We start from the raw sequence: 57671 nt of genomic DNA, 5'->3' as shown, positions 1-57671 counted from the left end.
AGTGAACCCGGCCGCGCACGCGACGATCGCCGCCCGGCTCGCGGCGCTGCGCGAGAAGAACACGATCCGCGTGCACGAGATCGAGACCGAGCTGCGCGAGCGGCTGGCGAAGCACGGCATCGCCGCCAAGGTGTATGGTCGCGAGAAGCGGCCCTATTCGATCTTCCACAAGATGGAGCGGAAGGCGATCAGCTTCGAGCAGCTCTCCGACATCTTCGGCTTCCGCGTAATCGTCGAGACGACCGCCGAGTGCTACGCCGCGCTCGGTGCGATCCACACCGCCTGGGCCACCGTGCCGGGCCGCTTCAAGGATTATGTCTCGACGCCGAAGCAGAACGCCTACCGCTCGCTGCACACCACCATCGTCGGCCCGGGCCGCCAGCGCGTCGAGCTGCAGATCCGCACCCGCGAGATGCACGAGGTGGCGGAATACGGCATCGCGGCGCACGCGCTCTACAAGGACGGCCGGGGGGGCGCGGCCGCGAACGGCCGCAACGGCGCCGGCGGCCACGGCTTCTCCGACGAGAGCCAGGCCTATACGTGGCTGCGGCGGACGGTCGAAATGCTCGCGCAGGGCGATTCGCCCGAGGAGTTCCTCGAGAACACCAAGCTCGAGCTCTTCCACGATCAGGTGTTCTGCTTCACGCCGAAGGGCCGGCTGATCGCCCTGCCGCGCGGCGCGACGCCCCTCGACTTCGCCTATGCCGTTCATACCGATGTCGGCGACACCTGTGTCGGCGTGAAGATCAACGGCAGGATGATGCCGCTCACCTCGGAGCTTCGGAACGGCGACGAGGTCGAGATCATCACATCTAAGGCGCAGACGCCGCCGGCCGCCTGGGAGGCGATGGCGATCACCGGCAAGGCCCGCGCCGCGATCCGCCGGGCGACGCGCCTCGCGGTGCGCAAGCAATATGCCGACCTCGGCCGGGGCATCGTCGACCGCGCCTTTGAGCGCGCCGGCCGCGAACTGACCGACGCGAAGCTGAAGGCGGCGCTGCCCCGGCTCGCGCAGACCCATGTCGACGACATGCTGGCGGCGGTCGGCCGCGGCGAGATCCCCTCGGCGAATGTGCTGAAGGCGGTCTATCCCGACCACAAGGAGGAGCGCGTCGTCCCGCCGAAGAGCGGCGGGGGAGGCGGCGGCGAACCCGGCTGGTTCGGCCTGAAGCAGGGCTCGGGCATGGTGTTCCGGGTGCCCGGCGAGGCGAAGGACCAGGCGCGGCCGATCCCGATCCGCGGCCTGCAGGGCAATGTGACGGTGCGATTCGATCCGGATGCCGGCGCCGTGCCGGGCGACCGCATCGTCGGCATCCTCACGCCGGGGGAGGGGATCACGATCTATCCGATCCAGTCTCCGGCGCTGCAGATGTTCGACGAGCAGCCGGAGCGCTGGCTCGACGTGCGCTGGGACATCGATCCGGAGAATCCGGAGCGCTTTCCGGCGCGGCTGGCGGTGACCGCGCTCAACGAGCCCGGCACGCTCGCGGATATCGCGCGGGTGATCGCCGACCATGACGGCAACATCTCGAACCTGCGCATCGTCCGCAGCGCGCCGGACTTCTCCGAGATGATCGTCGATGTCGAGGTCTGGGACCTGAAGCACCTCAACGCCATTCTCGGCGAACTCCGCTCGCTGCGCGCCGTCAGCGCCGCCGGCCGGGTGAACGCCTGACCGCCGGCGTCGGCCGGCGGCCCACCCGTGCCGGAGCGCGTCCTGGCGGAGGCCGTTCCGCGCACATCGCCGCACACGGCCCTGCGGACTGGTTCCGCAATGTGCGCAGGCCTACTTAGCGGTGTCGGAGTTGCGCCGGCCGCGAACGACGCCTATTGACCGGCGGTCCCGCGAAACCACCGAAGCCGGCGATGACAAAAGACGAAGTGCTCGAGATCTTCCGCGCGTCAGGCGCCCTGATGGAAGGCCATTTCATCCTTTCCTCGGGCCTGCGCAGCCCGGTCTTCATCCAGAAGGCGCGGGTGTTCATGCATCCGGAGCGCACCGAGCGGCTCTGCCGCGCCCTCGCCGACAAGATCCGCGCCGCCGGCCTCGGCCCGATCGATTGCGTCGTCTCACCCGCGCTCGGCGGCATCGTGCCCGGCTATGAAACGGCCCGGCAGCTCGGCGTGCCCGCGATGTGGGTCGAGCGGGAGGCCGGCACGCTGCGGCTTCGGCGCTTCGAACTCGCGCCCGGCACGCGCGTCATCGTCGTCGAGGACATCATCTCGACCGGTCTGTCGAGCCGGGAGACGATCGAGGCGCTGAAGGCGCACGGCGCCGAAGTGGTCGCCGTCGCCTGCCTGATCGACCGCTCGGCCGGCGAGGCCGATGCCGGCGCGCCGGTGATCGCGCTCGCCGATTACAAGGTTCCGGCCTATCCGGCCGACGCCCTGCCGCCCGAACTCGCCGCGCTGCCCGCCGTCAAACCCGGCAGCCGCGGGATCGCCTGACGCGATGCTGTTCGCCCGCCGCCACAAGCCGTCGCTCGCCGAGCGCATCCAACGCACCATCCTGCCGCAGGGCGGCTGGCCGCGGACGCTGCGCTATTTCGGCAAGCGGGTGATGCGGATCTCCGCCTCGCCGCACGCCGTCGGCGCGGGCTTCGCGGCCGGGGCGGCGGCCTCGATGACGCCGTTCATCGGCTTCCATTTCCTGCTCAGCTTCCTGTTCGCCTTCCTGGTGCGCGGCAACATGCTCGCCGCGGCGCTCGGCACGGCGATCGGCAATCCGATCACCTTTCCGCTGATCTGGTTCTCGACCTTCGAGGTCGGCAACTGGACGCTCGCCCTGTTCGGCCGGGAGGTGCGCGACCGGAACGCGGAGGAATTGACCCACGGCCTGCTGCACCGCTCCTTTTCCGACATCTGGCCGATGCTGAAGCCGATGATCGTCGGCTCCGTGCCGCTCGGGATCATCGCGTTCGTGATCGGCTATGTCGTCGTGTCGACCGCCACGCGGGGGTTCCAGAGAGCGCGCCGGGAGCGTATGACGGTGCGGCGGCGCGCCTTGCACGACAACCGCGACGGTTCCTAGGAGACCGCTCATGACGATCGACCGGACCCTGCGCCTCGGCGTCAACATCGATCATGTCGCGACCATCCGGAACGCCCGCGGCGGCGACCACCCGGACACGCTGCGCGCGGCCGAGATCGCGGCCGCCGCGGGCGCCGACGGCATCACAGCGCACCTGCGCGAGGACCGTCGCCATATCGGCGACCGCGACATCGAGCGGCTGCGTCAGACGATCCGCCTGCCGCTCAACCTCGAAATGGCGGCGACCGGCGAAATGACCGCGATCGCCCTGCGGCACCGGCCGCACGCCGCCTGCATCGTGCCCGAGAGCCGGGAGGAGCGCACCACGGAAGGTGGCCTCGATGCGGCGCGCCAGCGGGCGCAGCTCGCGCCGATCGTCGCCGAGCTCTCGGCCGCCGGCATCCGCGTCTCGCTCTTCATCGAGGCCGACCGCCGGCAGATCGATGCGGCGGTGGCGCTCGGCGCGCCGGTCGTCGAACTGCACACCGGCACCTATTGCGAGGCCTTCCATTCCGGCCCCGACGCCTTCGAGCGCGAGCGGGCGAGGATCGCCGATGCGGCGCATTACGGCGCCGGGCTGGGGCTCGAGATCCATGCCGGCCACGGCCTCACCTACGACACGGTGAAGCCGATCGCCGCCCTCGCGCCGATCCGCGAGCTGAACATCGGCCATTTCCTGATCGGCGAGGCGATCTTCGTCGGCCTCGATGCGTCCATCCGCGGCATGCGGCAGCGGATGGACGAGGCCCGCGCCGCGCTCGCCGCCGACGCATGATCCTCGGCATCGGCAACGACCTCACCGATATCAGGCGGATCGAGAAGACGCTCGCCCGGCACGGCGACCGCTTCGTCGAGCGGATCTTCACGCCCGTCGAGCGCGCGAAGTCGGACCGGCGGGCGCAGCGCGCCGCCTCCTACGCGAAGCGCTTCGCCGCCAAGGAGGCCTGCGCCAAGGCGCTCGGCACGGGGATGAGCGCCGGCGTGTTCTGGCGCGACATGGGCGTCGTCAACCTGCCGTCCGGCAAGCCGACCATGCGGCTGACCGGCGGCGCGGCGGCGCGGCTGGCGACACTGGTGCCCGCGGGGCACCGCGCCGAGATCCATCTCAGCATTACCGACGAGTTTCCGCTCGCCCAGGCCTTCGTGATCATCGAGGCGGTGCCCGAGACGCCGCAGGGCGCCTCTTGAGCGGCGGATCGGCAAGCCGCAAATCGGCCGCGTTTGGCGGCCAGTTGCGTTGCGCGGCCGGGCTCGAGCCTGTATCTGTGCGCCGCGGCAGGCATCGCACTGTGAGAGATCGGAAGGGCCGATGAGCGTGGCTGGCGACAAATACAAGACCGACAAGGGCGGTCTCGGCGAGACGGTGAAAATCGTCGTTCAGGCCCTCGTCCTGGCGCTCGTCGTGCGCACCTTCCTGTTCCAGCCTTTCAGCATCCCCTCCGGCTCGATGAAGGATACGCTGCTCGTCGGCGACTATCTCTTCGTGTCGAAATTCGCCTATGGCTACAGCCGCTATTCCTTCCCGTTCGGCATCGACCTCTTCGAGGGCCGCGTCTGGTCGGCCGAGCCGAAGCGCGGCGACGTCGTCGTCTTCAAGCTGCCGACCGACAATTCGACCGATTACATCAAGCGCGTGATCGGCCTGCCGGGCGACAAGATCCAGATGATCAACGGCGTCGTGAACATCAACGGCAAGCCGGTGCAGCGCGACCGCGTCGACGACGCCGTGACGCGCGACCAGTTCGGCGGCGAAGTCCACATCGCCCAGTACCGCGAGACACTCGACAACGGCACCAGCTATCTGACCCTCGATCTCGACCCCGACAGCGTGCTCGACAACACGCCGGTCTACGAGGTGCCGCCCGGCCATTACTTCATGATGGGCGACAATCGCGACAATTCGCAGGACAGCCGCGTGCTCAACGCGGTCGGCTATGTGCCGTTCGAAAACATCGTCGGCCGCGCCGAGATCATCTTCTTCTCGGTCGAGGAGGGGAATGCCGCCTGGGAATTCTGGAAGTGGCCCTGGACGGTGCGCGCCAGCCGCATCTTCACGCTCCTGTGAACGCCCGGGCGGACACGCTTTCCGGCCTCGAGGCCAAGCTCGGCCATCGCTTCCGCGACCGCGCGCTGCTTGAGCGCGCGCTCACCCATCCGAGCGCGGTGGCGGAGAATCAGCTCGCGCCCGATGCGTCCTATCAGCGGCTCGAATTTCTCGGCGACCGGGTTCTGGCGCTCGTCATCGCCGACATGCTGATCGCCGCCTTTCCGGACGCTGAGGAGGGCGAGCTCGCCCGCCGGCTGACCGGGCTGGTGCGCAACGAGAGCTGTGCCGAAGTGGCGCTCGAGATCGGCCTGCCGGCCTGGATCCGGCTCGGCGACGGCGAGGCGCAGTCGGGCGGACGCCGCAAGGCGGCGATCCTCGGCGATGTCTGCGAGGCGGTGATCGGGGCGCTGTTTCTCGACGGCGGGCTCGAGGTCGCGCGCGGCTTCGTCGAGGCGAACTGGCGCGCCCGGATGACGAACTGGACGGGTCCGTTGCGCGACGCCAAGACGACGCTGCAGGAATGGGCGCAGGGCAGGGGCCTCGCGACCCCGCGTTATGCGATCGTCGGCCGCTCCGGCCCCGATCACGCGCCGCATTTCCTCGTCGAGGTTGGCGTCGAGGGGCTCGCGCCGCTCACCGGCGAGGGCCGTTCGCGGCGCGAGGCGGAACAGAGGGCGGCGACCGCGGTGCTGGTGCGCGAAGGTGTTTGGCGGAGTGAAACCCATGCCGTCTGAGAGCGATCGTCCGGTGGACGGAGCGGGGGCGCCGGCTGCGCCGACCCGCTGCGGCTATGTCGCGCTGATCGGCGCGCCGAACGCGGGCAAGTCCACCCTCCTCAACCAGCTCGTCGGCACCAAGGTGTCGATCGTCACGCATAAGGTGCAGACGACGCGCTCGATCGTGCGCGGCATAGCGCTCGCCGGTTCCGCGCAGATCGTCTTCGTCGACACGCCCGGCATCTTCGCGCCGAAGCGGCGGCTCGACCGGGCGATGGTCGACACCGCCTGGGGCGGCGCCAAGGATGCCGATCTCGTCGCCGTCCTCGTGGATGCGCAGAAGGGCCTCGCCGGCGAGGCGGGCGACATCCTCGACCGCCTGTCGCGCGTGCGGCAGCCGAAGCTCCTGATCCTCAACAAGATCGATACCGTGCCGCGCGACCAGCTGCTCGGTCTTGCCGCTGCGGCCAACGCCCGCGCCGCGTTCGAGCGGACCTTCATGATCTCGGCACGCACCGGCGACGGCTGCGCCGACCTTCTCGCCGACCTCGCGGCGCGCGTCCCGCTTGGCCCATGGCTCTTCCCCGAGGATCAGGTGTCGGACCTGCCGATGCGCGCGCTCGCCGCCGAGATCACGCGCGAAAAGCTGTTCCTGCGCCTGCACGAGGAACTGCCCTACGCCTCGACGGTGGAAACGGAGCTCTGGCAGGACCAGCCGGATGGCTCGGCCCGCATCGAGCAGACGATCTATGTCGAGCGCGAGGGCCAGAAGAAGATCGTGATCGGCACAAAGGGCGAGACGATCAAGGCGATCTCGATGGCGGCACGCAAGGAGATCGCCGAGATCGCCGAACGCCCGGTGCACCTCTTCCTGTTCGTCAAGGTGCGGGAGAACTGGAGCGACGATCCCGAGCGCTATCGCGCGATGGGGATCGACTTTCCCCGCTGAGTTGGATCGGGTCCGGCGAACGCAGATCGAGCGGCTGCGGCTGCTCGGAGGGCGGGTCGACGTGCGGCGGGCCTTCCTCGTCGGGGTCGGTGTCCGGCAGCGGCGTGGGATCGAGCGGGTCGCCGGGCAGGCCGTCGTCCAATGGCGGGCGGTCGATCTCGATCGGGTCGTTCGGGTCGCGGTCACGCCGGGTCGGCGGATCGGGACGCGGTGGCACGAGAGGCTCGTGGCCCGGGATCGGCGCGTCGCCGGGAATGCCCGGCGCGCTCGCAAAAAGCGGCGTCACGGGCTCGCCGCCTTGCTGCCGGTCTCGTCCGTGCCGGGCGCCGCGCGCGCCTCGTCCGGTTCGATCAGCAGGCCGCGCCCCGCCGCCCATTGGCGGAAGGCGACGCCCGCTTTCTCTGCGGCATCGGGCCGCGACGCACCGCGCAGCTGCGCGAGCACGAAGGCGGTGTCCGCGTCGTTCGTCTCGGCGAGATGATCGTCGAGATAGCGTTCGAGAAAGGTCGCGGCGGCTTCGACGGTGCGCAGCGGCTCGTCGCGATGGACGACGAGATGAACCGGGGGATGGATTGCGTAGGAGGCCATGACGGGAGAACCGTCGGGCGGGTGCGCGGTTCCGTCCGGCTGATCAATTGCGCAGCACGACGCAGGCGCCGCCGGCTCTTTGCAGGTCGGTGCAGAGCCGCCGTGCCGCCGCGAGCGTCGCGGCCGGGATGCGCACGCGATAGAACGGCCGCCGGCCCCGGCCGGGCGCCCGCGTGCCGATGACCACCGGCGCGCGGCCGGCGACGATTCGTTCGAAGCGTGCCGCGACATCGCGATAGCCTGCTACGGCGCGTGCCTTCGAGAAGCTGCCCGCGACCTGCACGCCGAAGGGCGCATAAGGTCCTTCGATCGGGCTCGGCCGCTCGCGCCGGATCGCGGCGACGGCCGTGTGGCAATCTCCGGGCGGGGCCGGCCGTTCCGCCTTCGGCCCGCGCTCGGGACGGGGATCGCGCGGTGCGGTCCGGAAGGCGGGCGGAGCGGGGCGGTCCGGCCGCCAGTCCTCCGCCGCCGACCCGGTGACGAAGGCGACGTAATCCTCGGTCTCCGCGGGCAGCGCGCCGCCTGCGGCGAGCCAGCGCGCCAGCCGCGCCGAACCCCCGTTATAGGCCGCCGCGGCGAGACCGAGATTGCCGAACCGGTCCCGCAGATCCGCGAGATAATGCGCCGAAGCGGGTATCGCGGCCTCGGGATCGTAGGGATCGTCGAGACCCCGTTCGGCCGCAGTGCCGGGCATGAACTGGGCGATGCCTTGTGCGCCCTTGCCACTCGTGGCGCCGGGCCGGAAGCTGCTCTCGCGCCAGATCAGCCGGGTGAGAAAAACCGGCGGCAGGCGCTGCTCGGCCGCCGCCGCCTCGATCATCCGGCAGATTGCCTGTTCGACGGTCTCCTCGGCGGCGATCGCCGGCGAGGCGGCAAGGAGAGTGAGGCCCGCGAGAATCGACCGGACCGCCGGGAGCCGGGATGCCGCCATGGCGCGGCCGACCGGGCGTTCAGTGCCGCGGGCCGTCGCCGCGGGCCAGCCGGGCGCGCCCGCCCTCCTCGGCGGCCGGGCGAGGCTGCACGTGATAGGTGACCTGTGGGTAGGGCATGGTGATTCCGCTCGCGTCGAAGCTCTCCTTGATCTTCTTCACGATGTCGCGGGTCGTCCACCACCAGACGTCGGCCGGCGCCCAGTACCACGCCCGCAGCAGCACCGCGCTCTCGGCGAGCTCGGCGACGAAGACGTCGGGCGGTGCATCCTTCTCGACGCGCGGATCGGCGAGGATGACGCTCCTCATGAGGGCGAGCGCCTTGTCGACATCGTCCTCGTAAGCGATCCGGATGGTGAGTTCCTCGCGCCGGCGGGTGGCTCGACTGAAGTTCGTGACCTGCGCCGGCCAGAGCAGAGAGTTCGGGGCGAGCCTGTAGAGGCCGTCCGGCGTGCGCAGTTCGGTGGCGAAGAGGCCGATCTCGGCGACCGTGCCGGAGACCGTTCCGGTGTCGATGTACTCGCCGACGCGGAACGGCCGGAGCACGAGGAGCATGATGCCGGCGGCGATGTTCTGCAGCGTGCCCTGCAGCGCGAGGCCGATCGCGAGGCCGGCGGCGCCGAGCGCGGCGACGATCGAGGCGGTCTGCACGCCGAACTGGCCGAGCACCATCACCATGAAGAGGATGATCACGCCGTAGCGCACCGCGCCGCTGACGAAGCGGGCGATCGTCTCGTCGATGCCGTGGACCCGGCTCAGCCCGCCATAGGCCCAGCGCTGCAGGATCCGCGCGGCGATCCAGCCGATCGCGATCAGCACGACGGCGCCGACCACGGCGAAGGCATACTGGACGGCGAGCGCGCCCAGCCCGGCGAAGACCGTGCGCGTCGCCAGGACGAGATCGGCAGCCTGCTGTTCCATCGTCTCTCCCCTGATGGTTCAGCCGATGAACGCAGCGGGGCCGATTATGATCCCCGATAGACGGGCAGGGGCTCTGCTCGGATCGCGCGTGGAACGCGGCAAGGCTCGTCCCGGCTTGGGACGAGATGACACGGCAAGGTGACGACGGGGTTATTGCGAGGCGGCCTCGGCTCTGCGATAACCGGGGCTTGACGAGGGGCACGACCTTTGGAGACGCGTTGAGATGGGTTCTTTCAGCATCTGGCACTGGCTCATCGTGCTGGTCATCGTCCTGCTCCTCTTCGGCAAGGGCAAGATTTCCGACGTCATGGGCGACATCGCCAAGGGCGTGAAGAGCTTCAAGAAGGGCATGTCGGAAGACGACGACGCCGAGAAGCCGTCGATCGACCACAAGCCTTCCGAGCCGGTGCGCACGACCGAAGAGAAGACCCGCACGACCTGACGGGCGCGCTCGTTTCCCTGCATCGTCCCGCCCGCGTCGCCGCGGGCGCGTCCGACCGTTCTCGAGTGTCAGGCGGGCTGAATGCTGTTCGACATCGGCTGGAGCGAAATGCTGGTGATCGCGGTCGTCGCGATCGTCGTGGTGGGTCCGAAGGATCTGCCGCGCATGCTGCGTGCCTTCGGCAATTCCGTCGGCAAGATGCGGCGCATGGCCGGCGAGTTCCAGAAACAGTTCAATGAGGCGCTCCGCGAGGCCGAGCTCGAGGACGTCAAGAAGTCGATCGACGAGGTACGCGGCCTCAACCCGATGCAGGGCATCCGCAACAGCATCCTGTCGGTCGAAGACGCGGTGAAGGCTCCGCCGGTCGCGAAACCCGCGCCCGAGCCGGTGCCGCCGCCCGCGACGACGGCGGCGCAACCTGATCCCGACGCTCCTCCGGCCGTTGCGGCGCCGGCAAAGCCGATCGCCCTCGTGAACGAGCCGCCCAAGGCCGTGGAACCGGTCGAGCGGACGGGCACGTGAGCGGACCGGCCGAGCGAGAGAAAGCCTGAACCATGGCGACGGAACGGGACGAGGACGAGATCGAGGCGAGCCGCGCGCCGCTCATCACGCATCTGATCGAGCTGCGCTCCCGGCTGATCCGGGCGCTGCTCGCCGTGCTCGCCGCCTTCCTCGTCTGCTTCTATTTCGCGAGCACGATCTACAACATCCTGGTGATGCCCTATGAGTGGGCGTCCGGACCGACCGCCGACATCCGGATGATCTACACCGCGCCGCAGGAGTTCTTCCTGACGCAGATGAAGCTCGCCCTGTTCGGCGCCGTTTTCATCGCCTTCCCTGTGATCGCCGTTCAGATCTACAAGTTCGCTGCGCCCGGCCTCTACCGGAACGAGCGGCGGGCCTTCGTCCCCTTTCTGATCGCGACGCCGGTGCTCTTCCTGATGGGCGCGGCGCTCGTCTATTTCATGGTGATGCCGCTCGCGATGCGGTTCTTCCTCTCCTTCCAGCAGGAGGGCGGCCCCGGCCACGCGGCGATCGAGATGCTCCCGAAGGTCAACGAGTATCTCAGCCTCATCATGACGCTGATCCTCGCCTTCGGCTTCGTGTTCCAGCTTCCGGTGATCCTCACCCTGCTCGGCCGGGCCGGAATCATCGACAGCAAATGGCTGCGCGACAAGCGACGCTATGCGATCGTCCTCTCCTTCATCATCGCCGCCGTGCTCACCCCGCCGGACATCATCAGCCAGATCGGCCTTGCCGTGCCGGCGCTGCTCCTCTACGAAGCCTCGATCATTTCCGTGCGGTTCACGGAGCGGAAGCGCGCCCGGACCGAGGCCTCGGAAGAGGCCGAGAACCCGGCCTGAGGCGGGCATCCGCGTCGCCGCCGCGGGAAGTGACGACGGTCCTCGCGGTGCCCGCCGGGCCGCCATGCCGACGGCTTCGCCGTCCGGGATGGCGAAGACGGGCGGGCGGGGCCGTGCGCCGCTCCAGCCTTCCCGAGACCCGACATGCTCGACATCAAGTGGATTCGCGATAACCCGGACGCCTTCGACCGGGCGCTCTCGTCGCGCGGCGTGGAGCCGAAGTCCGCCGCCGTGATCGCCCTCGACGAAGAGCGGCGCGCCCATATCGGCCGGGTTCAGGCCGCGCAGGAGCGCCGCAACGCCGCCTCGAAGGAGATCGGCAGGGCGATGGCCGCCAAGGACGCGGCGACCGCGGAGGCGCTGAAGAGCGAGGTGACCGCGCTGAAGGATTTTCTCGGCCATGCCGAGGAGGAGGAGCGGCGGCTCAACAAGGCCGTCGCCGACGCGCTCGCGGTGATCCCCAACGTGCCGCTCGACGACGTGCCGGTCGGCCGCGACGAGCACGACAATGTCGAGTATTTCGGCCGCAACGGTACGGCGGAAACCGCGTTCGCGCAGCGCCCGAAGAAGCGCGCCTATGGCTTTCCGCCGAAAGAGCATTTCGAGCTCGGCGAAGCGCTCGGCCAGATGGATTTCGAGGCGGCGGCGAAGATCTCCGGCGCCCGCTTCGTCGTGCTCAAGGCCGGCCTCGCCCGGATGGAGCGGGCGCTCGGCCAGTTCATGCTCGACCTGCATACGGAAGAGCACGGCTACACCGAGGTGCAACCGCCCTATCTCGTCAAGGATGACGCGCTGCACGGCACCGGCCAGTTGCCGAAATTCGCCGAGGATCTTTTCCGCACGACGCTCGATCACTGGCTGATCCCGACCGCCGAGGTGCCGCTCACCAATCTGGTGCGCGAATCGATCCTCGAGGAGAAGGACCTGCCGCTCCGCTTCACGGCGCTCACCCCCTGCTTCCGTTCCGAGGCCGGTTCCGCCGGCCGAGATACGCGCGGCATGCTTCGGCAGCACCAGTTCGACAAGGTCGAGCTCGTCTCGATCACCGCGCCCGAACGTTCGATCGAGGAGCACGAGCGGATGCTCGCCTGCGCCGAGGCGGTGTTGCAGCGGCTCGACCTGCATTACCGCGTCATGACGCTGTCGACCGGCGACATGGGCTTCGGCGCGCAGAAGACCTATGACATCGAGGTCTGGCTGCCGGGCCAGAACACCTATCGCGAGATCTCCTCGGTGTCGGTCTGCGGCGATTTCCAGGCCCGCCGGATGGACGCCCGCTATCGCCCGGCGGGCGAGAAGGGCACGCGTTTCGTCCACACCCTCAACGGTTCCGGCACGGCGGTCGGCCGCTGCCTCATCGCCGTCATGGAAACCTATCAGAACGAGGACGGCTCGATCACCGTGCCCGAGGCGCTGAAGCCCTATATGCGCGGTGTCGAACGGATCGGCTGAAGGTTTCGGCTTCGCCGGCCCACGGGCGGACCGGGGCGTTCGATCGGTCGCCGGGCCACGGACGGGCAGGCCCCCTCGCCGCAAGGGCGAAGGGGCGCAGGAAGGACAAGGAAGCGATGCGCATTCTGATCACCAATGACGACGGCATTCACGCGCCGGGCCTGCAGGTGCTGAAGCGGATCGCCGAATCGATCGCCGACGAGGTCTGGGTGGTGGCGCCCGAGACCGACCAGTCGGGTCTCGCGCATTCGTTGACCCTCAACGATCCGCTCCGCCTGCGCGCGGTGTCCGAGCGGGTCTATGCGCTGCGCGGCACGCCGACCGATTGCGTCATCATGGGGGTCCGTCACGTCCTGCCGGAGCCGCCGGACCTCGTGCTCTCCGGCGTCAATTCCGGCCAGAACACCGCCGACGACGTCTCCTATTCCGGCACGGTCGCCGGCGCGATCGAGGGCACGCTCCTCGGCATCCCGGCGATCGCCCTGTCGCAGGCCTATGATTTCGCCGATGGCCGCCGGATCATTCCCTGGGACACGGCGGAACGGCACGCGCCGGCGATCATCCGCAAGCTGCTCGACAAGCCGGCGCCGCGCGGCTGCTTCTACAACATCAACTTCCCGAATGTGGCGCCCGACGCCGTCACCGGCGTCGAAGTGACGTCGCAGGGCCAGTTCCCGCACCGGCTCTTCATCGACGAGCGGCGCGACGGGCGCGGCAATCCCTATTTCTGGGTGCATCACCGCCGCAGCGCCGACACGCCGCCCGAGGGCAGCGACGTCCACGCGATCGGCGCCGGCGCGATCTCGATCACCCCGCTCAGGATCGACCAGACCGCCTATGACCTCGTGCACGAGCTGACGCAGCTCTTCGACTGAGGCCCGGCCGACCGGGACGGGCCGGGCGGCACGCGGCCGCCTCGAAAGCCGCGCGAGAGGTCGTCAGGAGAGGTCGCCATGCAGTTCGGCATCTACACCTTCGTCGAGAACACGCCGGACCCGGCGACCGGCCGTCTGCAGGACCCCGCCGACCGGATCGCCGATCTGATGGAGGAGGTCGAGCTCGCCGAAGCGGTCGGGCTCGACGTCTTCGCGATCGGCGAGCATCATCGGCCGGACTATCTCGCCTCGGCGCCCGCGGTGCTGCTCGCGGCGGCTGCGGCGCGGACCCGTCGGATCCGCCTGTCGAGCGCCGTCACCGTGCTCTCGTCGGAGGATCCGGTGCGCGTCTTCCAGCAATTCGCGACGCTCGATCTCCTCTCGCGCGGCCGCGCCGAGATGATGGCCGGGCGCGGCTCGTTCATCGAATCCTTCCCGCTCTTCGGCTACGATCTCGAGGATTACGACGCGCTCTTCGCCGAGAAGCTCGACCTCCTGATGGCGCTCCGCGAGAACGAGCGCGTGACCTGGTCGGGCCATTTCCGGCCGGCGATCGACGATCTCGGCATCTATCCGCAGCCGGTCCAGAAGCCGCTGCCGCTCTGGATCGCGGTCGGGGGTACGCCGCAATCGGTCGCCCGCGCCGGCGTGCTCGGCCTGCCGCTCGCCGTCGCGATCATCGGCGGGGCGCCGGAGCAGTTCGCGCCGCTCATCGGTCTCTATCGCGATGCGGCGCGGCGGGCGGGGAACGATCCCGCCGGCCTGCCCGTCGGCATCAACGGGCACGGCTTCATCGCGGAGGATTCGCAGGCCGCGGCCGACATCGCCTTTCCGCCCTTCGCCGAGACGATGACGCGGATCGGCCGCGAGCGCGGCTGGCCGCCGCACACGCGCGGCCAGTTCGAGGCGTCGCGCCGGCTGCGGGGCGCGCTGTTCGTCGGCAGCCCGGCCGAGGTGACCGAGAAGATTCTCTTCCAGCACGAACTCTTCGGTCACGACCGCTTCATGATGCAGATGAGCGTCGGGACGCTGCCGCACCGGGCGCTGATGCGCTCGATCGAGCTGTTCGGCACCGAGGTGATGCCGGCGGTCCGCAAGGCGCTCGCCGGCAAGGCCGCGGGAACTACGCCGCCGGGCGGTCCGGCAGCCACTGCGTGACCTCGACGCCGGCGACGAGCCCGGCCGAGGCGCCGCGGAAGCGGGCGATCGCGGCGCCGTCATTGTGCGCCTGCCACAGATCGTAACTCGCCCATTCCTCGACCATCAGGAAGCGCGCCGGCTCGCCCTTGGCGACGTTGAGTTCGTAGCGCAGGCACCCCTCTTCGCGATTCGTCTCCTCGACGAGGATGCGCAATTCGGCGAGAAGCGCCGCCTCGCGGCCGGCCTCGGCGTTGATGTGGGCGATGATGGTGAGCGTGTCGTCGGCCATTGGCGATCCTCCCTGAAGGCGCCGGACTATGAACGGCCGCCTGCGGCTTGGGAAGCTGCGCGGCGACCTCGTCGATTGACTCCGGGGCGAAGCACCGCTTAACCACGGGCGCCGAACTCCGAGACGGACAGCACGCATGCTTGACAAGACCTATGAGGCGGCCGCCGTCGAGCCGCGGATCAGCGACCTTTGGGAGAAGGCCGGCGCCTTCAAGGCCGGCGCGGGCGCCGCGCCCGGGGCCGAGAGTTTCGCCATCGTGATCCCGCCGCCCAATGTCACCGGCTCGCTGCACATCGGGCACGCGCTCAACAACACGCTGCAGGATGTGCTCGCCCGCTTCGAGCGGATGCGCGGCAAGGACGTGCTCTGGCAGCCGGGGCTCGACCATGCCGGCATCGCCACCCAGATGGTCGTCGAGCGGCAGATGGCGGAGCGGCAGGAGCCGGACCGCCGGGCGATCGGCCGCGAGGCCTTCGTCGAGAAGGTCTGGGCCTGGAAGGCGGAATCGGGCGGTGCGATCGTCGGCCAGCTGAAGCGGCTCGGCGCCTCCTGCGACTGGAGCCGCGAGCGCTTCACCATGGACGAGGGCCTGTCGAAGGCGGTCCTCAAGGTGTTCGTCGAGCTCTACCGGGCGGGGCTCATCTACAAGGACAAGCGGCTCGTCAACTGGGACCCGAAGCTCAAGACGGCGATCTCCGACCTCGAGGTCGTTCCGGTCGAGACCAAGGGCAAGCTCTGGCATTTCCGCTATCCGATCGAGGGCAGGGCCTTCGACCCGCTCGATCCGGAGAGCTTCATCACGGTCGCGACGACGCGGCCCGAGACGATGCTCGGCGACACGGCGGTGGCGGTTCACCCCGAGGACGAGCGTTACAGGGCGCTGATCGGCAAGCACGTCCGCCTGCCGCTGGTCGGCCGGCGGATTCCGATCGTCGGCGACGACTATTCCGACCCCGAGAAGGGGTCGGGCGCGGTCAAGATCACGCCGGCGCACGATTTCAACGATTTCGAGGTCGGCCGCCGGCACAATCTTCGGCTGATCAGCGTGCTGGACCGCGAGGCGAATGTCGTGCTCGCCGGCAATGAGGACTTCCTCGCCGGCCTCGCCCATTCCGACGAACTCGCCGCGACGATCGACGCGCTCGACAGGCAGGACCGCTTCACGGCGCGCAAGGCCGTCGTCGCGATGATGGAGGAGGGCGGCTATCTCGAGAAGATCGAGGACCACGCCCATACCGTGCCGCACGGCGACCGCGGCGGCGTGCCGATCGAGCCGCTCCTGACCGACCAGTGGTATGTCGACGCGAAGACGCTCGCGAATCCGGCGATCGCGAGCGTGCGCGAGGGCCGCACCGTCTTCGTCCCGAAGAACTGGGAGAAGACCTATTTCGAATGGATGGAGAACATCCAGCCCTGGACGATCTCGCGCCAGCTCTGGTGGGGCCATCAGATCCCGGCCTGGTACGGCTGGGAGCGCGATACGGAGGGAAGAGTCTCTCTTGTGAAGACCACGATGTTCGTGGACTACGACGCCGATGGAGCCCGAGTTCAGGCTGAACAGTATTACGGAGGCGCCGAAGTCCGTATCGTGACGGATGGTGACGCGGCGCTAGCTCTTCTGGACGAGCCCTGGCAAAAGGGCGTTCCGCCGAGTGTCTTTGGTATTTGGCGCGACGAGGACGTGCTCGACACCTGGTTCTCCTCCGCGCTGTGGCCGTTCTCGACCCTCGGCTGGCCGGACGAGACGGCGGAGCTCGCCCGCTACTACCCGACCAATGTGCTCGTCACCGGCTTCGACATCATCTTCTTCTGGGTCGCCCGGATGATGATGATGGGCCTTCATTTCATGAAGGAGGAGCCGTTCTCGACCGTCTACATCCACGCCCTCGTCCGCGACGAGAAGGGGGCGAAGATGTCGAAGTCGAAGGGCAACGTCATCGATCCGCTCGAGCTGATCGACGAATACGGCGCCGATGCGCTGCGCTTCACGCTCGCCGCGATGGCGGCGCAGGGCCGCGACATCAAGCTGTCGGCGAACCGCGTCGAGGGCTATCGCAACTTCGCGACCAAGCTGTGGAACGCCGCCCGCTTCGCCGAGATGAACGGCGCGGTGCGCACCGAGGGATTCGATCCGGCGGGCCTCGGCGAGCGGCTCAACCGCTGGATCGCCACCGAGACGACGCGGGCCGCCCGCGCCGTGACCGAGGCGCTCGAGGCCTTCCGCTTCAACGATGCGGCCGGCGCGGCCTATCGCTTCGTCTGGAACACCTATTGCGACTGGTATCTCGAGCTCGTGAAGCCGGTGCTGATGGGCCCTGACGGGCCGGCGAAGGACGAGACGCGGGCGACGATCGCCTGGGTTCTCGACCGGATCGTCGCGCTCCTCCATCCCTTCATGCCCTTCATCACCGAAGAGCTCTGGCAGCGCACCGGCGAGGCCGGGCCGAAGCGCGAGCGGCCGCTCGTCACCTCGGCCTGGCCGGACCTCGCCTTCGAGGACGCCGCGGCGGCCGAGGAGATCAACTGGCTGGTCGAGCTGATCACGGCGATCCGCTCGGCCCGCACCGAGGTCAACGTGCCGGCGGGCGCACAGGTGCCGGTGGTGGTGCTCGGCGCGTCGGAGACGACGAAGGCGCGCTTCGCCGCGCACGATGCGCTGTTCCGCCGGCTGGCGCGGGTCAACGACGTCGCATTTGCCGACGCCGCGCCGAAGGGGGCGGTGCAGGTGGTGCATGGCGAGGCGACGGTGTGCCTGCCGCTCGCCGGCATCGTCGACATCGCCGCGGAGACGGCCCGGCTCGACAAGGAACGGGCGAAGGCGGCGCAGGAGATCGCCAAGATCGAGGCGAAGCTCGGCAACGAGAACTTCGTGTCTCGGGCGCCGGAAGAGGTCATCGAGGAGCAGCGCGAGCGCCTCGCCGAGGCGCGGGCCCTCGTTGCCCGCATCGCCGCCGCGCTCGACCGGCTGAAGGGGTAGGGCGCGGGGCGTATCGCCCGGGTCGAAGGCTCCTCGCCTTCGCGGGGGGCTCCGGCGCGTGTCTTCGCCCGGCGGCACGATCATGGACCCCGGCACGGAGGCCGGGGTAACGGGTGCTCGGGGGTGGGGGCAGCGCTCCGCGTCCTCGATCCGCCCGGCCGCTTTCAACCCGTCGTCTCGCGTCTCGGTCCTTCCCGTCCTGCCTGCGAACCGCCCCTCTCCGCCCGTCATGCCGGCCTCCGTGCCGGCATCCATAGTCGTGCGGGTCGGCATTCCGGGCGGACGCGCGCCATCAACCATGGCCGCCGCCCAAGCCAACCGCCTTTGCAGAACCCGACGCACATAACCGTTCGCGACCGCGCTAACACGGCGTTTACTCTCGCCCTGCCATGAGAGGGGGGAAGCGAGGGCGCGTTGCGTATGGCACTCGGCACGACGGGACTCGGCGCCAAGGCGCCGACGGCAAAGGCTCCGGCGGGCAAGTCTGCCGGGGCGAAGGCGCAGGGCAGCTGGGGCGCGCGGATCCGCGAGCGGATTCTGCACGGCCATGGCCATGGCTCGGTGGACATCACGCCGCCGCCGGTGGCGGAGATGCCGAGTCTCGATCACCCTGCGGCGGTCGCACCGCCCGAGGCCGCTTCGCCGGATCCTTTCCTGGAAATCGCCGCCTTCCTGCTCCGCCTGCGCCGGATGGGCGTCACCGACCGGCGCCTCTCGGCGGCGCTCGAGGCGGCGCCGCGGACCGTCTTCATCCCCGCGGACTATCCACCGTTCTCGGACCGCGGCCTGCCGATCGATTGCGGCCAGGTTTCGACGCCACCGATCGTCGTCGCCCGGATCCTCGCGGCGCTCGCGCCGCAGCCGACCGACCGCGTGCTCGAGATCGGCACCGGCACCGGCTACATGACCGCCGTGCTCGCCCGGCTCTGCCACCGGGTCTACACGGTCGATCGTTTCCGCACCCTCGTCCTCGCCGCCCAGTCGCGCCTCGCCGGGCTCGGCATCGAGAATGTCACAGCGGTGTTCGGGGACGGTTTCGGGGGCTGGCCGGACAAGGCACCCTTCGACCGGATCGTCTCCTCGGGCTCGGCGGAAGGGGTACCGGCGGTGCTCGCGGAACAGCTCCGCCCCGGCGGGGTCCTCGTCATGCCGGTCGGGCCGGCCGAGGGGCCGCAGATGTTGATGCGGGTCGAGCGGACCGCCGAGGGGAGCCTCGACGCGACGCCGATCGCGCCGGTTCGCGCCATTCCGCTGATCCCGGGCAAGGCCGCGCGGCTCTGAGCGGGGGCGGGCCGGCCGATGTTTTCCCGGCTTTTCGGGACGCGCTTAAACCTTTGTCAACGTTACCGGCGTTAACTCCCGGCCTGTCGATCGTGCTGGTGTGAGTTGAGCGATGCGTAGCGAAGTGACGATCTTCCGGGCGCAGACCCTGTCCCAGGTTGCGGCGGTCGCCCTCCTCGCCGGGCTTCTCGGCGCCTGCAGTGCCGATGGTTCGCGGTTCCGCGGTCCGGCCTTCACGGCCACGACCGACAACCAGCGGACGATCATCGGCGGGGCGGGCCAGCCGATGCCGCCGGTTCTCGCGTCGAACGACGACGATATCGCCGCGCCCTCGGCGCCGCCCGTGGTCGCCCGCGGCACGCTGCCGCCGCCCATGCTGCCGAGCGGCCGCTCCGTCGCGGCGCAGCCCGACCAGTCGCCTTACCGGCCGGCGCCGGTCGCCGTCGCCGAAGTGGCCCGGCCGGCCCCTCTTGCGCCTGCGCGGACGGAATCCGCCGGCACGACGGTCACCATCGGCTCGGGCGATACGCTCTCGGCCCTGTCGCGCCGCTACGGCGTCCCGGTCGCCGAGATCGTCCGTGCGAACGGCATTTCCGATCCCGGCTCGGTGCGCATCGGTCAGCGCCTCGTCATCCCGGGCGGCGGTTCCGATCGCGGCCCGGTCGTCGCTTCGGCCGAGCCCGCCGCCCTGCCGCCGCGCGGCGGCGAGCGAGGCGGCCGGCAGCCGGAAATGCGGCTCGCCTCCGGCCCGGTGCCGGCGGCGGAGCGGGATCGGCCGGCCCCTCTCGCCTCGGCGGATGCGCCGGCCGGCGTCCATACGGTGAGCGCCGGGCAGACGCTCGGAACGATCGCGCGCCTCTACAATGTTTCGGTCGCCGATCTCGTCAAGGCGAACGGCCTCTCTTCGCCGAACGGCCTTCGTTCCGGCCAGAAGCTGCGCATTCCCGGCCATGCCCCCGAGCCGTCTGCGGTCGCGCTGCGCGCCGAGCCGGCGCGCCGGGAGGATCGGCCGCGCGGCGAGGATCCGGAGGGCCGCGACCGGCTCGCGTCCGCCTCGCCGAGCGCCCGGGAACAGGCTCCGGCGCGCGTTGCCGCAGCCGTGCCTCCCGCGGAGCCGGAGATCGTGGCATCGGCGGAGGCCGGGCGTCCGGCGGTCCGCGTGGTCGGTCCGAAGACCGTCGAGCCGCCGCAGGGCGAGACCCCGAGCGCCTCGATCGCCCGCCCGGCGACGCCGGCCGGCGCTGAACAGACCGTCGCCTATGCCCCGGCGAAGCAGCCGGACGCGCCCGCCGCCACCGTCGACACGGCCGATCCCGGCTCGGCGAACGGCACCACCTTCCGCTGGCCGGTGCGCGGCCGGATCATCTCCGGCTTCGGCGGCTCGACGGGTGGCGAGCGCAATGACGGCATCAACCTCGCGGTGCCGGAAGGCACCTCGGTCAAGGCCGCCGAGGCCGGCACGGTGATCTATGCCGGGTCGGAGCTCGAGGGGTATGGCAAGCTGGTGCTGGTGCGGCACGCCGATGGCTGGGTCTCGGCCTATGCCCACAACAGCGACATCCTGGTGAAGCGCGGCGATACGGTGCGGCGCGGCCAGATCATCTCGCGGGCCGGCGCCACGGGCTCGGTGACCCAGCCGCAGCTCCATTTCGAGCTCCGGCGCGGTTCGCGGCCGGTCAACCCGCTCGACTATCTGTCGGGGGCGTGATCGATTTCCGGGCTGCGGGATGCGCACCCTCACCCCTCCCGGTCCAGGGTCGAGACTCGCTCGCAGCCAGAATGCGACGGCTGCGGCGAGGTGGACGGCTGAGAGGAAGTTCCGGGCGAGTTCGTCGTAGCGGGTTGCGACGCGTCGAAAGTCCTCGAGCCTGCAGAACATGGCCTCGATCCGCCAACGGTCCTTGTAACGTCGCTCGTCGTACCGGATCGGGCGCTCGCGGTTGCGGCGGCCGGGGATGACGGGGATCGCGCCCTGCGCCCGGATGCGGGCGCGGAGGCGGTTGGCGTCGTAGCCCTTGTCGGCGATCAGCCGCTTCATGCCCGCCGCCTCGTCGATCAGCACGTCGGCGGCGCGGGCGTCGCCTCGACGAGAGCCTGAAGGCCTTCGCCGAGCGTCTGCTCGCCGAGGGGCTTTCCCCGCCCGCGGGAAGCGGCCCGGCGAACAGCGCGAGGCCATGGAGCGCAGCTTCCGCCCGTCCGCGCTCACACGCGCGCCGGAGCTGGCTCTGTCCGGCGGACTCTGGCATCCTTTGCCAACCCTTGACCAGAGGCGTGGCCGATGCCCGACGAGATTCTCACCTTGCCGGAAGTGGCGGGCCTGCTGAAGGTGGCGGAAAAGACCGTCTACACGATGGCCCAACGCGCGGAGATCCCGGCATTCAAGGTGAGGGGGCAGTGGCGGTTCAAGCGGGTCGATCTCGACGGTTGGATAGAGGCGCAGAAGGCCCTCCAGAAGCCGTCGACGCCGAAGGATGACCCCAGGCCTTCAGACGAGGAGGCGACGGATCGGGGGAGGCCGGATGATCACTGACTTCCACGCCAAATACCTCGCTCACGCGCTGACGAAACGGTGTGCGCCCGACAGTTCGGAACGTCTGGCGGGTGCGGTGGCCGGCGCTCAGGTCGATCTGAACCCGCATCAGGTCGACGCTGCGCTGTTCGCCTTCGCGTCGCCTCTCTCGAAGGGAGCGCTGCTCGCCGACGAAGTCGGCCTCGGGAAGACCATTGAAGCCGGATTGGTCATCGCGCAGAGATGGGCCGAGCGAAAGCGGCGTATCCTCGTCATTGCGCCCTCGAACTTGCGCAAACAATGGCACCAGGAACTGAGCGAGAAATTCCTGCTTCCGGCTGTGATCCTCGAGTCGAAGTCTTACAACCAGTCCCTTCGAGATGGATCTCTTCAGCCATTCGAAGTCGAAAATGCCATTGTGATCTGTTCTTATCAGTTCGCGCGCACGAAGGTGTCGGATGTGCAGCGGGTGCCGTGGGATCTCGTCGTCATCGACGAGGCCCACCGGCTCAGGAACGTCTACAAACCCTCCAATGTCATTGCCAACACACTCAAGAACGCCCTTGCTCGGAAGAACAAGCTGCTGCTGACCGCGACGCCGCTGCAGAATTCGCTGCTCGAGCTGTACGGCCTCGTCAGTTTCATCGATGAGCACGCCTTCGGAGACGTCAAGAGCTTCCGCGAGCAGTTCGCGAATCCGGGCGACAAACGGAACTTCGAGGCGCTGAAGGAGCGCCTGAAGCCGATCTGCCACCGCACGCTGCGCCGCCAGGTGACGGCCTACATCCCCTATACGCGTCGCCTGCCTCTGATCGAGGAGTTCACACCCGCAGCCGGCGAGGACCGCCTCTATCAGCTCGTCTCCGACTATCTGCAGCGCGACGATCTGCAGGCGCTGCCCTCTGGCCAGCGGTCGCTGATGACGCTCGTCCTGCGCAAGCTGCTGGCTTCGTCGACATTCGCGATCGCGGGCGCGTTGAACTCGATCTCGCACAGGCTGAAGGCGAAGCTCGCTGCGCATCCGGTTGCGACGTCGCTGGAGGACGAGCTGTCCGAGGACTTCGAGGCTCTCGATGCGACCGCCGACGAGTGGCCCGCGGACGCGGACGAAGAGGCGCTCACCGGGGCCGACCGCGCGGCGATCGCGGCGGAGATCGCCGATCTCGAATCCTTCGCCAAACTGGCGACCTCGATCGAGCACAACGCCAAGGGCACGGCGCTGCTGAAAGTATTGCACCTGGCGTTCGCGAAGGCGCGCCAGCTCGGCGGTGCGGAGAAGGCGATCATCTTCACCGAGTCACGAAAAACGCAGGAATACCTTCAGAGAATCCTCTCCGAGAGCCCCTATGCGAAGGGCGTCGTTCTGTTCAATGGAACGAACACCGATCCGCCCTCGCGCGCGATCTACGCGCGCTGGATCGAGCGCCACGCCGGATCGGATCGCGTCACCGGATCGAGAACCGCCGACATGCGGTCCGCTCTGGTCGATTTTTTCCGCGACGAAGGCCAGATCATGATCGCGACGGAGGCCGGCGCCGAGGGCATCAACCTGCAATTCTGTTCGCTCGTCGTGAACTATGACCTGCCGTGGAACCCGCAGCGCGTCGAGCAGCGGATCGGCCGCTGCCACCGCTACGGCCAGAAGCACGACGTCGTCGTCGTCAACTTCATCAATCGCAAGAACGAGGCGGATCAGCGTGTCCACCGGCTTCTCTCCGAAAAGTTCCGGCTCTTCGAGGGCGTTTTCGGTGCCAGCGACGAGGTGCTCGGCGCGATCGAGTCCGGCGTCGATTTCGAGAAGAGGATCGCCGCCATCTATCAGGAATGCCGCCGGCCCGAACAGATCCGCGCCGCCTTCGATCGACTGCAGTCGGAGCTCAGCCTCGAGATCGACACGGCGATGAGCCGGACGCGCCAGAAGCTCCTCGAAGAGTTCGACGACGAGGTGCGGGAGAAGCTGCGCGTCCGCGACGAGGACGCGAAGGTCCATCTCGACCGCCACGAGCAGAGACTGATGCGCCTGACGCGGCACGAGCTCGACGGGCAGGCGACGTTCCACGACGGCTCGTCCTTCACCCTGCGGGCGCGGCCGCCATGGGCGAACGGCGCGGCGATCCCGTCCGGGCTCTACGAATTGCCGCGACGATCCGGCGAGGCGCACACCTATCGGCTCGGCCATCCGCTCGGCGAGGCGGTCGTCGCCCGCGCGAAGGCGCGCCCGCTCGCCCCCGCCGAGGTGCATTTCGATTACGCCGGCCATGCCGGCAGGATCAGCATTCTGGAGCCGTTCATCGGCAGGGCCGGCTGGCTGGCCGCCTCCCTGATGACGGTCGAAGCGCTCGACGAGGCGGAAGATCACATCCTCCTCGCCGGCATCGCGGATGACGGCGAGCCGCTCGGCGGGGAGGTCTGCGACCGCCTTCTGACGATCGAGGCGGCGCGCGGAGGGGACGTCGCGCCCGAAGCCGGTATCGTGATGCGCCTCGACCGGCTCCTGAGCGAGAGCGGGGCGCTGATCCGCGGCGGCGTGTCGAAACGGAACGCGCGCTTCTTCGAAGCGGAGGCCGACAAGCTCGACGGCTGGGCGGACGACCTGAAGGTCGGGCTCGAGCGCGAGATCAGGGAAATCGACCGGCTCGTCAAGGAGGCCCGGCGTGCCGCCGCGAGCGCCGTCGCGCTCGAAGACAAGCTCGCGGGCCAGAAGCGGATCAAGACGCTCGAAGCGACACGCAATCAGAAGCGCCGGTCCCTTTTCGACGCGCAGGACCGGATCGATGCGCAGCGGGCGGCGCTGATCGCGCAGATCGAGGCGCGGCTCGAACAGAAGGTCGCGGTCGCGCCGCTGTTCATCCTCCGCTGGCGACTGGCTTGACCGATGCCCGACGCCGCGCAGAAGATCGCTCGCATCGAAGCGGCGCTCCGGCGGCGCCGCACGATCGCGATCCCGCCACCTCGCGCAGGCCCGCCGAGGCGCCGCCATGCGCCGGGACGGGCCGGCTTCGCCCGGCTGCACCGCATGCCGCCGCCACACCACAGGTTCCTGCCGGCGCCGCGCCGGCCGGCACCGCAGCCGCCACGGACCCCGCATGACGAAGAAGCAGAAGCTCGAACTGACCTGGGTGGGCAAGGAGAACCGGCCGCGGCTGGAGCCGCGCATTCTGCTCGAAGACCCGGCGAAGTCCTATCACGCCAGGCATCGCGTGAGCGACGGCGACATTTTCGACAATCGGCTGATCTTCGGCGACAATCTGCTCGCGCTGAAGGCGCTGGAGCAGGAGTTCGCCGGCAAGGTGAAGTGCGTCTTCATCGACCCGCCTTACAACACCGGCAGCGCGTTTGAGCATTATGACGATGGCCTGGAGCACTCGATCTGGCTTGGCTTAATGCGGGACCGACTGGAGATAATTCGGAGACTATTGTCGGAGGATGGCTCTCTCTGGGTCACGCTAGATGATAATGAGGCACACTACTTTAAAGTGATGTGCGATGAGGTTTTCGGTCGTCAGAACTTCGTGGCCTCGGCAGTCTGGGAAAATTTCTACGGACGTAGCAATGCAGCAGCGATATCGCCAAGCCATAACTACGTCCTGATCTATTCGCCGCTTGGGCAGCAGTGGCGATTCAAGCGGAACCTGTTGCCCCGCGATGAAGCAACAGCGAGCAAGTACAAGAACCCCGATAATGATTCTAGGGGCCCATGGCGCCTAGGCCCCATTTTCGCTGCCGAAGAGCGTCATGAGGGCCTGATGTATGCAATCAGGACTCCATCTGGACGTGAAGTTCGTCCACCAAAAGGGAGCCACTGGCGGATGACAGAGCCAGATTTCTGGCGAATGGTTGATGAGGGCCGGATTGTCTTTGGCACAAAGGGAGACAACAATCCTGCAGTAAAACTGTACCTGAATGAAGTTCAGGCTGGGATGGTGCCACGAACCTGGTGGCCCCACACGGAAGTTGGGCATTCGCAAGAAGCCAAGCGCGAAATTCAATCTCTTTTCCCTGACACTCTGCCTTTCGATACTCCAAAGCCTGAGCGGCTTATTCATCGTATAGTTCAGATTGCCACCAACCCCGGCGACCTCGTCCTCGATTCCTTCGCCGGTTCCGGCACGACTGGCGCCGTCGCGCACAAGATGGGCCGCCGCTGGATCATGGTGGAACTGGGCGAGCACTGCCACACCCACATCATTCCGCGCCTGAAGAAGGTGATCGACGGTGCGGACCCCGGCGGCGTGACCGAGGCGACCGGCTGGCGGGGCGGCGGCGGTTTCCGCTATTTCAAGCTCGCCCCGTCGCTGCTCGAAAAGGACAAATGGGGCCGCGAGGTCATCGCGAAGGCCTACAATGCCGAGATGCTGGCCGAGGCCTTGTGCAAGATCGAGGGCTTCACCTATGCCCCGAGCGACAGCGTCTATTGGCAGCACGGCACCTCGACCGAGCGCGACTTCCTCTATGTGACGACGCAGACGCTCGGCCCCGAGCAGCTCGCCGCCCTGAGCGAGGAGGTCGGCGAGGGCCGAACGCTGCTCGTGCTCTGCGCCGCCTTCCGGGGCAATGCCTCCGCCTGGCCCAATCTGACGGTGAAGAAGATCCCCAATCACATTCGCGACCGCTGCGAATGGGGCCATGACGACTACAGCCTCAATGTCGAGAACCTGCCCAAGGCGCCGCCCGGCCGGGGCGCTTCGCCGCCCGCGGCGGAGGCCGCCGGCAGGCCGTCGCCCCGGTCCGCCGCCGCCCAGCCGGGCCTGTTCGATCGCGCGGGAGACGACGAGCCATGAACCGTCACGTCAACGCGATCGCCGGGCGCCTCAGCCTGCGCGCGCCGCAGCGCCAGTCGCTCGAAATTCTCGATCGCGTCACCGAACTGGTGCCGCCGCAGAAGGGCGTCGACCTCGAAGCGGCGCTCGCCGCGATCCGGACCGAATTTCCCGGCGTCACGGATTTCGAGCGCGACTTCCCGAGCCTGTGCTTCGCGCTCGCCACCGGCGTCGGCAAGACCCGGCTGATGGGTGCCTTCATCGCCTATCTCCATCTGGCGCACGGCCTCAACAATTTCTTCGTGCTCGCACCCAACCTGACGATCTACAACAAGCTGACCGCCGATTTCATGCCCAACACGCCGAAATACGTGCTGAAGGGCATTGCCGAGTTCGCGATCTCGCCCCCGGTCATCACGACGGGCGACAATTTCGAGCGCCGGATCGCCAGCGGCGGCAATCTGTTTCCCGTCACCGTCAACATCTTCAACATTTCGAAGATCAACTCCGAAGTGCGCGGCGGCCGCAGCCCGCGCATCCGCAGCTTCCGGGAGGAAATCGGCGAGAGCTATTTCGATTATCTCGCGGGGCTGAAGGACCTCGTCCTGATCATGGACGAGTCGCACCGCTACCGCGCGACGGCGGGCGTGCGCGCCATCAACGAGTTGCAGCCGGTGATGGGGCTCGAGCTGACCGCCACGCCGCTCGTCGAGACGGCCCGCGGCCCCGTCGCCTTCCAGAACGTGATCTTCGACTATCCGCTCGGCCGCGCCATGGCGGACGGCTTCGTGAAAGAGCCCGCCGTCGTCACGCGCGAGAACTTCGTCGCGGCGGGCAAATCGCCCGAGCAATTGCAGCAGATCAAGCTCGAAGACGGCGTGCGCCTGCACGAAAGCGTCAAGGTCGAACTGGAGACCTATGCGCGGCAGGCCGGCGAGCGGATCGTCAAGCCCTTCATGCTGGTGATCGCGCGCGACACCGCGCACGCCGCGGAGCTGATGAGCCTCATTCGGTCCGCCGCCTTCTTCGAAGGGCGCTATGCGGACAAGGTCATCCAGGTCGATTCGAGCGTGAAGGAGGAGGAGACGATCGGCCGGCTCCTGAAGGTCGAGAGCCCGGACGAGCCGACCGAGATCGTCATCCACGTCAACATGCTGAAGGAAGGCTGGGACGTCACCAATCTCTATACGATCGTGCCGCTGCGCGCCGCCAATGCCCGCACGCTGATCGAGCAATCGATCGGCCGCGGCCTGCGGCTTCCCTATGGCCGGCGGACGGGGGTGACCGCCGTCGACCGGCTGAACATCGTGGCGCACGACCGCTTCCAGGAGATCGTCGACGAGGCGCGCAGGCCGGATTCGGCCATCCGCCTGCAGCAGGTCGTGCTGACCGAGGCGCAGTTGCAGCAGAAGACGGTCACGGTCGAATCGCGGCCGCAGCTCGAGGCCAGGCTCGGCCTGCGCTCCGATGCGCCGGTGAACGGGACTGCGGGCTTCGGGGAAGCGCCGGCCGAGTTCACGCACGAGGCGCAGCAGGTCGCGCGGATCGCCTATGACGTGATCCGCAGGATGGAGACCGAGCCGTCGCGCCTGCCCGGCGTCGCCCATTTGCAGAAGCCCGAGGTCCGGGCGGCGGTTCTGCGCGAGGTCGAAAGCCGGTATCGGCCCGCCCAGCTCGAACTGGAGGGGATCGCCGAGCAGCCCGATCTCACGGCGATCGTCGCGAGGACGGTCGACCTCGTCGTCCAGCAGACGATCGACATTCCCCGCATTCTCGTCACGCCCAGGGGCGAGGTGAAGTCGGGCTTCCATCCCTTCACGCTCGACCTCTCCCGCATGCGCTACGAGGTGCCGAACGAAACGCTGTGGGCCGCTCATCTCAGAACGGGGCAGGTCGACCGGATCGGCCCCGGCGCCGGCATCATCGATGAGCAGCGGCTGGAGGATCATGTCGTCAGCGGCCTCGTCGACTTCGACGACATCGCCTATGACGAGCATGCCGACCTGCTGTACGACCTCGCGGCCCAGGTGACGAGCCATCTTCTGGCGACGCATCCGGAAGAGGGCGTCCGCAAGATTCTGCGGCTTCACAGGCAGGAGATCGCCCGCTTCGTGCACGCGCAGATGCAGGCGCACTTCTGGCAGGACGCGGGGGTGGAGTATGACGTCGTCGTCACGCGGGGCTTCACAGAGTTGCGCAAGAGCGCCTACACCGCGGCCGCGGGTGAGGCGCCGCTCGACTTCCGCCGATCTCCTGCAGACAAGGCCAATATGGCCCGATATCTCTTTGGCGGATTTCTGAGGTGCTTGTACCCGACGCAGAAATTCCAGTCGGACGCGGAGCGCAAGCTCGCCGTCATTCTCGATCGGGAAGCGCAGAAATGGTTCAAGCCGGCGCGCGGCCAGTTCCAGCTGTTCTATCGCAGCGGTTCGGACCCTCAGGAATACCAGCCCGACTTCGTCGCAGAGACGGATGAGAGCATCCTGATGCTCGAACCCAAGGCATCCAACCAGATGACCGATCCGGACGTGCTCGCGAAGCGCGACTCCGCGCTCGAATGGTGCCGGCACGCGAGCCATCATGCGGTGAGCCATGGCGGCAAGCCCTGGCGCTATGCGCTGATCCCGCATGACGCGATCGCGGAGAACATGACGCTCGCCGGTCTTCTGCAGCGATTCGGGGAGACGCGATGAGCATCCCGGATTACCAGTCGCTCATGCTCCCCGTTCTGCGCGTTGCGGCGAAGGGGGAGACCTCCGTGCCGCTCGCGGAAGGGCAGATCGCGGCGATGTTCGCGCTCCCGCAGGAGGCGCGCGACCAGATGCTCCCGAGCGGAAAACAGCGCGTCCTGCACAACCGCATCCATTGGGCGAAGTTCTACCTGACCAAGGCGGGATACCTGGAAACCCCCAGGCGTGGCCGGTTCGCCATCACGCCCGCGGGATCCGCGCTGCTGGCGAACCCGCCGGCAAAGCTCGATACGCAATACCTGCTGTCCGTGCCGGCGTTCCGGGAATTCTACCGGGCCGACCAAGCCCAGGAGACGATCGGCGCAACGCCGCAAGACGCCGCGCCCGCTGCGACACCCGAGGAAGTGATCGAGGCGGCGTTCAACGCCACGCAGGCCGCGCTCCGAACAGAGCTTCTGGAACGCACGCTCCAGAACGGACCGGGCTTCTTCGAGGGGCTGATCGTCGATCTTCTCGTTGCGATGGGCTATGGCGGTTCGCATCGGAATGCTGCGGCCCAGCTCGGCCGCACCGGTGACGGCGGTGTCGACGGCGTGATCAACGAGGATGTTCTCGGCCTCGACCGCGTTTATGTGCAGGCCAAACGCTACGCTCCGGGCACATCCGTTGGTCGTCCTGACGTCCAGGCCTTCACCGGCAGCCTCGTCGGGCTCGGCGCGACCAAGGGCGTGTTCGTCACCACCTCGACCTTCTCTCCGCAGGCCGTCGAATTCGCCGCACGCATCCCGCAACGCGTCATCCTGATCGACGGGAAGAGGCTCACCGAACTCATGATCGAGCACGGCGTCGGCGTCCGATCGAGCCGCGTGCTGGAATTCAAGCGGATCGACGAGGATTTCTTTGTCGAGGAATGACCGTCGCGGCGCCGCACGCTCCGCCAACTCCTTGACGTGCTTTCGGAGATGATCGTCGGGACCAGAAACGGAAACGCGCCCGGAGCAGGCTCCGAGCGCGTTCTCGAATTTGGCTCCCCGGGTTGGACTCGAACCAACGACCTAGCGATTAACAGTCGCGTGCTCTACCAGCTGAGCTACCGAGGAATGACGGCGACGCGTCGTGGGCGCCCCTATAACAAAGGCTTGGCGGCTCTGCCAAGGGGCAATCTTGGGGGGAGGGGACGTATTCCACCGTCGGCTCCGGCAGGGGCTGCGGTCGTCGGCCGAAACGGGCAGGGACCGGCGGCGTTGGTGGCATGCGATTTCCGCGCGCCGTGCGGTGGGCCATTGCTTGAACCATCGTCTCGGCGTGACGATGTGAGGCAGCGGCTGCGCCGGCGTTCCGGCGGGCTGCGGAAGGACAGGACCATGCCGACGATTCGATTCGGCCGACGCTCGATCAAGCTCCCTTCGAACCGTGCCGCGCGAATCGGCCTCGGCGGGGCCTTCGTTGCGGGCGGGCTCCTGAGCTTCCTGCCGGTGCTCGGTGTTTGGATGCTGCCGCTCGGCATGATCATCCTGTCGCACGATTTCGCCCGCGTCCGCCGCATGCGCCGCCGCTCCGAGGTCGGCATGATCCGCCGCTGGCGCGCCTGGCGGCGGAAACCGGTTCCCGGGGAATAGCGCCCGCCGATCGCGGCCGGTCTCCGCCGCAGAAGGCGGTCGCGCTCCTTCTGCGCCTCGGTTCGGAGCAGCTGCGGTATCGCCTTGCGTGGCGGGCCGCCGGGGTCTACCACTTCTCCTCGCGTCGGTTCCCCATCGGGCCCAAGGCCCGCGGGGATGAAATGGGAATTCGGTCGGGCAAGACCTCCTCGAGGGTGCCCAAGCCGAAGCTGCCCCCGCAACTGTGAGCGGCGAGCGCTGCCGAAGACAGGCCACTGGGAAACCGGGAAGGCGTCGGCGAGCGCGTTCGAGCCGCGAGCCAGGAGACCAGCCGGCGCACGCGATGAACCCGGCCGTCGGTGGGACGGCAAAGGAGCGACCATGACGATCTCGACCGAGGCCCGCGCTGCGGCCGGCCTCTCTGCCCGTATTGTTCCCGCGCTCGGCGCCGTTCTTCTCGGCCTCGCGCTCTTCCTCGGCACCGGCTTTGCCGCCCCGAGCGCCATCCACAACGCGACGCACGACACGCGCCATTCCTTCGGCCTGCCCTGTCACTGAGCGGCCGGAGAGTCCCATGTTCCGATCGATCGTTCTGAGCGCCTTCGGCGCCGGCCTCGTCGCATGCGTCGCCGTGACCGCGCTGCAGCGCGCCACCACCGAGCCGCTGATCCTCCACGCCGAAACCTTCGAGGGCGCCGCGGAGGCCGCGCCTGCCGCGGAGGCCGCGCCCGCGGCGTTCGCCACCGCTCCGGCCGGGGCGGCTGCGGGCGGCCACGACCACGGCGCGCACGACCACGCGGCGTCCGGCCATGTCCACGACGCGGATGCCTGGGAGCCGGCGGACGGCTTCGAGCGCACCGCCTATACCGCGCTCGCCAATCTGCTGATCGGGGTCGCGGTCTCGCTCGTCCTGCTCGGCCTGATGGTGCTGAAGGGCGGCCGGATCGATGCGCGCAGCGGACTCCTGTGGGGGGCGGCGGGCTTCGTCGCGGTCTCGCTCCTGCCGGCGCTCGGCCTGCCGCCGGAGCTTCCGGGCACCGCCGCGGCCGAGATCACGGCGCGCCAGGCCTGGTGGCTCGGCACGGCGGCGGCCTCCGCGGCCGGCCTCGCGGCGCTCGCCTTCGGCCGTTCCTGGCCCTGGCGGGTGGCGGGTCTCGTGCTCCTCGTCGCGCCGCACGCGATCGGCGCGCCGCAGCCGCCGACCCATGGCGTGCCCTATCCGGGTGCGCTCGCCGGCGAGTTCGTCATCGCCTCGATCGTCGTCAGCGCCGTCCTGTGGTCGCTGTCCGGCCTCGTCGCCGGCTGGTTGCATCGCCGCCTCGCTGCCTCGGCCTGAGCCGATGACCGGTCGCGAACAGGCGGCGCGGTCCGCGCCGCCGACGGCGCTCGTCTTCGGCGGCGCCCGCTCGGGCAAGAGCCGCTTCGCCGAGCGCCTCGCGGGGGAGGGCGGACGGCCCGTCACCTATGTCGCGACGGCGGAGGCGCGCGATGCCGAGATGGCGGCGCGCGTCGCCGCCCACCGCGCCCGCCGCGGCGCCGGCTGGCGGACGGTCGAGGAGCCCCTCGCGCTCGCCGAGGCGATCGGCCGCCATGCCGCGCCCGGCCGGGCCGTGCTCGTCGACTGTCTGACCCTCTGGCTCTCCAACCTCATCGAGCGCGGCCACGACGTCGCGCTCGAGACCGCCCGGCTCGAGGCGACGCTGCGCGATGCCGCCGGCCCGGTCGTGCTCGTCTCGAACGAGGTCGGCTCGGGCATCGTGCCGATCAACGCGCTCGCCCGCCGCTTCGCCGACGAGCAGGGCGTCCTCAACCAGCGGATCGCCGCCGCGGTCTCGACCGTCGTCCTCGTCGCCGCCGGCCTTCCGCTGCTCCTGAAACCCCGCTCCGGACCGGAGATTTCGCTGTGACCGCATCCCCCCGCATCCCGGCGACGATCGTCACCGGCTTTCTCGGCGCCGGGAAGACGACGCTGATCCGCAATCTGATCGAGAACAGCGGCGGCCGTCGCATCGCGCTGATCGTCAACGAGTTCGGCGAGACGGGCTTCGACGGCGGCCTGCTCGCCGAATGCGGCGACGACGCCTGCCGGCCCGATACCGTCGTCGAACTGACGAATGGCTGCATCTGCTGCACCGTCGCCGACGACTTCCTGCCGACCATGGAGATGCTGCTCGCCCGTGACCCGGCGCCCGAGCACATCGTCATCGAGACCTCGGGCCTTGCTCTGCCGCAGCCGCTGGTGCGCGCCTTCACCTGGCCGAGCGTCCGCCACCGCGTCACGGTCGATGGCGTCGTCACGGTGGTCGATGCGGCGGCGGTGGCGGAGGGGCGGATCGCGCCCGACGATGCCGCGCTCGCCGCGCAGCGGGCGGCCGATCCGTCGCTCGACCATGACGATCCGGTCGCGGAGCTCTTCGAGGACCAGCTCGCCTGCGCCGATCTCGTGGTGCTGTCGAAGACCGATCTCGTCGATGCCGCCGCTCTCGGCGGGGTCGAGGCCGTGGTGCGCGGCGAGATGCGCGCCGCGGCGAAGAGCGTGCGGGCGACCGGCGCGGGCCTGCCGCCCGCCATCCTGCTCGGGCTCGGCGCGGCGGCGGAGGACGACGCCTTCGCGCGGAAGAGCCATCACGATCTCGAGGGCGAGGCGCACGACCACGACGATTTCGACAGTTTCGTCACGACGGTTGCGCCGGCTGCCAGCGCCGACGATCTCGCCGGCCGCGTCCGTGCGGCGATGGCGGTCGAGGGCGTGCTGCGGATCAAGGGCCATGCGGCGGTCGCCGGCAAGGCTGCGGCGGTCGCCGTGCAGGCGGTCGGGCCGCGGGTCGAGACCTGGTTCGCGCCGGGCAAGCCGGCCTCGGGCCTCGTCGTGATCGGCCTGAAGGGCCTCGATCGCGCTGCGGTCGAGGCGGCGCTCGGCCTCTAGATGCATCTTCTCGTCGGCGACACGGAGCGGATCGAGGACGGCGCGGCGGCGGAGGATCTCGGCCAGTCGCCCGGCGATCTCGTCGTGCTCTCCGCCGCCGACACCGAACTCGCCGCCTTCGCCGCCGCCTGGCGCCTCTTCCTCGCGACACGCCCCCTTCTCCCTTCCCCCTCGTGGGGGAGGGCCGGGGAGGGGGGCGACCGGGAGCCGTCCTCCGAGGCGGGAGACGAAGCCGCACGGCCCTCGCCATCCGTCGTCCCCGCGAAGGCGGGGACCCATCGAACTGCGGACCGCTCTTCTGCCGGCCCCCCTCTCCCTCTCTCCCCCACGAGGGGGGAGAGAGGCTCTTCCCTTGACGGCGCCGCTCGGCCGGCGAGCGACAGCGAACCGGGGCGCGCACTTCTCCCTCCCCCCTTGTGGGGGAGGGCCGGGGAGGGGGGCGGCCGGGCGCCGTCCTCCGAGGCGCCGTCGCCCGGCGCCCCGCGGATGAAGCCTGCCACGGCGCCGGGGGCGACGGGGGCGCCGAATGAAGCGCAGCCCACCCTTCGCCTCGCCAATCTGATGCGGCTCGCGCATCCCTATTCCGTAGACCTCTATGTCGAGACGACGCTGCGCCGCGCGAAGATCGTGCTCGTCCGGATGATGGGCGGCGCCGGCTACTGGCCCTACGGGCTCGAGGCGCTCAGGGCGCTGTCGCGCGCCGGCGGGCCGAAGCTCGCGGTCGTGCCGGGCGACGGGCGCTGGGACGCTTCGCTCGAAGCGTGGTCGACCGTGCCGGTCGAGGATTGCCGCCTCCTGTGGCAGGCCTGCCTCGCCGGCGGGCCGGAGAACCTTCGCCGTGCGCTCGCGCTGATGGCGCATCTCGCCGGCGCGGGCGACCGGCCGGGTGAGGTCGAGCCGCTGCCGGTCGCCGGCTTCTGGCGGCCGGGGGAGGGTGTCGTCGACCGCTCGGCGGCGCTCGCCGCGCTCGGCGACAGGCCGGTGGCGCTCCTCACCTTCTATCGCGCCCTTGTCGAGGGCGGCGCGACCGCGCCGGTCGATGGCCTCGTCGCCGCGCTCGCCGAACGCGGCATCGCCGCGCTGCCGGTCTTCGTGCCGAGCCTCAAGGATCGGGCCGCCGAGGCGCTGCTCGCGGATGTGATGGCCGAGCGGCCGCCGGCGATCGTGCTGAACGGCACCGCCTTCGCCGTGTCGCGGCCCGGCCGGCCGCATGACGGCACGGTGCTCGATCGCGCCGGCCGGCCCGTCCTGCAGGTCGTCTTCGCCGGCACGAGCCGTGAGGCCTGGGCGGCGAGCGCCCGCGGCCTCGCCCCGCGCGATCTCGTCATGAACGTCGTGCTGCCGGAGGTCGACGGCCGGATCCTGACGCGGCCGGTCTCTTTCAAGGAGGAGCAGGCGCTCGACCCGCTGACCGACAGCCGGCTCCGCACCTATCGACCGGACGGGGAGCGCATCGCCTTCGTCGCCGAGCAGGCGGCGCGCTGGGCGCGGCTCGCGGCGAAACGCCCTTCCGAGCGGCGGATCGCCCTCGTGCTGTCCAACTATCCCGACCGCGACGGCCGGATCGGCAATGGCGTCGGCCTCGACACGCCGGAAAGCGCCGCCCGCATCGCAGCGGCGATGGCCGCTGCGGGCTACACGCTGCCGGGCTTCCCGAAGACCGGCCGGGCGCTGATGGACCGGCTGCTGGCGGGCAGGACGAACCGCAAGCCCGGACAGGCGGCTCTCCCTCCCCCCTCGTGGGGGAGGGCCGGGGAGGGGGGCGACTTCGAACCGTCCTCTCCCCCCGTCATGCCGGCCTCCGTGCCGGCATCCCTAATCGTGCGGAATGCGGAAAGCGAGAAGACGGCGACATCCCATGGGACTGCGGCACGCGGACAGCCCGGCGTCACGATCATGGACCCCGGAACGGAGGCCGGGGTGACGGGCGCGTGCGACGGCGCGGACGCCGTCGAGACCATCCGTCTGCCGCTGTCCGCCTACCGTGCTTTTCACGACGCCCTGCCCGAGGCGGCGCGCGCCGCGCTCGCCGCCCGATGGGGGGCGCCGGAGGACGATCCGGCGCTCGAGGGCGGAGCCTTTCCGCTCGCGCTGCACCGGTTCGGTGCGGTCGTCGTCGGCATCCAGCCGGCGCGTGGCTATGGCATCGATCCGAAGCGCACCTATCACGATCCCGATCTCGTGCCGCCGCACGCCTATCTCGCCTTCTATGCCTGGCTGCGGATGGAGTTCGGCGCCGATGCGGTGCTCCATCTCGGCAAGCACGGCAATCTCGAATGGCTGCCCGGCAAGGCGCTCGGCCTGTCGGCGGAATGCTGGCCGGAGATTGCGCTCGGGGCGACGCCGCTCGTCTATCCCTTCATCGTCAACGATCCCGGCGAGGGGGCGCAGGCGAAGCGGCGGTCGTCCGCGGTGATCGTCGACCACCTGATGCCGGCGATGACGCGGGCGGAGGCGCACGGCCCGTTCGCGGCGCTCGAGACGCTGCTCGACGAGCACCACCTCGCCGCCGCCGACCCGCGCCGCCGCCGCGCGCTGGAGCGCGACCTGCTCGACCTCGCGGCACGGCACGGCATCGACCGCGATCTCGAACTCGGCGGGGCGGCGGAGGCCGAGCGGCTGCGGGCGATCGACGCGCATCTCTGCGAACTCAAGGAACTGCAGATCCGCGACGGCCTCCATATCCTCGGCGCGGCTCCGGCGGACGGCGCCCGGATCGACACGCTGGTCGCCATCGCGCGCGTGCCGCGGAGTGGCGGCCGGCCGGAGGACGCCTCGCTCCACCGCGCGCTCGCCGCCGATCTCGGCCTCGCCGGCTTCGACCCGCTCGCCTGCGACCTCGCGGAGCCCTGGACCGGAGCCCGGCCGGCGTCGCTCGCAGCACTCTCCGACGCAATGTGGCGTACGGCGGGCGACACGGTCGAACGGCTGGAATTGCTGGCCCGGCGGGCGGTGGAGAGCGCCCTCGATGACCCGCGCAGCCTTCTCCCTCCCCCCTCGTGGGGGAGGGTCGGGGAGGGGGGCGACTTCGAACCGTCCTCTCCCCCCGTCATGCCGGCCTCCGTGCCGGCATCCATAATCGTGCGGACGGGGGAAAGAGAGCAGACGGCGACGCCCCACGAGGCACCGCCGCACGAACAGCCCGGCGTCACGATTATCGACCCCGGCACAGCGGCCGGGGTGGCGGCCGATTTGGACGGCAAGGTCGCCGCGGTCCTCCACTGGATCGCCGTCGACCTCGGCCCCCGGCTCGACCGGTCCGGCGGCGACGAGATCGCGGCCGTGCTCGCCGCGCTCGACGGGCGCTTCGTGCCGCCCGGGCCGTCCGGCGCGCCGACGCGGGGGCGGGCCGACGTGCTGCCGACCGGCCGCAACTTCTATTCGGTCGACACCCGCGCCGTGCCGACCGAGGCGGCGTGGCGGATCGGGCGGGACTCGGCCGAGGCGCTGGCGCTCCGCTATTTCCAGGACGAGGGCGAATGGCCGCGCTCCGTCGCGATCTCCGCCTGGGGCACGGCGAACATGCGCACCGGCGGCGACGACATCGCGCAGGTGCTGGCGCTCGTCGGCGCCGAACCGGTCTGGGAGCCGGGGACGGGCCGCGTGACCGGGTTCAAGGTATTGCCGCTCGCCGCGCTGAAGCGGCCGCGGATCGACGTGACGCTGCGCGTCTCCGGGCTCTTCCGCGACGCCTTTCCCGAGCAGATCGACCTGATCGACAGCGCGATCCGGGCGGTCGCCGCGCGCGATGAGCCGGACGAGGCCAACCCGCTCGCCGCCGCGCGGCGGCAAGAGGCTGATCTCGCCCGGGTTTTCGGTGCCGAGCCGGGCGCATACGGGGCCGGGCTGCAGGCGCTGATCGACGAGGGCGCCTGGGACCGGCGGGCGGATTTCGCCGACGCCTTCCTCGCCTGGGGCGGCTACGCCTATGGCGGCGGGCGCGAGGGCGAGGCGGCGCGCGACCGGCTGGCGGCGCGGCTCGCGGTCGCCGACGCGGTGATCCAGAACCAGGACAACCGCGAGCACGATCTCCTTGATTCCGATGATTATTATCAGTTTCAGGGCGGGCTCGCGGCGACGATCGAGACGCTCAAGGGCAGGGCGCCGCGGGTCTATCTCGGCGACCATTCCCGGCCGGAACGGCCGGTGATCCGGCCGCTCGCCGAGGAGATCGGCCGCGTCGTGCGCGGCCGCGCCTCGAACCCGAAATGGATCGCCGGCGTGATGCGGCACGGCTACAAGGGTGCCTTCGAGATCGCCGCGACGGTCGATTACCTCTTCGCCTTCGCCGCGACGACGCATGCGGTCGGTGACCACCATTTCGACGCGCTCTACGAGGCTTACCTCGCCGACGAGGCCGTGCGCGGCTTCATCGGGCGGGAGAATCCGGCAGCGCTCGCCGAGATCGCCGCACGCCTGCGCGAGGCGGTCGACCGCGGCCTCTGGTCGCCGCGCTCGAACAGCGCCTACGATGCCCTCGTCCGGCTCGCCGGACGCGCCGAGGAGACGACGCCATGAGTTCCGAGACCGAGAGCCCCGAGACCGAGCCCGCCGACCATCACGCCGCGCCGCTCGCCGACGAGGCCCGCCACGCCGAAAAGATGAAGAAAAAGAAGGCGGTGCGCGACCGGATGATGGAAGGGAAGACGATCGAGAAAGGGCTCCTGATCGTCCATACCGGCAAGGGCAAGGGCAAGTCGACGGCGGCCTTCGGGATGTTGTTCCGGGCGCTCGGCCACGGCATGCCGGTCGCCGTCGTGCAGTTCGTCAAGGGTGCGATGGACACCGGCGAAACGAAGGCGCTCGCCGCCTTCGGCGATCTCGCGGAGGTGCACCGGCTCGGCGAGGGCTTCACCTGGGAGACGCAGGACCGCCAGCGCGACATCGCCGCGGCCCGCCGCGCCTGGGAGGTCGCGAAGCGGCTGATCGCCGGCGGCGAGCGGCGGATCGTGCTGCTCGACGAGCTCAACATCGTGCTGCGCTACGATTACCTGCCGCTCGACGAGGTGCTCGCCTTCCTGGCGACCGAGAAGCCGGAGGACGTCCATGTCGTCGTCACCGGCCGCAACGCGCCCGACGCGCTGATCGAGACGGCCGACCTCGTCACCGAGATGGAAATGATAAAACACCCGTTCCGCTCGGGGGTTAAGGCGCAGATCGGGATCGAGTTCTGAGGCCGCGGCGATGAGGAAGGCCCTCACCCCGACCCTCTCCCGCGAGCGGGAGAGGGGGAGTGTCGCTCTCGGGGGCGTCGGCCGGCGTGAGGGCCTTTCGCGGTGACCCCCGCCATCATGCTGCAGGGCACCGGGTCGAATGTCGGCAAGTCGCTGCTCGTCGCCGGGCTGTGCCGGCTGTTCGCGCGGCGGGGGCTGCGGGTGGTGCCGTTCAAGCCGCAGAACATGTCGAACAACGCCGCGGTGACGGCCGATGGCGGCGAGATCGGGCGGGCGCAGGCCCTCCAGGCGCGTGCCGCCGGAATGGCGCCGAGCGTCGACATGAATCCGGTCCTCCTCAAGCCGGAGAGCGAGACCGGGGCGCAGGTGATCGTGCATGGGCGCCGCTTCGGGACCATGCGGGCGGCCGAATATGGCAGCCGGAAGAAGGAGTTGCTGCCGAAGGTCGTGGAGAGCTTCGAGCGGCTCGCGGCCGTCGCCGATCTCGTGATCGTGGAAGGGGCGGGCAGTCCGGCGGAGGTCAATCTGCGCGCCGGCGACATCGCCAATATGGGTTTCGCCGCGGCGACGGAGGTGCCGGTGGTGCTCGCCGGCGACATCGACCGCGGCGGCGTGATCGCCAGCCTCGTCGGCACCCGGGCAATCCTCGACGAGGACGACAGGAGCCGCATAAAGGGGTTCTTGATCAACAAGATGCGCGGGGATGTCGACCTCTTCTCGAAGGGGCTCGATGTGATCCGCGCGGCGACCGGCTGGGCCTCGCTCGGCGTCGTGCCGTGGTTTCCCGCGGCGCATCTCCTGCCGGCGGAGGACATGCTCGATCTCGCCGGCCGCGGCACCCGGCGCGCGGGAGGGCTGTCGGTCGCCGTGCCGATGCTGCCCCGCATCGCCAATTTCGACGATCTCGATCCGCTCCGCATGGAGCCCGGCGTGACGGTCGACTTGATCCAGCCGGGGCGGTTCATACCACCCTGCGATGTGGTGCTTCTGCCTGGATCAAAGAGCACGATGGCTGATCTCGCCGCGCTGCGGCGGGAGGGCTGGGACATCGACATCCGCGCCCATCACCGGCGCGGCGGACGGGTGCTCGGGCTTTGCGGCGGCTACCAGATGCTCGGCCGCACGATCGCCGATCCGGACGGGATCGAGGGGCCGGCCGGCACGGTGGAGGGGCTCGGCCTGCTCGCCGTCGACACCGTGCTTTCGGGCGACAAGCGGACGGTGCCGTTCGCCGGCCGGCATGTCGGCACGGGGGAGGCGGTCACCGGCTACGAGATCCATCTCGGCCGCACGAACGGGCCGGACACCGACCGGCCATTGGTCACCGGCCCGGCAGGCCCGGACGGCGCGGTCTCGGCGGACGGGCTCGTCGCCGGCAGCTATGTGCACGGGCTGTTCGCCGCCGACGGCTTCCGCCGGGCCTATCTCGCCGCGCTCGGCGTGCCGGGCTCGGACCTCGCCTATGAGGCGCGGGTCGAGGAGACGCTCGACCGGCTCGCCGACCATCTGGCGACGCATCTCGATGTGGCGGCGCTGCTGTCGATCGCAAGGGCGCGGTAGCGTTCGGCGCGCTCAGGACAGGGCGAAGGTGGCGAGGACCAGCCAGCCGAGCGCGGCGGCGGCGATCATCAGCTTCAGCGCCTCGCGGATGTCGCGCGGGCGGACGCCGCGCCGGCCGGCCGGGTTGAGGAAGGGATCGTCGACGACGACGCCGTGATAGCGGCGCGGGCCGGCGAGGGCGAGCCGGAGCGCGCCGGCGGCGGCGGCCTCCGGCCAGCCGGCATTCGGCGAGCGGTGCTTGCGGGCGTCGTCGAGCATCGCCGCGAAGGCGTCCGGGATGCGGCCGCCGACGACCGGCGCGGCGAGCACGATCAGGCCGGCGGCGATGCGGCTCGCCGGCAGGTTGACGAGATCGTCGAGCCGCGCGGCCGCCCAGCCGAACGCCTCATGGCGCGGCGTCCGGTGGCCGATCATCGAATCGGCGGTGTTGATCGCCTTGTAGGCGAGGAGACCGGGCAGTCCGGCTGCGGCGAACCAGAAGGCCGGGGCGACCAGCCCGTCGGAGAAATTCTCGGCCGCCGATTCGACCGCGGCGCGGCAGACGCCCGCCTCGTCGAGACTGTCCGGATCGCGGCCGACGATGCGGGCGACGGCGGTCCGCGCCGCCGGCAGGCCGCCGCGATCGAAGGCGTCGGCGACGGCGCGGACATGGTCGTAGAGGCTGCGGCCGGCGAGCATCACCGCCACGACGAGGACGGTGGCGAAGAAGCCCCACCAGCTGTTGTCGAACAGCCAGTCGAGCGCGACCCCCGCCGCGATCGCGACGGCGACGAGGAGGACGACCGCGACGACGCCGAGCGCGCGGCGCGTCGGGGTCGCCATGTCCTCGCGATTGAGCGTCCGGTCGAGCAGGCCGATCAGCGCGCCGAACCAGGTGACCGGATGGGGCAGGCGGCGCCACAGCCAGTCCGGATCGCCGATCGCGGCGTCGACGAGGAGGGCGAGGGCGAGCGCGGCGAAATGAAGGTCGAGCCAATCGGCAATCACGGCACCGATATCTCCTGCCGGGCGCGGGCGAGCATCGCGATCGCCGCGGGAAGGGAAGGGCCGCCGCAGACGGTGAGCCGCGCCGGCAGGACGATCCGCCGGTCGGGCGGGAACAGCGCGGCGAGCGCCGGATGGGCGAGCAGCGCGCGGCCCTGGTCTTCCGCCGGCCCCGCCGCCTCGCCGACGAGCAGATAATCGGGCGGCGCCGCGACCATCCGCTCGAGCGGCACGAGCCCGCCCGAACGCCCGGCGAGCACCGCGCCGGCATCGGCGAAGCCGGCGAGCCGGATCAGCTCGCCGGTCAGCGTGTCGCCGCCGGTCACCCAGCCGCGTCGCTGATAGACCGCGACCGCCGGCCGCGAGGGGTGCGCCGCCGCGGCCGCTGCGGCCTCGGCCCGCGCCCGCTCGATCGCGGCCACCAGCGCCTCGCCCGCCTCCGCCCGGCCGATGAGAGCCGCGACCGCGCGGATCTGCGCGATCGATTCGTCGATGGTGCGCACCGAGGCGAGCTCGACGACACGGAAGCCGAGCCGTTTCAGCATCTCGCGCGTCTCGCGCTTCGTATAGCGCCCGGCGAGCACGAGATCCGGCCGGCGCGCGATCACGGTCTCCGCCGGCCCGGCATCGTGCGGGAACCGGGCGGCCTCGGCGGCGAGAAAAGAGAGCGAGGGATCGTCGGCATAGAGCGACAGCGCGGCGATCTGGCCCGGATCGGCGAGCGCGAGGAGGAGCTGGTCGGCGCAGGCATTGATGGAGACGACGCGGGCGGGCGCGCCCGGGCTTTCCCTCACCCCGGCCCTCTCCCGCGAGCGGGAGAGGGGGGCGTCGGCGGCCGCTCCCGGAGTGTACGCATCGCGCCTGTTGGTGTCTGCGAGCGCGACGCGGGTGATCCCCTCTCCCGCCTGCGGGAGAGGGGTGGGTGAGGGCTCTTCCTCGCCGGGGGCCGTTCGGGAGGCGGAGGGGAAGGCCCTCACCCCGGCCCTCTCCCGCGAGCGGGAGAGGGGGCCCCCCGGCCCTGCTCCCGGAAAGGCGTCAGCGTCGCGCCTGTTGGTGTCTGCGAGCGCGACGGTTGTCGTCCCCTCTCCCGCTTGCGGGAGAGGGTAGGGTGAGGGGCTTCCTTCTTCTCCACCCAGGACTGCACCGGCGGCGCCGGCGGCGAGGAGCGTGGCGAGCGTCGCGAGGAGGGGGCGGAAGCGCATGGCGGGAGCTCGGCTGGGGACGGGCCGCGCGTCCGGCTTGCCGAGCGCGCGCCCCTCGTCTACGCCTTCGCGAGCCGGCCGCAAAGCCGGTCGGGCCCGGGACACTCGACGTGACGGGCGCGCCAGCCAGATCGATCCATTCGAGGTCTGCCATGCAAGCGAAGCGGCGGGATGCAACCGCCCTCCTTCTCCCCATTATGATCGCCCTTCCGGGCGCGGCGGCGGCCGAGCCGGCGGTGCTCGACGAGATCGTCGTCACCGCCAATCGCGGCCCGACCGCACTCTCGGAGACCGGCAGCGCGGTCACCGTGCTCGACCGCGACGCGATCGACCGTGCCTCCGCCGGCTCGCTCGTGTCATTGCTGCGCACCGTCCCGGGGCTCTCCGTCTCCGAAAGCGGCGGGCCGGGCGGCACGATCGACGTGCGGCTGCGCGGCGCCGAGACCGGCCACACGCTGGTGCTGATCGACGGGGTGCGGGTCAATGATTCCGCAGGCTCGCGCGACGAGTTCGATTTCTCCGTGCTCACCCCGACCGACATCGAGCGCATCGAGGTGCTGCGCGGGCCGCAGAGTGCGCTCTACGGCTCCGACGCGATCGGCGGCGTCATCAACATCGTCACCCGGCGGCCGGACAGGGGCGTCTCCGCCCATGCTTCCGTCGAGGCCGGCTCCTACGGCACGGTGGCGACGCGCTTCGGCGGCGCGGCGGGGAACGACGCGATCCGGCTGTCGGGGAGCGGCGCGATCGTCCGCACCGACGGCTTCAGCCGGGTCGGCGACCGCGATTCCTCGGAGGCGGACGGAGCGGCGAAACTCGCCGGCACGGTGCGCGCCGAACTCGGCACGCCGGGCGACGGGCCGCTGCTCGAGCTCGGCGTCAGCGGCTACGACCAGTCGGCCGATTACGACAAGGCGCCGCCCTCGCTCTCGGATGCCTGTCCGAGCGTCGACCTCGCCTGTTACAAGGACGCGGCGGCGATCCGCGGCGAGGCGAAGAACGAGACCGAGAAATCGCTCGTCACCGGTTTTGCCAAGCTCTCCGGCAGCGCCTTCGACGACCGGTTCGAGCCGTCGCTCACCCTCTTCGGCACCGATTACGACCGCGAGAACCGGGAGCCCGGCACGTCGTCGACCCGGGTCGACCATTTCGCCTCGACGAGCTTCGGCGCGGAATATCAGGGGACGATCGGGCTCGACGCCTATGGCGATCTGACGCTCGGCGGCCGGCTGGAGCGCGAGCAGGCCCGTTACGACACGGAGAACGCCACCGGCTTCACGGCCTATGAAAGCGACCGGACGCTCTATGCGCTGTTCGCGCTGCATCAGGTGAGCCTTTTCGACGACCTGCATCTCTCCTTCGCCGGCCGCTATGACGGCGATCCGGACGGCGCGGATTTCCTGACCGGCCGCGTCACGGCGGCCTATGACCTCGCCGATCTCGGCACGACGCTGCGGGCGAGCGCCGGCACCGGCGCGAAGCGGGCGACGGCCTATATGATCGGCAGCAATCTCGCCTATCAGCCCTCCTATCCGGACCTCATCTCCGCCGATATCGCGCCGGAGAAGAGTGTCGGCTTCGATCTCGGGATCGACCAGAGCCTGTTCGACGGCCGGCTCCGTTTCTCGGCGACCGGCTTCTACAACCGGTTCGAGGACCTGATCAGCTTCGTCTCGATCGCCTATCCGGCGGGCTATTTCGAGAACGTCGCCCGCGCCGAGGCGCACGGGCTCGAACTGTCGGCGAACGCCACGCTGATCGAGGGCTGGCTGGCGGCGGACGCGACCTGGACCTGGCAGCGGACCGAGGACCTCGACACGGGCCTCGCGCTCGCCCGCCGGCCGGAGAATTCCGGCACGCTCGGCCTGACGCTGACCGGCATCGACCGCTTCGAAAGCCGGGCGGCGCTCACCTATGTCGGCGAGCAGTTCAACAAGGCGGGCGAGGTGGAGAAGATCGACTCCTATCTGCGGCTCGACCTCTCCGCCTCCTACAGGCTGGCGCCGCAGACGACGCTGACCGGCCGGATCGAGAACGTCACCGACGCCGACTATCAGGACCCGCTCGGCTACAACACGGCCGGCCGCTCCTATTATGTCGGCCTCGCCTGGACCTATTGACCGATGACCGCCGCCGCGACCGCGCCGCAGGAGACCGACCGCCGCGGCGTGCGCGTCGGCGGGTGGTCCCGTGCGTGTGCAGGGCGCACGGGCGGTGTCGTCGATCCTCCCTGGAGGTCTCCGTCCCCTCGGGACGGCGACGAGGCGCAGGGCTCTCCGCCCGTCTTCCCCGCCGAGGCGGGGAGCCCTGTCGCCGAGAATGGTGCGCCCCCTCCCGTCCGTCATGCCGGCGAAAGCCGGGAGGCATCAATCCGCGGACGGCTCGCCTGCCGGCCCCCCTCTCCCTCTCTCCCCCGCGAGGGGGGAGAGAGGCTCCCGGGCGGGCGCCGGCGCGCCGTCGGAGGACGGGGAAGGAGAGGCAAGTGCCCCCTTCTCCCTCCCCCCTTGTGGGGGAGGGCCGGGGAGGGGGGCGGCCGGGTGGAGGCCTCTCCGCCCGCCGACGGCCCTGCACGGCCCCCTCCGTCCGTCATGCCGGCCTCCGTGATCGTGACGAATGGCAGAGAGGTGGTGCGGGCGCCCGATGGGTCACTCTCGCCCGGACGGCCCGGCGGCACGCTCATGGACCCCGGCACGGAGGCCGGGGTGACGGGTGTGTGGGGTGGGGACCGGGCTTGGACGGGTGTGTGGGGTGGGGACCGGGCCGGGGTGATGGAGCGAGGGGCGAGATGACGGACGAGAGGGGCGGGCCGTCCTCGCCGCGCTCCCGCGCGCCCGTCGCGGGGCTCGCTTGCGTGCTCGCGCTGCTCTTCGTCGTGTCGCTCGGGGTCGGGCCGGTGTGGCTGTCGCCGGCCGAGGCGCTCGGCGGGCTGACGGGGCTCGGCTCCGAGGCGGCGCGGCTGATCGTCGTCGAGATCCGGCTGCCGCGGGCACTGCTCGCGCTGATGATCGGCTTCTCGCTCGGGCTTTCCGGCGCGGCGCTGCAGGGGCTGTTGCGCAACCCGCTCGCGGCGCCGTCGCTGTTCGGTGCACCGTCGGCGGCAGCGTTCGGCGCCGTGCTCGCCATCGCGCTCGGCCTCGTCGACACGCTCTCCTTCGCGCTGCCGGTCGCCGCGCTCGCCGGGGCGCTCGTCTCGGTGGCGCTGCTCGTCCTCGTCGCCGGGCCGCGCGCGAGCCTCCTCGTCGTCATCCTCGCCGGGCTCGCCATATCGAGCCTCGCCGGCGCGGCCACCTCGCTCGCCCTCAACCTCGCGCCCAATCCCTTCGCGGCGCTCGAGATCGCCTTCTGGCTGCTCGGCTCGCTCGAGGACCGGTCGCTGCGCCATGTGCTGATCGCCGCGCCCTTCATCGCCGCCGGCACGGCGCTGCTCTTCGCCGACGGCCGCGCCTTCCGCGCCCTGACGCTGGGCGAGGAGGCGGCGGCGAGCCTCGGCTTCCCGCTCGCCCGGGTGCGCTTCCGTGTCGTGCTCGGCGTCGCGCTCGCGGTCGGCGGCGGCGTCGCGGTCGCCGGCTCGATCGGCTTCGTCGGCCTCGTCGCGCCGCATCTCGTGCGGCCCTTCGTGCGGAACGACCCCGGGCGGCTGCTGCTACCGGCTGCGCTCGCCGGGGCGGTGCTGCTCTCGGCGGCCGATATTCTGGTCCGGATGATCCCGTCGCAGGGCGAGATCCGGCTCGGCGTCGTCACCGCGCTCATCGGCGCGCCGTTCTTCATCTGGCTGGTCTTCGCGCGCCGCCGCAGCCTGTCGGGGGAGCCGGCATGAGCACGCCCTTGCTCGCCGCGGACCGCGTCACCGTCGCGCTCGGCGGCCGCGTCGTGCTCGAGGGCGCGACGCTCGCGCTTCGCGCCGGCGAGCGGCTGGCGATCGTCGGGCCGAACGGCGCGGGGAAGACGACGCTCATCCGCGCGTTCGCCGGGCTCGAGCGCCCGAAGGAGGGCGCGGTCACCCTCGACGGCGTGCCGCTCGCCGGCGTGGCGCCGCGGGCGCGGGCGCGGCGGATCGGCTATCTGCCGCAGGGGCACGTGTTCCACTGGCCGCTGCCGGTCGCCGATGTCGTGGCGCTCGGCCGGCTGCCGCACGGCGCAGGGAGCGCGGCCGACCGGGACGCGGTCGCCGCGGCGCTGGCCGCGACCGATCTCGAGGCGTTCGCCGACCGGCCGGTGACGACGCTGTCGGGCGGCGAGCGGGCGCGGGTGGCGATCGCCCGCGTGCTCGCCGGCGCGCCGGCCGTGATCCTCGCCGACGAGCCGATCGCCGCGCTCGACCTGCGCTATCAGCTCGTCGTGCTCGATCTTCTCGCCCGCCACGCGGCGGCCGGCGGCGCCGTCGCCGTCGTGCTGCACGATCTCGGCCTCGCGGCGCGCTTCGCGGACCGCATCGTCGTGCTCGACCGCGGCCGGATCGTCGAGGACGGGCCGGCGGAGGCGGTGCTGACGCCGGAACGGCTCGCCGCGACCTTCGGCGTGTCGGCGGCGGTGGAGCGGCGGAACGGCCGGCTCGTCGTGATCGCCGATCAGCCGGCCTGAAGCGCGGCGGCGAGGCGCGCGCGGCCGTCCCCGGTCGGCACGCCGAAGCGGATCCAGTCGCTGCGCGTGGAAAAGATGCGCGTCCAGATGCCGGCGCGGGCGAGGGCGGCGTGCCGATCATGCGCGCGTGGGTGCGCGGCGAGCACGAACAGGCCGGCGCGGCCGATGATCGTCAGGCCGTGACCGGCGAGCAGCGCGGCGAGGGCGTGCGAATCCGCATCGAGGCGCGCCCGGGTCGCGACCTGCCACGGGATGTCGGCGAGCGCGGCCGTCGCCGCCCCGATCGCCGGGCCGGAGACCGGCCAGTCGCCGAAGAGGCGGGCGAGCGGGTCGACGGCCGCCGGTGCCCCGGCGACGAAGCCGAGCCGCAGGCCGGCGAGGCCGTAGAACTTGCCGAAGGAGCGCAGCACCACCGCGGAGAGCCCGCCGAGGCGCGGCGCGAGACTGCATTCCGGCGCGCTGTCGGCGAAGGCCTCGTCGACGACGAGAAGCCCGCCCGCCGCCCCGAGCCGCCCGGCGAAAGCCGCGAGCCGCTCGGGGGGAAGGATGCGCGCCGTCGGATTGTCGGGATTGCACAGCACGACGACCGCGGCGTCGCCGGCCTCGTCGAGAGCGGCGATCGGCCGGACCGTGCGGCCCGCCGCCCGCCAGGCCTCGTCATGGCCGGAATAGGTCGGCGAGAGGATCGCGACCGGCCCCGGCGGCGCGACGAGCGGCAGCAGGCGGAGCGCGAGGTCGCTGCCGGGCGCCGCGGCGAGCGCCGCCCGATCGGCGAGGCGGTAGGCGCGCCGGGCGGTGGCGAGCAGGCCGGCGAGGGCGGCGGGGTCGGGCAGGCGGTGCGCCGTCGCGTCGAGCGGGGGGAGCGGATAGGGGCGGGGATTGATGCCGGTCGAGAGATCGAGCCAGTCCCCGGGGCGGATGCCGTAGTGCGCCGCCGCCGCGGCGAGGCCGCCGCCGTGCTTCGGCGCGGCGGGCGACGCGATGGCATCGGGCGCAGCGCGCGGTCCCGCCGGGTCATGGGCGCGGTCCGCGCCGCCTCGGGGGGCGGGATCGGTCGTCATGCGGCTCTGGGACGATGGAGGCCTCGCCCGGAATCGAACCGGGGTGCAAGGATTTGCAGTCCTCTGCGTAACCACTCCGCCACGAGGCCCTCGAATGGGGGATGTAGAGGCAAGCACCGGTCGCTGGCAAGCCCTTTCGACGCCGGTGCGCCGCGTCGTCCCCAGCGTCAGCGCGCGCCCTTTTTCCCGAACGCCTCCGGCGCGGGCCGGATGCGCCCGGGCCGCCGGTCGTCACGATGATGGACCCCGGCGCGGAGGCCGGGGTGACGGGTGCTTTGGGGGGCGAGGGCCTCCGGCTTCGGCGTATCCACCGCCCACCCCGACCCTCCCCCACGAGGGCGGAGGGAGGCCGGAGCTCTTCGTTGTCGGGCGCGAGCGCCTCGAACACCGCCCCGCCACCCGTCTGCCGGCCTCCATCATTGCTCCGGGCACGGCCCTTCCGCCCGGTGTTCCCGCGGAGGCACGAACCCGGGAAGGCGAGGGCGGGGCGTATGCGGGGCGATTTTGCGGTAGAGAACGGGTCGCGCCCGCCTCGCCGCCGCGGGGCCCCGCTCTGGAGGACGCCGTGCCCGATTTCACGCTCTTCGACATGGAACTGCGCCTCGTCGTCGCCACCTTCGTCGGCATGGCGGTCGGGCTGAACCGGGAGCTGCACGGCAAGCCGATCGGCATGCGCACGCTCGGCCTCGTTTCGCTCGGCGCCGCGCTCGTCTCGGTGGTGACCGTCAACCATCCCGCGATCGCCGGCCATCCCGATGCGCTGTCCCGCGTCATCCAGGGCATCATCCAGGGCGTGATGGCCGGCATCGGCTTCATCGGCGCCGGGGCGATCCTGCGCCGGAAGGAAGACAACGAGGTCCATAATCTCACCACGGCCGCCACCGTCTGGGTCACGGCCGCGCTCGGCATCGCCTGCGCCCTCGCCGCGTGGGCGATCGTCATCACCGGGACGGTTCTGGCGCTCCTCCTTCTCACCGCCATGCGCTTCGTCGAAGGCTGGCTCGTCTCGCTGCGCCACCGCCGCCACGAGGAGTGAACGGTCCGCTGCGGCGCCGGGGCGCGGCCGTGCGGCTTGTCACCGCGGGAACGGACCGATATTCCAGAACGGCCCGGATCCGTGTTCGGGCTCCATTCGGGGATTCCTCTGATGCTCGATTTCGCCAAGGCCCGGACCAAGATGGTCGACACCCAGGTGCGGACCGTCGACGTGACCGATTACGACCTGCTCGCTGCGCTGTCAGAGGTGCCGCGCGAGCGCTTCGTGCCGCCGCAGCTCGAGCCGCTCGCCTATATCGACGAGGACCTGCCGGTGCGGGCGCCGGAGCCCGGCCGGGCCGGCCGCTACGTGATGGAACCCGGACCCTTCGCCAAGCTCGTTCAGCTCGCCGAGATCGGCGCGGGCGAGCGGGTGCTCGATGTCGGTTGCGCGACCGGCTATTCGGCCGCCGTGCTCGCGCGGCTCGCCGGCACGGTGGTGGCGCTCGAGGAGGATGCGGGGCTCGCCGGCACGGCGCGCGAGACGCTCGATGCGCTCGGGATCGGCAATGTCGAGGTGGTCGAGGGGCCGCTCGCCGCCGGCTGGGCCGCCGGCGCGCCCTATGACTGCATCCTGATCGAGGGCGCGGTCGAACGCGTGCCGGAGGCGTTCTGCGACCAGCTCCGCGAAGGCGGTCGGCTCGTCGCCGTCGTCGGGACGTTCGGTCTCGCGGCGCGGGCGACCGTCTTCACGCGCGTCGCCGGCGCGCTCTCGGCGCGTCCCGTGTTCAACACCTATGTCCGGCCGCTGCCGGGCTTCGAGACGCCGCGCGGTTTCGTGTTCTGAGAACAGTCTCGATTTTCTTCGGCGTTCGAAGCCTGTGACTTTCGAGTATCACGGCGGCGGATTTCCGACGTTTCCCCACCATGGCGCCTTGGAGAGAATCGTCGCCCCGGGTAATCTCTTGTTAACGTGCATCGGCCTGTGTCGGTCGAGTCGCGTGGTGTTTTTCGGTGTCCGAAGGGTGGTGGTCCGGTAGGGGGGCGCCGCCTCGATCAATCGAGGTTCAGAACGTGTTCACATCGCGCCGCCTTGCCCCCCTCGCCGCCGCGCTGCTTCTCGGCACGGCCCTTTTCTCCCTGCCTGCGGGGGCCGAGACCCTCAGCCAGGCGCTCGCCACCGCCTATGCCAGCAATCCGACGCTGAACGCCGCGCGCGCCAGCCTGCGCGCCACAGACGAAGGCGTGCCGCAGGCGCTCTCCGGCTACCGTCCGACCGTCACCGGCTCGGCGAGCTACGGTCTCGGCTTCAACCGGCTGCGCTCGTCGAGCACGGCCGGCCGGACCGTCGACGTCGATTCGAGCACGGCCTCCTACAGCATCACCGTCGAGCAGCCGATCTTCCGCGGCTTCCGCACCGAGAACGGCGTCAAGCAGGCGGAATCGGCGGTGCTCGCGGCGCGCGAATCGCTCCGCTCGACCGAACAGGACGTGCTGCTCGACGCGGTCAGCGCCTATGCCGACGTCATCCAGGCGCAGGCGATCCTGACGCTGCGCCAGCAGAACATCGAGTTCCTGCGCGAGCAGGTGCGCGCCGCGCAGGACCGGCTGAATGTCGGCGAGGGCACCCGCACCGATGTCGCCCAGACCGAAGCGCGCCTCGCCTCGGGCCAGTCCGACTACAACACCGCGGTTTCCAATCTCAATTCGGCCCGCGCCACCTATGTGCAGATCGTCGGCGTGCAGCCGCGCAGCCTCTCCGCGCCGCGCTTCAACGACAAGCTGCTGCCGAAATCGGTCGACAGCGCCGTCGACACCGGGCTGAGCCGCCATCCGGCGATCCTCGCTTCGGGGTATAATGTCGACACCGCCTCCTTCAACGTGAAGGTCATCGAGGGCGAGCTTCTGCCGACCGTCGGCCTGCAGGCGAGCGTCTCGCACGACAACGAATATGTCGGCGACACCTTCAACACGAGCGCGCAGGTGCTCGGTGTCGTCAACGTGCCGATCTATGAGGGCGGGGCGACCTATTCGCGGGTCCGCCAGGCGAAGGAAACGCTCGGCCAGCGCCGCATCGAGCTCGACTCGGCGCGCGACCAGGTGCGCGCCGCGGTGATCTCGAACTGGGGTCAGCTGACGGCCGCCCGGGCGCAGATCGAGGCGGCGAATTCGCAGGTGCGCGCCGCGCAACTGGCGCTCGACGGCGTGATCGAGGAGCGCCGCGTCGGCCAGCGCACCACGCTCGACGTGCTCAACCAGCAGCAGGAAGTGCTGACCGCGCGCGAGACGCTGATCGTCGCCACCCGCAACAGCGTCGTCGCCGCCTATTCGCTGCTCTCGGCGACCGGCGGGCTGACCGCCGAGAAGCTCGGCCTTTCGGTCAAGACCTACGAGCCGCGCGAGCATTATCAGGCGGTCCGCGACAAGTGGATCGGCCTGCGCACCCCCGACGGCCGCTGACCCGGGGATAAATCGCCACGCCGCGGTGATGCCGTATCGGCGGGGCCTTCGATCCGTTAGGATTCGATCAGGAATCGCGCCGGGCGATGCGCGCGCGATTCGCAATGTGTCAGCGTGCCGAGGCAAGTGATGGCGAGGGCGAGTCAGGTTCAGGAGCCTTCGATGGAGGAGATCCTGGCCTCTATCCGACGCATCATCTCCGATGAGGAGACGGTGGCCGTGCCGCAGGCTTCCGCCCGCGCCGTGCGCCCGGTGCTGGTCGAGGAGGCGGAGCCGGCACCGGCCGAGGTCGCGGCGCCGTTCGAGAGCGCGGGTGCTCTCCGGCCCGGCGCTCTTGCGCCCTTCGAGAGCCTGGCGCAGGCTGCGGGTGCCGCGGCGGCCACGGTTTCCCCGCTCGGCTCGCCCGATCGGGAGGAAGAGATGGCGGCGCGACGGAGCGAGGACGAACTTTCTTCCGGATTTGGACGGAGCAGCGATCCCGCTCCGGCGTCTCCGCCCGGTGCCAGCGATCTCGATGCGGCGGCCCGCGCGCCGGAGACGCCGCCCGCCGACGAGATGCGGCTCGGCCCGCTTCTTTCAGACGACGCCAACGCGGCGGTCAACGCCGCCTTCGACGATCTCGCCGGGGCGCTTCTCGCGAGCCGTCCGCGGACCGTCGAGGACCTCGTCAAGGACATGCTGCGGCCGATGCTCAAAGGCTGGCTCGACAAGAACCTGCCGCCGCTCGTCGAGCGTCTGGTCCGCGAGGAGATCGAGCGGGTCTCGCGCGGCCGGTAGGGCGCCGACCGGCCCGCCGCGCCGACGACACGCGAGGCGCGTGATCGAGAAGCACCCGCCGCGGTCTCGGGGCACTTCCGGGTGGTCGGCCGTCCGGGCCGACGTCGTGAGGCGGCGCGCTTCCTCTCGGCCGATCTCTCGGCCGATTCCTGGGGCTCTCCGGGCGCCAGGATCGCCTCTCTCCGTCCCGATCATGCCCGCGTTATCTCGGCTTCCGCAGCGGCTGCGTGACGACGGGTAGGGCCGTGCGCCGCCGATCGGACGGGCACCGGACAATTTTCTGGGATCACGGGCGGCCGCCGGTTCAAATCCGCGGCCGGCTCAGTATAGTCTCCGGACGGAGGCGCGGCGACCACGATCGTCGCGACCGCCGCGCCCGCACCATCCGCAGAGACCGCGGCGCACGCCGAGCCGCGGGCCTTCCGCGCCGTCTCGCATGACGGGGCGGCGGCCTCGCGCCAAAGGGCGCTCCGCTCCGCCCTCCCGCCGATCGCGGACCGGGCGCTGGCGCCGGCGTGACGGATCCTCCGATGGCGGCCGCGCGTCGGCATCGCCTCCCGCCTTCCCGGAGCTTCGGCTCGGCCGGCCATGCTGGCGCGACGCCGCCCGCTGGGCGGCCACCGTTTCGCGCCATCCTCTCGCCCCGCTCGTCGCCGGGCCGATCTCCGAACGGGCGGTTCGCGGTCACCGTGCCGCGGGTCGCGACCAGGGATGCGGCAGCCGATCCCGGCGCGGCAGGCGGGGGTTGCTCCGCGACCACCGCCCGACCGCCCCCCGGAACCGCGCCGCCGCGGGATCGGCGCCAGTCCCCGTTGCTCGCGTCGTCGAAGCGCCGGCGCGACGGTCTCGAACGGCGGGGGGCCGCAACGGCCGCTGTGGCCGACTGTCGACACGCCTTGCGGCCGCTCTATTCCTTCATCGGGCGGTGTCCGGGCGGGCTCAGAACGGGATGTCGTCGTCCAAATCGGCCGCGTAGGACGACGCCGCTGCGGGGGCCGGGCGGCGGCTCTGTTCCATCGGGCTCGCACGGCCGAAATCGGATCCACCGGAGGAGGAGCCGTACTCGTCGCCGCTCTCGGAATTGGCGCCGCGGCCGTCGAGAAGGGTCAGTTCGCCGCGATAGGGCCGCAGCACCACCTCGGTGAAATAGCGCTCGTTGCCCGACTGGTCGGTCGCCTTGCGCGTCTCGAGCTGCCCCTCGATGTAAACCTTCGAGCCCTTCTTCAGATACTGTTCGGCGATCTTCAGCAGATTCTCGTTGAAGATCACCACCTGATGCCACTCGGTCCGCTCGCGCCGCTCGCCGCTCTGCTTGTCGCGCCAGCTCTCCGAGGTGGCGATCCGCAGATTGCAGACCCGGCCGCCGTTCTGGAAGGTCCGCACCTCGGGATCGCGTCCGAGATTGCCGATCAGGATCACCTTGTTGACGCTGCCCGCCATGTCTCAATCCTCTCTCGCCGGCGCCGCCGGCGGCCTCGACGAGGCCGGCCGCGCGGGCGCGCTGTCCGCCCCCGATCCTACGCCCTACAGCCGCGTCGCGCCGGACGGCCGCCCCGGTCGAACGCGCTTGTCCACAACGCACATTGATGACGCATGTCGATGTTCCTTTTTTGTTCTAGACATTTTCCGTCTATCTGGCAAGACTGGATCAACGGCTTCGATTCCGGCGCCCGGCAGCACCCCGGCGCTTGTCTCGCTCCGTTGAAGGCCTACATTCGCGGATCGGCGGTCGCGCCCGCCCTTCCCGACGGAACAGCATGATGGCAAGAGACGCCGAGGCCCCGGCCGCCAGGGTCATTTCGATCCGTGGCGCCCGCGAACACAATCTGAAGAATGTCGATCTCGACATTCCGCGCGACGCGCTCGTCGTGTTCACCGGCCTCTCCGGCTCGGGCAAGTCCTCGCTCGCTTTCGACACCATCTATGCCGAGGGCCAGCGCCGCTATGTCGAGAGCCTCTCGGCCTATGCGCGCCAGTTCCTCGAGATGATGCAGAAGCCGGACGTCGACCAGATCGACGGCCTTTCGCCGGCGATCTCGATCGAGCAGAAGACGACGTCGAAGAATCCGCGCTCCACCGTCGGAACGGTCACCGAGATCTACGACTATATGCGCCTGCTCTTCGCGCGGGTCGGCATCGCCTATTCCCCGGCGACCGGCCTGCCGATCGAGAGCCAGACGGTGAGCCAGATGGTCGACCGCACGCTCGCCCTGCCCGAGGGAACGCGGCTCTATCTGCTCGCGCCGATGATCCGCGGCCGCAAGGGCGAGTACAGGAAGGAGCTCGCCGAACTTCAGAAGAAGGGCTTCCAGCGGGTCCGCATCGACGGCGCCTATCACGAGATCGCCGAGGCGCCGGCGCTCGACAAGAAGCTGAAGCACGACATCGACGTGGTGGTCGACCGCATCGTGGTGCGGCCCGACATCGCCGCCCGGCTCGCCGATTCCTTCCAGACCGCGCTCGGCCTCGCCGACGGCATCGCGGTCGCGGAGTTCGCCGACGAGAAGGACGCGGCGGGGGAGCCGCGCCGGATCACCTTCTCGGAGAAGTTCGCCTGCCCCGTTTCCGGCTTCACGATCCCCGAGATCGAGCCGCGGCTGTTCTCCTTCAACAACCCTTATGGCGCCTGCCCGGTCTGTGACGGGCTCGGCACGGAGCGCAAGATCGACCCCGACCTCGTCGTCCCGGACGGCTCGGTTTCGCTGCGCGACGGGGCGGTGGCGCCCTGGGCGAAATCCTCCTCGCCCTATTACGCCCAGACGCTCGAGGCGATCGCCCGGCACTATGAGTTCGACATGGCCGCGCCCTGGGACGGCATCCCCGACGCGGCGAAGACGGCGATCCTGTTCGGCACGGGCAAGGGCGAGATCGAGTTCGTCTTCAATGACGGCCTGCGCTCCTACAAGACGGCAAAGAGCTTCGAGGGCGTCGTCTCCAATCTCGAGCGGCGCTGGCGGGAGACCGAATCGGCCTGGATGCGCGAGGAGATCGAGCGCTACCAGTCGCAGAAGCCCTGCGCCGCCTGCGGCGGGGCACGGCTGAAGCCGGAGGCGCTCGCCGTCAAGATCGACGGCCGCACCATCGCCGACGTCTCGGCGCTGTCGATCCGCGCCGCGCAGGAGTGGTTCGGCGACCTGCCCGCCCGGCTGAACGACAAGCAGAACGAGATCGCGGTCCGCATCCTCAAGGAGATCCGCGAGCGGCTCGCCTTCCTCGTCGATGTCGGGCTCGATTACCTGATGCTGTCGCGCAATTCGGGCACGCTGTCGGGCGGCGAGAGCCAGCGCATCCGGCTCGCCTCGCAGATCGGGTCGGGCCTGACGGGGGTGCTCTACGTGCTCGACGAGCCGTCGATCGGCCTGCATCAGCGGGACAATGAGCGGCTGCTCGGCACGCTGCGTCATCTGCGCGATCTCGGCAACACGGTGATCGTCGTCGAGCACGACGAGGACGCCATCCTGCAGGCCGATTACGTCGTCGATGTCGGCCCCGCGGCGGGCGTGCATGGCGGCCGGATCGTCGCGCAGGGCACGCCGGACGAGATTCTCGCCGACCCGGCCTCGCTCACGGGGCGCTATCTCTCGGGCGCACTCGCGGTCGAACTGCCGGCGAAGCGCCGGCCGGTCGCGAAGGCGAAGAAGCTCAAGGTGGTCGGGGCGACGGGGAACAATCTGAAGAACGTCACGGCCGAGATTCCGCTCTCGACCTTCACCTGCATCACCGGCGTTTCGGGCGGGGGCAAGTCGACCTTCCTGATCGACACGCTCTATCGCGCGGCGGCGCGGCGCCTGAACGGCGCACGCGAGATGCCGGCCCCGCACGAGCGGATCGACGGGCTCGAACAGCTGGACAAGGTGATCGACATCGACCAGTCGCCGATCGGCCGCACGCCGCGCTCCAATCCGGCGACCTATACCGGCGCCTTCACGCCGATCCGGGAATGGTTCGCGGGCCTCCCCGAGGCGAAGGCGCGCGGCTATCAGCCCGGGCGTTTCTCCTTCAACGTCAAGGGCGGCCGTTGCGAGGCCTGCCAGGGCGACGGCGTGATCAAGATCGAGATGCATTTCCTGCCGGACGTCTATGTGACGTGCGAGGTCTGCAAGGGCCGCCGCTACAGCCGGGAGACGCTCGAGGTCACCTTCAAGGGCAAGTCGATCGCCGATGTGCTCGACATGACGGTGGAGGAAGCGGAGGATTTCTTCGCCGCCGTTCCGGCGATCCGCGAGAAGATGACGACGCTGCGCGAGGTCGGGCTCGGCTACATCAAGGTCGGCCAGCAGGCGACGACGCTGTCGGGCGGCGAGGCGCAGCGCGTCAAGCTCGCGAAGGAACTGTCGCGCCGGGCGACGGGGCGCACGCTCTACATCCTCGACGAGCCGACGACCGGCCTGCATTTCCACGACGTGGCGAAGCTGCTCGAGGTGCTGCACGAACTCGTCGATCAGGGCAACACGGTCGCCGTGATCGAGCACAATCTCGAAGTGATCAAGACGGCCGACCACGTCATCGATTTCGGCCCTGAAGGCGGCGACGGCGGTGGCGAGATCGTCGCGACGGGCACGCCGGAACAGATCGCGCGGGAAGCACGGAGCCATACGGGGCGGTTCCTGAAGCCGGTGCTCGACAAGTCGAAGGCCTCACGGCGAGCGCGCACGGCGGAGGCGGCGGAATAGGCCCCGGCACGCCGGGATCCGCTTCGGCGGGCTCCGGTCGGGTGCGGGGCGAAAGCGGGGACCATTCCCGGACGGCGACCCGCACGATCATGGATGCCGGCACGGAGGCCGGCATGACGGGGGGAGGGGGGCTGTTCGAAAGAACGGGGAGGAGGGCCGCGGAGCGGCCGGACGGATCCGGGAGCGGCAGCCTCCCTTCCCCCTTTGTGGGGGAGGGTCGGGGTGGGGGTGACTGCGCCGAGGCCGAAGCCCGCCACGCCAGAGCACCCGTCACCCCGGCCTCCGTGCCGGGGTCTATAATCGTGACGCCGGGCGAGAGGGCGCGCCGTCACCATCCCGCACATCCCTCATCCGGGGTGCGGGGAGCACGGACACGGGTTCCATCCCGCGTACCCTCTCCACCCGTCATCCTCGCGAAGGCGAGGATCCATCACGCCGGACCGTGCTCTGTTGCATGGATTCCCGCCTTCGCGGGAATGACGGTGGGAGGACGGCCCCAAAGCGCCGACCGTCACGATTATGGATGCCGGCACGGAGGCCGGCATGACGGGTGGAGGGGGTGTTCGAAGACGTTACGCGGGTAGTGTGCGGAGCGGCCGGCCGAAGGGCCGGTCGGTCGGCTCCCGAGAGCGCCATCGCCACCAAAGCACCCGTCACCCCGGCCTCCGTGCCGGGGTCTATAATCGTGACGCCGGGCGAGAGGGCGCGCCGTCACCATCCCGCACATCCCTCATCCGGGG

Annotated in this window: 46 protein-coding genes, 2 tRNA genes, 1 pseudogene and 1 riboswitch (1 of these 50 running past the window's edge); of the genes and pseudogenes, 38 read left to right on the top strand and 11 right to left on the bottom strand. The window is 70.2% G+C overall.

The window, feature by feature from the left end; genetic code table 11:
- From GGQ63_RS18230 to era, 8 genes are all read left to right on the top strand, one after another.
- Positions 1-1675, top strand: partial view of a RelA/SpoT family protein gene (locus tag GGQ63_RS18230; protein ID WP_183858047.1) — the 3' portion only. Its footprint begins 566 nt before the window's first position; 1675 of the gene's 2241 nt are visible here — the last part of the coding sequence; its start codon lies beyond the left edge, outside the window; the stop codon is at positions 1673-1675.
- A gap of 191 nt (positions 1676-1866) precedes the next feature.
- Complete coding sequence (pyrE, locus tag GGQ63_RS18225; RefSeq protein ID WP_183858046.1) at positions 1867-2448, top strand: orotate phosphoribosyltransferase; 582 nt, start codon at positions 1867-1869, stop codon at positions 2446-2448.
- A 4-nt stretch (positions 2449-2452) separates the two neighbouring features.
- Positions 2453-3031, top strand: coding sequence for a DUF2062 domain-containing protein (locus tag GGQ63_RS18220; RefSeq protein ID WP_183858045.1), 579 nt, complete (start codon positions 2453-2455; stop codon positions 3029-3031).
- A gap of 10 nt (positions 3032-3041) precedes the next feature.
- Complete coding sequence (locus GGQ63_RS18215; RefSeq protein ID WP_210308578.1) at positions 3042-3806, top strand: pyridoxine 5'-phosphate synthase; 765 nt, start codon at positions 3042-3044, stop codon at positions 3804-3806.
- A complete protein-coding gene (acpS, locus tag GGQ63_RS18210; protein ID WP_183858044.1) occupies positions 3803-4219 on the top strand; it encodes a holo-ACP synthase in 417 nt (138 codons plus the stop codon). Before GGQ63_RS18215 ends, acpS begins: the two co-directional genes overlap by 4 nt.
- A 121-nt stretch (positions 4220-4340) precedes the next feature.
- Positions 4341-5096, top strand: coding sequence for a signal peptidase I (gene lepB / locus GGQ63_RS18205; protein ID WP_183858043.1), 756 nt, complete (start codon positions 4341-4343; stop codon positions 5094-5096).
- Positions 5057-5812, top strand: coding sequence for a ribonuclease III (gene rnc, locus GGQ63_RS18200; protein WP_210308583.1), 756 nt, complete (start codon positions 5057-5059; stop codon positions 5810-5812). The genes lepB and rnc overlap by 40 nt, the downstream gene beginning before the upstream one ends.
- Positions 5802-6743 carry a GTPase Era gene (gene era, locus GGQ63_RS18195; RefSeq protein WP_183858042.1) on the top strand — a complete coding sequence of 314 codons (942 nt, stop codon included), beginning with the start codon at positions 5802-5804 and terminating at the stop codon, positions 6741-6743. The genes rnc and era overlap by 11 nt, the downstream gene beginning before the upstream one ends.
- A gap of 282 nt (positions 6744-7025) precedes the next feature.
- Here era and GGQ63_RS18190 read toward each other — a convergent pair whose 3' ends face one another.
- From GGQ63_RS18190 to GGQ63_RS18180, 3 genes are read right to left on the bottom strand one after another with little or no spacing between them, the layout of a single operon-like run.
- Positions 7026-7331 carry a hypothetical protein gene (locus GGQ63_RS18190; protein WP_183858041.1) on the bottom strand — a complete coding sequence of 102 codons (306 nt, stop codon included), beginning with the start codon at positions 7329-7331 and terminating at the stop codon, positions 7026-7028.
- 43 nt (positions 7332-7374) lie between these two features.
- Positions 7375-8262, bottom strand: a complete 888-nt coding sequence (locus GGQ63_RS18185) for a lytic transglycosylase domain-containing protein (protein ID WP_183858040.1) — start codon at positions 8260-8262, stop codon at positions 7375-7377.
- Positions 8263-8281: 19 nt separating this feature from the next.
- Complete coding sequence (locus GGQ63_RS18180; RefSeq protein ID WP_183858039.1) at positions 8282-9181, bottom strand: mechanosensitive ion channel family protein; 900 nt, start codon at positions 9179-9181, stop codon at positions 8282-8284.
- 223 nt (positions 9182-9404) lie between these two features.
- Between GGQ63_RS18180 and GGQ63_RS18175 the strand changes: the two genes are divergently transcribed.
- From GGQ63_RS18175 to GGQ63_RS18150, 6 genes are all read left to right on the top strand, one after another.
- Positions 9405-9623 carry a twin-arginine translocase TatA/TatE family subunit gene (locus GGQ63_RS18175; protein ID WP_183858038.1) on the top strand — a complete coding sequence of 73 codons (219 nt, stop codon included), beginning with the start codon at positions 9405-9407 and terminating at the stop codon, positions 9621-9623.
- 81 nt (positions 9624-9704) lie between these two features.
- Positions 9705-10145, top strand: coding sequence for a Sec-independent protein translocase protein TatB (gene tatB, locus GGQ63_RS18170; RefSeq protein WP_246429868.1), 441 nt, complete (start codon positions 9705-9707; stop codon positions 10143-10145).
- 32 nt (positions 10146-10177) lie between these two features.
- Positions 10178-10987, top strand: coding sequence for a twin-arginine translocase subunit TatC (gene tatC, locus GGQ63_RS18165; protein ID WP_183858037.1), 810 nt, complete (start codon positions 10178-10180; stop codon positions 10985-10987).
- A 144-nt stretch (positions 10988-11131) separates the two neighbouring features.
- Positions 11132-12439: a serine--tRNA ligase gene (gene serS, locus GGQ63_RS18160; RefSeq protein ID WP_183858036.1), complete on the top strand. Its 1308-nt coding sequence runs from the start codon at positions 11132-11134 to the stop codon at positions 12437-12439.
- Between the two features lie 116 nt (positions 12440-12555).
- Positions 12556-13314, top strand: a complete 759-nt coding sequence (gene surE / locus GGQ63_RS18155; protein WP_183858035.1) for a 5'/3'-nucleotidase SurE — start codon at positions 12556-12558, stop codon at positions 13312-13314.
- 78 nt (positions 13315-13392) lie between these two features.
- The gene (locus GGQ63_RS18150) at positions 13393-14472 is read left to right on the top strand and encodes an LLM class flavin-dependent oxidoreductase (RefSeq protein ID WP_183858034.1); all 1080 of its coding nucleotides are present in this window, start codon (positions 13393-13395) and stop codon (positions 14470-14472) included.
- On the opposite strand, the gene GGQ63_RS18145 is transcribed toward GGQ63_RS18150, so the two are convergent.
- Complete coding sequence (locus tag GGQ63_RS18145) at positions 14438-14743, bottom strand: putative quinol monooxygenase (protein WP_183858033.1); 306 nt, start codon at positions 14741-14743, stop codon at positions 14438-14440. The two genes, GGQ63_RS18150 and GGQ63_RS18145, sit on opposite strands and share 35 nt — an antisense overlap.
- Before the next feature lie 136 nt (positions 14744-14879).
- On the opposite strand from GGQ63_RS18145, the gene GGQ63_RS18140 reads away from it, so the two are divergent.
- The 3 genes from GGQ63_RS18140 to GGQ63_RS18130 all read left to right on the top strand — a co-directional run bounded on the left by GGQ63_RS18140 (position 14880) and on the right by GGQ63_RS18130 (position 20709).
- On the top strand, positions 14880-17720 hold the full coding sequence (locus GGQ63_RS18140) for a valine--tRNA ligase (RefSeq protein WP_183858032.1): 2841 nt from the start codon (positions 14880-14882) through the stop codon (positions 17718-17720).
- Positions 17721-18140: 420 nt separating this feature from the next.
- Complete coding sequence (locus GGQ63_RS18135; RefSeq protein WP_246429880.1) at positions 18141-19001, top strand: protein-L-isoaspartate(D-aspartate) O-methyltransferase; 861 nt, start codon at positions 18141-18143, stop codon at positions 18999-19001.
- Positions 19002-19113: 112 nt separating this feature from the next.
- Positions 19114-20709: a LysM peptidoglycan-binding domain-containing M23 family metallopeptidase gene (locus tag GGQ63_RS18130; protein WP_183858030.1), complete on the top strand. Its 1596-nt coding sequence runs from the start codon at positions 19114-19116 to the stop codon at positions 20707-20709.
- Between the two features lie 66 nt (positions 20710-20775).
- Here the strand turns inward: GGQ63_RS18130 and GGQ63_RS18125 are convergent.
- Positions 20776-21177 (bottom strand): annotated as a pseudogene (locus GGQ63_RS18125) (transposase); the annotation flags it as partial.
- 102 nt (positions 21178-21279) lie between these two features.
- On the opposite strand from GGQ63_RS18125, the gene GGQ63_RS18120 reads away from it, so the two are divergent.
- The 5 genes from GGQ63_RS18120 to GGQ63_RS18100 all read left to right on the top strand — a co-directional run bounded on the left by GGQ63_RS18120 (position 21280) and on the right by GGQ63_RS18100 (position 29874).
- Positions 21280-21531: a helix-turn-helix domain-containing protein gene (locus tag GGQ63_RS18120; RefSeq protein ID WP_183858029.1), complete on the top strand. Its 252-nt coding sequence runs from the start codon at positions 21280-21282 to the stop codon at positions 21529-21531.
- Positions 21521-24382, top strand: coding sequence for an SNF2-related protein (locus GGQ63_RS18115; RefSeq protein ID WP_183858028.1), 2862 nt, complete (start codon positions 21521-21523; stop codon positions 24380-24382). The genes GGQ63_RS18120 and GGQ63_RS18115 overlap by 11 nt, the downstream gene beginning before the upstream one ends.
- Before the next feature lie 214 nt (positions 24383-24596).
- On the top strand, positions 24597-26291 hold the full coding sequence (locus GGQ63_RS18110) for a site-specific DNA-methyltransferase (RefSeq protein ID WP_183858027.1): 1695 nt from the start codon (positions 24597-24599) through the stop codon (positions 26289-26291).
- Positions 26288-28963, top strand: a complete 2676-nt coding sequence (locus GGQ63_RS18105) for a DEAD/DEAH box helicase (protein WP_183858026.1) — start codon at positions 26288-26290, stop codon at positions 28961-28963. The genes GGQ63_RS18110 and GGQ63_RS18105 overlap by 4 nt, the downstream gene beginning before the upstream one ends.
- Positions 28960-29874, top strand: coding sequence for a restriction endonuclease (locus tag GGQ63_RS18100; protein ID WP_183858025.1), 915 nt, complete (start codon positions 28960-28962; stop codon positions 29872-29874). The genes GGQ63_RS18105 and GGQ63_RS18100 overlap by 4 nt, the downstream gene beginning before the upstream one ends.
- A gap of 110 nt (positions 29875-29984) precedes the next feature.
- On the opposite strand, the gene GGQ63_RS18095 is transcribed toward GGQ63_RS18100, so the two are convergent.
- Positions 29985-30060, bottom strand: a tRNA-Asn gene (locus tag GGQ63_RS18095).
- A 264-nt stretch (positions 30061-30324) separates the two neighbouring features.
- Here GGQ63_RS18095 and GGQ63_RS18090 point away from each other — a divergent pair.
- The 8 genes from GGQ63_RS18090 (at position 30325) to GGQ63_RS18055 (ending at position 40218) form a co-directional block, all read left to right on the top strand.
- Entirely contained in the window at positions 30325-30579 is a 255-nt protein-coding gene (locus tag GGQ63_RS18090) for a hypothetical protein (RefSeq protein ID WP_183858024.1), read from the top strand.
- Positions 30580-30687: 108 nt separating this feature from the next.
- Positions 30688-30908: riboswitch (cobalamin riboswitch) on the top strand.
- A gap of 31 nt (positions 30909-30939) precedes the next feature.
- A complete protein-coding gene (locus GGQ63_RS18085) occupies positions 30940-31116 on the top strand; it encodes a CbtB domain-containing protein (RefSeq protein WP_183858023.1) in 177 nt (58 codons plus the stop codon).
- A 16-nt stretch (positions 31117-31132) separates the two neighbouring features.
- Positions 31133-31894 carry a CbtA family protein gene (locus tag GGQ63_RS18080; RefSeq protein ID WP_183858022.1) on the top strand — a complete coding sequence of 254 codons (762 nt, stop codon included), beginning with the start codon at positions 31133-31135 and terminating at the stop codon, positions 31892-31894.
- A gap of 4 nt (positions 31895-31898) precedes the next feature.
- Complete coding sequence (cobU, locus tag GGQ63_RS18075) at positions 31899-32465, top strand: bifunctional adenosylcobinamide kinase/adenosylcobinamide-phosphate guanylyltransferase (protein WP_183858021.1); 567 nt, start codon at positions 31899-31901, stop codon at positions 32463-32465.
- Positions 32462-33484, top strand: coding sequence for a cobalamin biosynthesis protein CobW (gene cobW / locus GGQ63_RS18070; RefSeq protein ID WP_183858020.1), 1023 nt, complete (start codon positions 32462-32464; stop codon positions 33482-33484). Before cobU ends, cobW begins: the two co-directional genes overlap by 4 nt.
- Before the next feature lie 486 nt (positions 33485-33970).
- Positions 33971-38002 (top strand): cobaltochelatase subunit CobN, encoded by a 4032-nt coding sequence (cobN, locus tag GGQ63_RS18065; protein WP_246429867.1) that lies wholly within the window; start codon positions 33971-33973, stop codon positions 38000-38002.
- Complete coding sequence (cobO, locus tag GGQ63_RS18060; protein WP_183858019.1) at positions 37999-38658, top strand: cob(I)yrinic acid a,c-diamide adenosyltransferase; 660 nt, start codon at positions 37999-38001, stop codon at positions 38656-38658. Before cobN ends, cobO begins: the two co-directional genes overlap by 4 nt.
- Before the next feature lie 117 nt (positions 38659-38775).
- On the top strand, positions 38776-40218 hold the full coding sequence (locus GGQ63_RS18055; RefSeq protein WP_183858155.1) for a cobyric acid synthase: 1443 nt from the start codon (positions 38776-38778) through the stop codon (positions 40216-40218).
- A 12-nt stretch (positions 40219-40230) separates the two neighbouring features.
- Here GGQ63_RS18055 and cbiB read toward each other — a convergent pair whose 3' ends face one another.
- Both cbiB and GGQ63_RS18045 read right to left on the bottom strand, forming a co-directional pair.
- The gene (cbiB, locus tag GGQ63_RS18050) at positions 40231-41205 is read right to left on the bottom strand and encodes an adenosylcobinamide-phosphate synthase CbiB (RefSeq protein WP_343061201.1); all 975 of its coding nucleotides are present in this window, start codon (positions 41203-41205) and stop codon (positions 40231-40233) included.
- Positions 41202-41996 carry an ABC transporter substrate-binding protein gene (locus tag GGQ63_RS18045; RefSeq protein ID WP_343061200.1) on the bottom strand — a complete coding sequence of 265 codons (795 nt, stop codon included), beginning with the start codon at positions 41994-41996 and terminating at the stop codon, positions 41202-41204. Before GGQ63_RS18045 ends, cbiB begins: the two co-directional genes overlap by 4 nt.
- A 560-nt stretch (positions 41997-42556) precedes the next feature.
- Between GGQ63_RS18045 and GGQ63_RS18040 the strand changes: the two genes are divergently transcribed.
- The 3 genes from GGQ63_RS18040 (at position 42557) to GGQ63_RS18030 (ending at position 46985) form a co-directional block, all read left to right on the top strand.
- On the top strand, positions 42557-44524 hold the full coding sequence (locus tag GGQ63_RS18040; protein ID WP_183858017.1) for a TonB-dependent receptor plug domain-containing protein: 1968 nt from the start codon (positions 42557-42559) through the stop codon (positions 44522-44524).
- A gap of 665 nt (positions 44525-45189) precedes the next feature.
- The gene (locus tag GGQ63_RS18035) at positions 45190-46221 is read left to right on the top strand and encodes a FecCD family ABC transporter permease (RefSeq protein ID WP_183858016.1); all 1032 of its coding nucleotides are present in this window, start codon (positions 45190-45192) and stop codon (positions 46219-46221) included.
- Positions 46218-46985, top strand: a complete 768-nt coding sequence (locus GGQ63_RS18030) for an ABC transporter ATP-binding protein (RefSeq protein ID WP_183858015.1) — start codon at positions 46218-46220, stop codon at positions 46983-46985. Before GGQ63_RS18035 ends, GGQ63_RS18030 begins: the two co-directional genes overlap by 4 nt.
- On the opposite strand, the gene cobD is transcribed toward GGQ63_RS18030, so the two are convergent.
- Together cobD and GGQ63_RS18020 are read right to left on the bottom strand one after the other, a co-directional pair.
- A complete protein-coding gene (gene cobD, locus GGQ63_RS18025; protein ID WP_183858014.1) occupies positions 46973-48046 on the bottom strand; it encodes a threonine-phosphate decarboxylase CobD in 1074 nt (357 codons plus the stop codon). The genes GGQ63_RS18030 and cobD overlap by 13 nt on opposite strands.
- A gap of 15 nt (positions 48047-48061) precedes the next feature.
- Positions 48062-48135: transfer RNA gene (locus GGQ63_RS18020), tRNA-Cys, on the bottom strand.
- Between the two features lie 476 nt (positions 48136-48611).
- On the opposite strand from GGQ63_RS18020, the gene GGQ63_RS18015 reads away from it, so the two are divergent.
- From GGQ63_RS18015 to GGQ63_RS18000, 4 genes are all read left to right on the top strand, one after another.
- A complete protein-coding gene (locus tag GGQ63_RS18015; RefSeq protein WP_343061199.1) occupies positions 48612-49082 on the top strand; it encodes an MgtC/SapB family protein in 471 nt (156 codons plus the stop codon).
- A gap of 111 nt (positions 49083-49193) precedes the next feature.
- The gene (locus tag GGQ63_RS18010) at positions 49194-49868 is read left to right on the top strand and encodes a protein-L-isoaspartate O-methyltransferase family protein (protein ID WP_183858013.1); all 675 of its coding nucleotides are present in this window, start codon (positions 49194-49196) and stop codon (positions 49866-49868) included.
- 227 nt (positions 49869-50095) lie between these two features.
- A complete protein-coding gene (locus tag GGQ63_RS18005) occupies positions 50096-51481 on the top strand; it encodes a TolC family outer membrane protein (RefSeq protein ID WP_183858012.1) in 1386 nt (461 codons plus the stop codon).
- Between the two features lie 162 nt (positions 51482-51643).
- Positions 51644-52258 (top strand): PopZ family protein, encoded by a 615-nt coding sequence (locus tag GGQ63_RS18000; protein WP_246429866.1) that lies wholly within the window; start codon positions 51644-51646, stop codon positions 52256-52258.
- Between the two features lie 939 nt (positions 52259-53197).
- On the opposite strand, the gene ssb is transcribed toward GGQ63_RS18000, so the two are convergent.
- Positions 53198-53698, bottom strand: a complete 501-nt coding sequence (ssb, locus tag GGQ63_RS17995) for a single-stranded DNA-binding protein (RefSeq protein WP_183858010.1) — start codon at positions 53696-53698, stop codon at positions 53198-53200.
- 320 nt (positions 53699-54018) lie between these two features.
- Here ssb and uvrA point away from each other — a divergent pair, with 320 nt between their 5' ends.
- Positions 54019-56931, top strand: a complete 2913-nt coding sequence (gene uvrA / locus GGQ63_RS17990; RefSeq protein ID WP_183858009.1) for an excinuclease ABC subunit UvrA — start codon at positions 54019-54021, stop codon at positions 56929-56931.
- Positions 56932-57671 lie beyond the last annotated feature (740 nt).

Source organism: Prosthecomicrobium pneumaticum (assembly GCF_014199915.1).
Classification (GTDB): Bacteria; Pseudomonadota; Alphaproteobacteria; order Rhizobiales; family Kaistiaceae; genus Prosthecomicrobium; species Prosthecomicrobium pneumaticum.
Note: the sequence above shows the minus strand (reverse complement) of the source record. Positions and strands in the feature narration are given on the sequence as shown.

Bases quoted from the DNA above. Each gene is read 5' to 3' on its own strand.
- GGQ63_RS18010 (WP_183858013.1), top strand. From the start codon at position 49,194: ATGCTCGATTTCGCCAAGGCCCGGACCAAGATGGTCGACACCCAGGTG.
- GGQ63_RS18130 (WP_183858030.1), top strand. From the start codon at position 19,114: ATGCGTAGCGAAGTGACGATCTTCCGGGCGCAGACCCTGTCCCAGGTT.
- GGQ63_RS18140 (WP_183858032.1), top strand. From the start codon at position 14,880: ATGCTTGACAAGACCTATGAGGCGGCCGCCGTCGAGCCGCGGATCAGC.
- cobO (WP_183858019.1), top strand. From the start codon at position 37,999: ATGAGTTCCGAGACCGAGAGCCCCGAGACCGAGCCCGCCGACCATCAC.
- uvrA (WP_183858009.1), top strand. From the start codon at position 54,019: ATGGCAAGAGACGCCGAGGCCCCGGCCGCCAGGGTCATTTCGATCCGT.
- GGQ63_RS18055 (WP_183858155.1), top strand. From the start codon at position 38,776: ATGCTGCAGGGCACCGGGTCGAATGTCGGCAAGTCGCTGCTCGTCGCC.
- tatB (WP_246429868.1), top strand. From the start codon at position 9,705: ATGCTGTTCGACATCGGCTGGAGCGAAATGCTGGTGATCGCGGTCGTC.
- cobU (WP_183858021.1), top strand. From the start codon at position 31,899: ATGACCGGTCGCGAACAGGCGGCGCGGTCCGCGCCGCCGACGGCGCTC.
- GGQ63_RS18000 (WP_246429866.1), top strand. From the start codon at position 51,644: ATGGAGGAGATCCTGGCCTCTATCCGACGCATCATCTCCGATGAGGAG.
- cobN (WP_246429867.1), top strand. From the start codon at position 33,971: ATGAAGCCTGCCACGGCGCCGGGGGCGACGGGGGCGCCGAATGAAGCG.
- GGQ63_RS18175 (WP_183858038.1), top strand. From the start codon at position 9,405: ATGGGTTCTTTCAGCATCTGGCACTGGCTCATCGTGCTGGTCATCGTC.
- GGQ63_RS18090 (WP_183858024.1), top strand. From the start codon at position 30,325: ATGCCGACGATTCGATTCGGCCGACGCTCGATCAAGCTCCCTTCGAAC.
- GGQ63_RS18035 (WP_183858016.1), top strand. From the start codon at position 45,190: ATGACGGACGAGAGGGGCGGGCCGTCCTCGCCGCGCTCCCGCGCGCCC.
- acpS (WP_183858044.1), top strand. From the start codon at position 3,803: ATGATCCTCGGCATCGGCAACGACCTCACCGATATCAGGCGGATCGAG.
- GGQ63_RS18100 (WP_183858025.1), top strand. From the start codon at position 28,960: ATGAGCATCCCGGATTACCAGTCGCTCATGCTCCCCGTTCTGCGCGTT.
- GGQ63_RS18115 (WP_183858028.1), top strand. From the start codon at position 21,521: ATGATCACTGACTTCCACGCCAAATACCTCGCTCACGCGCTGACGAAA.
- lepB (WP_183858043.1), top strand. From the start codon at position 4,341: ATGAGCGTGGCTGGCGACAAATACAAGACCGACAAGGGCGGTCTCGGC.
- GGQ63_RS18180 (WP_183858039.1), bottom strand. From the start codon at position 9,181: ATGGAACAGCAGGCTGCCGATCTCGTCCTGGCGACGCGCACGGTCTTC.
- GGQ63_RS18030 (WP_183858015.1), top strand. From the start codon at position 46,218: ATGAGCACGCCCTTGCTCGCCGCGGACCGCGTCACCGTCGCGCTCGGC.
- GGQ63_RS18145 (WP_183858033.1), bottom strand. From the start codon at position 14,743: ATGGCCGACGACACGCTCACCATCATCGCCCACATCAACGCCGAGGCC.
- GGQ63_RS18185 (WP_183858040.1), bottom strand. From the start codon at position 8,262: ATGGCGGCATCCCGGCTCCCGGCGGTCCGGTCGATTCTCGCGGGCCTC.
- serS (WP_183858036.1), top strand. From the start codon at position 11,132: ATGCTCGACATCAAGTGGATTCGCGATAACCCGGACGCCTTCGACCGG.
- pyrE (WP_183858046.1), top strand. From the start codon at position 1,867: ATGACAAAAGACGAAGTGCTCGAGATCTTCCGCGCGTCAGGCGCCCTG.
- GGQ63_RS18190 (WP_183858041.1), bottom strand. From the start codon at position 7,331: ATGGCCTCCTACGCAATCCATCCCCCGGTTCATCTCGTCGTCCATCGC.
- GGQ63_RS18135 (WP_246429880.1), top strand. From the start codon at position 18,141: ATGGCACTCGGCACGACGGGACTCGGCGCCAAGGCGCCGACGGCAAAG.
- GGQ63_RS18040 (WP_183858017.1), top strand. From the start codon at position 42,557: ATGCAAGCGAAGCGGCGGGATGCAACCGCCCTCCTTCTCCCCATTATG.
- GGQ63_RS18215 (WP_210308578.1), top strand. From the start codon at position 3,042: ATGACGATCGACCGGACCCTGCGCCTCGGCGTCAACATCGATCATGTC.
- surE (WP_183858035.1), top strand. From the start codon at position 12,556: ATGCGCATTCTGATCACCAATGACGACGGCATTCACGCGCCGGGCCTG.
- era (WP_183858042.1), top strand. From the start codon at position 5,802: ATGCCGTCTGAGAGCGATCGTCCGGTGGACGGAGCGGGGGCGCCGGCT.
- GGQ63_RS18080 (WP_183858022.1), top strand. From the start codon at position 31,133: ATGTTCCGATCGATCGTTCTGAGCGCCTTCGGCGCCGGCCTCGTCGCA.
- cobD (WP_183858014.1), bottom strand. From the start codon at position 48,046: ATGACGACCGATCCCGCCCCCCGAGGCGGCGCGGACCGCGCCCATGAC.
- tatC (WP_183858037.1), top strand. From the start codon at position 10,178: ATGGCGACGGAACGGGACGAGGACGAGATCGAGGCGAGCCGCGCGCCG.
- GGQ63_RS18150 (WP_183858034.1), top strand. From the start codon at position 13,393: ATGCAGTTCGGCATCTACACCTTCGTCGAGAACACGCCGGACCCGGCG.
- GGQ63_RS18105 (WP_183858026.1), top strand. From the start codon at position 26,288: ATGAACCGTCACGTCAACGCGATCGCCGGGCGCCTCAGCCTGCGCGCG.
- GGQ63_RS18110 (WP_183858027.1), top strand. From the start codon at position 24,597: ATGACGAAGAAGCAGAAGCTCGAACTGACCTGGGTGGGCAAGGAGAAC.
- GGQ63_RS18120 (WP_183858029.1), top strand. From the start codon at position 21,280: ATGCCCGACGAGATTCTCACCTTGCCGGAAGTGGCGGGCCTGCTGAAG.
- ssb (WP_183858010.1), bottom strand. From the start codon at position 53,698: ATGGCGGGCAGCGTCAACAAGGTGATCCTGATCGGCAATCTCGGACGC.
- GGQ63_RS18085 (WP_183858023.1), top strand. From the start codon at position 30,940: ATGACGATCTCGACCGAGGCCCGCGCTGCGGCCGGCCTCTCTGCCCGT.
- GGQ63_RS18220 (WP_183858045.1), top strand. From the start codon at position 2,453: ATGCTGTTCGCCCGCCGCCACAAGCCGTCGCTCGCCGAGCGCATCCAA.